At 72.1% G+C, this 57,671-nt stretch carries 51 protein-coding genes (2 of these 51 cut by a window edge); 44 read left to right on the top strand and 7 right to left on the bottom strand.

What is annotated here, in order from left to right; genetic code table 11:
- Together OG519_RS05085 and thrS are read left to right on the top strand one after the other, a co-directional pair.
- On the top strand, positions 1–3,556 hold the 3' portion of the coding sequence (locus OG519_RS05085; RefSeq protein ID WP_405579201.1) for an Ig-like domain-containing protein. Its footprint begins 503 nt before the window's first position; 3,556 of the gene's 4,059 nt are visible here — the last part of the coding sequence; its start codon lies off the left edge, out of view; it ends in the stop codon at positions 3,554–3,556.
- Between the two features lie 202 nt (positions 3,557–3,758).
- Positions 3,759–5,741: a threonine--tRNA ligase gene (gene thrS / locus OG519_RS05080; protein WP_405579199.1), complete on the top strand. Its 1,983-nt coding sequence runs from the start codon at positions 3,759–3,761 to the stop codon at positions 5,739–5,741.
- 59 nt (positions 5,742–5,800) lie between these two features.
- Here thrS and OG519_RS05075 read toward each other — a convergent pair whose 3' ends face one another.
- Positions 5,801–6,460, bottom strand: coding sequence for a potassium channel family protein (locus OG519_RS05075; protein WP_405579197.1), 660 nt, complete (start codon positions 6,458–6,460; stop codon positions 5,801–5,803).
- Between the two features lie 65 nt (positions 6,461–6,525).
- On the opposite strand from OG519_RS05075, the gene OG519_RS05070 reads away from it, so the two are divergent.
- On the top strand, positions 6,526–7,089 hold the full coding sequence (locus tag OG519_RS05070) for an HIT family protein (protein ID WP_405579195.1): 564 nt from the start codon (positions 6,526–6,528) through the stop codon (positions 7,087–7,089).
- Positions 7,090–7,187: 98 nt separating this feature from the next.
- Here OG519_RS05070 and OG519_RS05065 read toward each other — a convergent pair whose 3' ends face one another.
- Complete coding sequence (locus tag OG519_RS05065; protein ID WP_405592476.1) at positions 7,188–8,774, bottom strand: hypothetical protein; 1,587 nt, start codon at positions 8,772–8,774, stop codon at positions 7,188–7,190.
- Between the two features lie 528 nt (positions 8,775–9,302).
- On the opposite strand from OG519_RS05065, the gene pgsA reads away from it, so the two are divergent.
- From pgsA to OG519_RS04990, 15 genes are all read left to right on the top strand, one after another.
- Positions 9,303–9,977, top strand: coding sequence for a phosphatidylinositol phosphate synthase (gene pgsA, locus OG519_RS05060; protein WP_405579193.1), 675 nt, complete (start codon positions 9,303–9,305; stop codon positions 9,975–9,977).
- Entirely contained in the window at positions 9,974–11,113 is a 1,140-nt protein-coding gene (locus OG519_RS05055; RefSeq protein WP_405579191.1) for a phosphatidylinositol mannoside acyltransferase, read from the top strand. Before pgsA ends, OG519_RS05055 begins: the two co-directional genes overlap by 4 nt.
- Positions 11,110–12,270 (top strand): glycosyltransferase family 4 protein, encoded by a 1,161-nt coding sequence (locus tag OG519_RS05050; RefSeq protein ID WP_405579189.1) that lies wholly within the window; start codon positions 11,110–11,112, stop codon positions 12,268–12,270. The genes OG519_RS05055 and OG519_RS05050 overlap by 4 nt, the downstream gene beginning before the upstream one ends.
- Positions 12,271–12,357: 87 nt before the next feature.
- Positions 12,358–12,909: a hypothetical protein gene (locus OG519_RS05045; protein ID WP_405579186.1), complete on the top strand. Its 552-nt coding sequence runs from the start codon at positions 12,358–12,360 to the stop codon at positions 12,907–12,909.
- A gap of 166 nt (positions 12,910–13,075) precedes the next feature.
- Positions 13,076–13,987 (top strand): pyridoxal 5'-phosphate synthase lyase subunit PdxS, encoded by a 912-nt coding sequence (pdxS, locus tag OG519_RS05040; protein ID WP_405592474.1) that lies wholly within the window; start codon positions 13,076–13,078, stop codon positions 13,985–13,987.
- Positions 13,988–13,994: 7 nt separating this feature from the next.
- The gene (gene pdxT / locus OG519_RS05035) at positions 13,995–14,597 is read left to right on the top strand and encodes a pyridoxal 5'-phosphate synthase glutaminase subunit PdxT (RefSeq protein WP_405579183.1); all 603 of its coding nucleotides are present in this window, start codon (positions 13,995–13,997) and stop codon (positions 14,595–14,597) included.
- A 77-nt stretch (positions 14,598–14,674) separates the two neighbouring features.
- Complete coding sequence (locus OG519_RS05030) at positions 14,675–15,427, top strand: YebC/PmpR family DNA-binding transcriptional regulator (protein ID WP_205047428.1); 753 nt, start codon at positions 14,675–14,677, stop codon at positions 15,425–15,427.
- Positions 15,428–15,575: 148 nt separating this feature from the next.
- Entirely contained in the window at positions 15,576–16,115 is a 540-nt protein-coding gene (ruvC, locus tag OG519_RS05025) for a crossover junction endodeoxyribonuclease RuvC (protein WP_405579181.1), read from the top strand.
- Positions 16,112–16,723 (top strand): Holliday junction branch migration protein RuvA, encoded by a 612-nt coding sequence (gene ruvA / locus OG519_RS05020; protein WP_405579179.1) that lies wholly within the window; start codon positions 16,112–16,114, stop codon positions 16,721–16,723. The genes ruvC and ruvA overlap by 4 nt, the downstream gene beginning before the upstream one ends.
- A gap of 100 nt (positions 16,724–16,823) precedes the next feature.
- On the top strand, positions 16,824–17,957 hold the full coding sequence (ruvB, locus tag OG519_RS05015; protein ID WP_405579176.1) for a Holliday junction branch migration DNA helicase RuvB: 1,134 nt from the start codon (positions 16,824–16,826) through the stop codon (positions 17,955–17,957).
- Between the two features lie 164 nt (positions 17,958–18,121).
- Positions 18,122–18,658, top strand: coding sequence for a preprotein translocase subunit YajC (gene yajC, locus OG519_RS05010; protein ID WP_405579173.1), 537 nt, complete (start codon positions 18,122–18,124; stop codon positions 18,656–18,658).
- A gap of 79 nt (positions 18,659–18,737) precedes the next feature.
- The gene (gene secD, locus OG519_RS05005; RefSeq protein WP_405579171.1) at positions 18,738–20,531 is read left to right on the top strand and encodes a protein translocase subunit SecD; all 1,794 of its coding nucleotides are present in this window, start codon (positions 18,738–18,740) and stop codon (positions 20,529–20,531) included.
- Positions 20,531–21,730 (top strand): protein translocase subunit SecF, encoded by a 1,200-nt coding sequence (gene secF / locus OG519_RS05000; RefSeq protein ID WP_405579168.1) that lies wholly within the window; start codon positions 20,531–20,533, stop codon positions 21,728–21,730. The genes secD and secF overlap by 1 nt, the downstream gene beginning before the upstream one ends.
- 175 nt (positions 21,731–21,905) lie before the next feature.
- Positions 21,906–22,466, top strand: a complete 561-nt coding sequence (locus OG519_RS04995) for an adenine phosphoribosyltransferase (RefSeq protein WP_405579166.1) — start codon at positions 21,906–21,908, stop codon at positions 22,464–22,466.
- A gap of 145 nt (positions 22,467–22,611) precedes the next feature.
- Positions 22,612–25,077, top strand: a complete 2,466-nt coding sequence (locus OG519_RS04990; RefSeq protein WP_405579164.1) for a RelA/SpoT family protein — start codon at positions 22,612–22,614, stop codon at positions 25,075–25,077.
- Between the two features lie 74 nt (positions 25,078–25,151).
- On the opposite strand, the gene OG519_RS04985 is transcribed toward OG519_RS04990, so the two are convergent.
- The gene (locus OG519_RS04985; RefSeq protein WP_405579161.1) at positions 25,152–26,381 is read right to left on the bottom strand and encodes a DUF349 domain-containing protein; all 1,230 of its coding nucleotides are present in this window, start codon (positions 26,379–26,381) and stop codon (positions 25,152–25,154) included.
- Between the two features lie 295 nt (positions 26,382–26,676).
- Entirely contained in the window at positions 26,677–27,522 is an 846-nt protein-coding gene (locus OG519_RS04980) for a peptidylprolyl isomerase (protein ID WP_405579159.1), read from the bottom strand.
- 260 nt (positions 27,523–27,782) lie between these two features.
- Between OG519_RS04980 and OG519_RS04975 the strand changes: the two genes are divergently transcribed.
- From OG519_RS04975 to OG519_RS04955, 5 genes are all read left to right on the top strand, one after another.
- Positions 27,783–28,493 (top strand): MBL fold metallo-hydrolase, encoded by a 711-nt coding sequence (locus OG519_RS04975; RefSeq protein WP_405579156.1) that lies wholly within the window; start codon positions 27,783–27,785, stop codon positions 28,491–28,493.
- Positions 28,494–28,566: 73 nt separating this feature from the next.
- Positions 28,567–29,877 carry a histidine--tRNA ligase gene (gene hisS, locus OG519_RS04970; RefSeq protein ID WP_405592472.1) on the top strand — a complete coding sequence of 437 codons (1,311 nt, stop codon included), beginning with the start codon at positions 28,567–28,569 and terminating at the stop codon, positions 29,875–29,877.
- 108 nt (positions 29,878–29,985) lie between these two features.
- Positions 29,986–30,642 (top strand): vitamin K epoxide reductase family protein, encoded by a 657-nt coding sequence (locus OG519_RS04965; RefSeq protein WP_405579153.1) that lies wholly within the window; start codon positions 29,986–29,988, stop codon positions 30,640–30,642.
- A gap of 68 nt (positions 30,643–30,710) precedes the next feature.
- A complete protein-coding gene (locus tag OG519_RS04960) occupies positions 30,711–31,406 on the top strand; it encodes a gamma-glutamyl-gamma-aminobutyrate hydrolase family protein (protein ID WP_405579151.1) in 696 nt (231 codons plus the stop codon).
- 9 nt (positions 31,407–31,415) lie between these two features.
- On the top strand, positions 31,416–32,771 hold the full coding sequence (locus OG519_RS04955; protein ID WP_405579148.1) for a replication-associated recombination protein A: 1,356 nt from the start codon (positions 31,416–31,418) through the stop codon (positions 32,769–32,771).
- 33 nt (positions 32,772–32,804) lie between these two features.
- Here the strand turns inward: OG519_RS04955 and OG519_RS04950 are convergent, their stop codons facing one another.
- Entirely contained in the window at positions 32,805–33,599 is a 795-nt protein-coding gene (locus tag OG519_RS04950) for a DUF2470 domain-containing protein (protein WP_405592470.1), read from the bottom strand.
- 124 nt (positions 33,600–33,723) lie between these two features.
- Here OG519_RS04950 and rpsD point away from each other — a divergent pair, with 124 nt between their 5' ends.
- Positions 33,724–34,335 (top strand): 30S ribosomal protein S4, encoded by a 612-nt coding sequence (rpsD, locus tag OG519_RS04945; RefSeq protein WP_405579145.1) that lies wholly within the window; start codon positions 33,724–33,726, stop codon positions 34,333–34,335.
- Here rpsD and OG519_RS04940 read toward each other — a convergent pair.
- A complete protein-coding gene (locus OG519_RS04940) occupies positions 34,323–36,524 on the bottom strand; it encodes an ATP-binding protein (protein WP_405579143.1) in 2,202 nt (733 codons plus the stop codon). The genes rpsD and OG519_RS04940 overlap by 13 nt on opposite strands.
- Before the next feature lie 256 nt (positions 36,525–36,780).
- Between OG519_RS04940 and OG519_RS04935 the strand changes: the two genes are divergently transcribed.
- The 15 genes from OG519_RS04935 to OG519_RS04865 all read left to right on the top strand — a co-directional run bounded on the left by OG519_RS04935 (position 36,781) and on the right by OG519_RS04865 (position 52,033).
- Positions 36,781–37,215 (top strand): DUF948 domain-containing protein, encoded by a 435-nt coding sequence (locus tag OG519_RS04935; RefSeq protein ID WP_405579140.1) that lies wholly within the window; start codon positions 36,781–36,783, stop codon positions 37,213–37,215.
- A 13-nt stretch (positions 37,216–37,228) separates the two neighbouring features.
- Positions 37,229–37,678: a DUF6167 family protein gene (locus tag OG519_RS04930; RefSeq protein WP_405579137.1), complete on the top strand. Its 450-nt coding sequence runs from the start codon at positions 37,229–37,231 to the stop codon at positions 37,676–37,678.
- The gene (alaS, locus tag OG519_RS04925) at positions 37,678–40,347 is read left to right on the top strand and encodes an alanine--tRNA ligase (protein WP_405579134.1); all 2,670 of its coding nucleotides are present in this window, start codon (positions 37,678–37,680) and stop codon (positions 40,345–40,347) included. The genes OG519_RS04930 and alaS overlap by 1 nt, the downstream gene beginning before the upstream one ends.
- 110 nt (positions 40,348–40,457) lie before the next feature.
- Complete coding sequence (gene ruvX / locus OG519_RS04920; protein WP_405592468.1) at positions 40,458–40,922, top strand: Holliday junction resolvase RuvX; 465 nt, start codon at positions 40,458–40,460, stop codon at positions 40,920–40,922.
- A gap of 100 nt (positions 40,923–41,022) precedes the next feature.
- Complete coding sequence (gene mltG / locus OG519_RS04915) at positions 41,023–42,960, top strand: endolytic transglycosylase MltG (RefSeq protein ID WP_405579131.1); 1,938 nt, start codon at positions 41,023–41,025, stop codon at positions 42,958–42,960.
- A gap of 19 nt (positions 42,961–42,979) precedes the next feature.
- Entirely contained in the window at positions 42,980–43,825 is an 846-nt protein-coding gene (locus OG519_RS04910; protein ID WP_405579128.1) for a shikimate dehydrogenase, read from the top strand.
- A gap of 133 nt (positions 43,826–43,958) precedes the next feature.
- Positions 43,959–45,143: a chorismate synthase gene (gene aroC, locus OG519_RS04905; protein ID WP_405579126.1), complete on the top strand. Its 1,185-nt coding sequence runs from the start codon at positions 43,959–43,961 to the stop codon at positions 45,141–45,143.
- Positions 45,140–45,670: a shikimate kinase gene (locus OG519_RS04900; protein ID WP_405579123.1), complete on the top strand. Its 531-nt coding sequence runs from the start codon at positions 45,140–45,142 to the stop codon at positions 45,668–45,670. Before aroC ends, OG519_RS04900 begins: the two co-directional genes overlap by 4 nt.
- A complete protein-coding gene (gene aroB / locus OG519_RS04895; protein ID WP_405579120.1) occupies positions 45,667–46,785 on the top strand; it encodes a 3-dehydroquinate synthase in 1,119 nt (372 codons plus the stop codon). The genes OG519_RS04900 and aroB overlap by 4 nt, the downstream gene beginning before the upstream one ends.
- On the top strand, positions 46,782–47,225 hold the full coding sequence (gene aroQ / locus OG519_RS04890; protein WP_405579118.1) for a type II 3-dehydroquinate dehydratase: 444 nt from the start codon (positions 46,782–46,784) through the stop codon (positions 47,223–47,225). The genes aroB and aroQ overlap by 4 nt, the downstream gene beginning before the upstream one ends.
- 213 nt (positions 47,226–47,438) lie before the next feature.
- On the top strand, positions 47,439–48,197 hold the full coding sequence (locus tag OG519_RS04885) for an AAA family ATPase (RefSeq protein WP_405579115.1): 759 nt from the start codon (positions 47,439–47,441) through the stop codon (positions 48,195–48,197).
- Between the two features lie 90 nt (positions 48,198–48,287).
- Complete coding sequence (locus OG519_RS04880; protein WP_405579112.1) at positions 48,288–49,397, top strand: aminopeptidase P family protein; 1,110 nt, start codon at positions 48,288–48,290, stop codon at positions 49,395–49,397.
- Between the two features lie 52 nt (positions 49,398–49,449).
- Complete coding sequence (efp, locus tag OG519_RS04875; protein ID WP_405579110.1) at positions 49,450–50,016, top strand: elongation factor P; 567 nt, start codon at positions 49,450–49,452, stop codon at positions 50,014–50,016.
- A gap of 2 nt (positions 50,017–50,018) precedes the next feature.
- On the top strand, positions 50,019–50,444 hold the full coding sequence (gene nusB, locus OG519_RS04870; protein WP_405579107.1) for a transcription antitermination factor NusB: 426 nt from the start codon (positions 50,019–50,021) through the stop codon (positions 50,442–50,444).
- Positions 50,445–50,560: 116 nt separating this feature from the next.
- Positions 50,561–52,033: a pyridoxal phosphate-dependent decarboxylase family protein gene (locus OG519_RS04865; protein WP_405579104.1), complete on the top strand. Its 1,473-nt coding sequence runs from the start codon at positions 50,561–50,563 to the stop codon at positions 52,031–52,033.
- Between the two features lie 199 nt (positions 52,034–52,232).
- Here the strand turns inward: OG519_RS04865 and bldD are convergent, their stop codons facing one another.
- The gene (gene bldD / locus OG519_RS04860; protein ID WP_093742816.1) at positions 52,233–52,733 is read right to left on the bottom strand and encodes a transcriptional regulator BldD; all 501 of its coding nucleotides are present in this window, start codon (positions 52,731–52,733) and stop codon (positions 52,233–52,235) included.
- A gap of 196 nt (positions 52,734–52,929) precedes the next feature.
- Here bldD and pyrR point away from each other — a divergent pair, with 196 nt between their 5' ends.
- The 5 genes from pyrR to carA all read left to right on the top strand — a co-directional run.
- Positions 52,930–53,637: a bifunctional pyr operon transcriptional regulator/uracil phosphoribosyltransferase PyrR gene (pyrR, locus tag OG519_RS04855; RefSeq protein WP_405579100.1), complete on the top strand. Its 708-nt coding sequence runs from the start codon at positions 52,930–52,932 to the stop codon at positions 53,635–53,637.
- A 98-nt stretch (positions 53,638–53,735) separates the two neighbouring features.
- Positions 53,736–54,749 carry an aspartate carbamoyltransferase catalytic subunit gene (locus OG519_RS04850; protein WP_405579097.1) on the top strand — a complete coding sequence of 338 codons (1,014 nt, stop codon included), beginning with the start codon at positions 53,736–53,738 and terminating at the stop codon, positions 54,747–54,749.
- 2 nt (positions 54,750–54,751) lie between these two features.
- On the top strand, positions 54,752–56,074 hold the full coding sequence (locus tag OG519_RS04845; protein ID WP_405579094.1) for a dihydroorotase: 1,323 nt from the start codon (positions 54,752–54,754) through the stop codon (positions 56,072–56,074).
- Positions 56,071–56,733 carry a hypothetical protein gene (locus OG519_RS04840; protein WP_405579091.1) on the top strand — a complete coding sequence of 221 codons (663 nt, stop codon included), beginning with the start codon at positions 56,071–56,073 and terminating at the stop codon, positions 56,731–56,733. The genes OG519_RS04845 and OG519_RS04840 overlap by 4 nt, the downstream gene beginning before the upstream one ends.
- Positions 56,730–57,671, top strand: the 5' portion of a protein-coding gene (carA, locus tag OG519_RS04835) for a glutamine-hydrolyzing carbamoyl-phosphate synthase small subunit (RefSeq protein WP_405579088.1). It continues 201 nt past the right edge of the window; 942 of the gene's 1,143 nt are visible here — the first part of the coding sequence; the start codon lies at positions 56,730–56,732; its stop codon lies beyond the right edge, outside the window. The genes OG519_RS04840 and carA overlap by 4 nt, the downstream gene beginning before the upstream one ends.

Below are 57,671 nucleotides of genomic sequence, written 5' to 3'. Positions count from 1 at the left end.
CGTCGACGTGGCCGGCGCCGACCCCGGCATCGCGCAGAGCGCCACCATCAGCCTGTGGGCCCCGCGCCGGCCGGCCGCCGCCGTCTCCGGCACCGTCGGCACCCTCGCCGAGACCTGGGTGGACGGCGGCCCGCCGATCGGCAGCGGGCAGACGTTCGGCTCACTCGCCGCCATCACCGCCGGCGGCCGTCAGGTGCGCACCACGGTGGCGAGCCCGACACAGGTCAAGGTCGGCTTCACACCGCGCGCCGACGGCACCTTCCGCGTCGTCGTCGCCTCGCCGGCGTGGAACGGCGGCGCCAAGGCCGTCAAGAAGGGGCCCGCCAAGACCGCCGCCGCACTGATCGGTGACGACGCCACCCGGCGCGAGTCGGCGCTGCTGTCCGCCCAGGACCGGTGGTGGACGCGGTACTGGACCGACTCCGGCCTGATCGCGATGGATTCGGCCGACGGCAGCGCCGCCTACATCGAGAACCTCCGGACGCTGTACCTCTACGAGGAGGCCGCCTCGATGAAGAAGGGGATCTACCCCGGCAGCCAGGCAGGGGAGGCCGACATGTTCGCCTGGGACAAGGACACCCAGACCTGGACACCGTCGGCGTACTGGCTGTGGAACCTGCGCACCCAGATCTCGGCGAACATGAGCTCGGGCAACTACGCCCTGAACACGCCCATCTTCGACATGTACGCCGACGACACCGCCGCCATCGAGGCCTGGACCAGACTGGCGATGGGCGGACTCCCCGGCTCCTGCGTGCCCGAGACCATGCGGTTCAACGGCAACGGCCTCGACATCCCCACCGGCAACTGCAGTGAGGCGAGTTCGCCGAACTGGAACGCGCTGGACATCTCCAGCGGGCCCGAAGTGGCGCTCTACATGTGGGAGCAGTACCAGGCGACCGGCGACCTCACCACGCTGAGGAAGTACTTCCCCTTCATGAAGTCGACCGCCGAGTTCCAACTCGCCTACCAGAAGGTCGGCCCCGACGGGCTGCTGCACGCGAACGCCAACGCGCACGAGACCCAGTGGGCCGTCCAGGACCCCACCACCGACATCGCGGTGGACCGCACCCTCTTCCCGATCATCCGGCAGGCCGCGAAGAAGCTCGGCACCGCCCGCACCATCGACGCCGCCCTGGTCCAGCGGGTGGCGAAGGCCGAAACCGAGATCCCGCCCTACCCCCGCACCGACCAGGCCACCAGGACCCAACTGCTCAACCCCGGCTACACCGAGGCCGAGACCGCGGCCGCCGACGCGACCGGCACCGACATGATCGCGATCTCGTACCAGCCCGCGGCGGCCCGCCAGAACGGCGAGAACATCGAACTGGAACCGCTGTGGCCGTGGAACACGGTGAGCGACCAGGACAGCGGCCTCTTCCCGCTGGAACAGCGCGGCTACGCCCACCGGCCCAACAAGGGCGGCAACGACTGGTCGATGGACGCGATCGACGCCGCCCGGCTGGAGAACCCCGCCGAGGTGCGCGCCGACCTCGTCTCCATCACCGAAGGCCATCAGGTGTACCCGAACGGGTTCGCCGACCTCGGCAACACCGTCGGCTACCAGCCCTACATCGAACAGGAGGCCGGCGTCGCCACCGCGGTCGACGAAGCGCTCGCGCAGGACTACGACGGCATCATCCGCTTCGCGCCGGCCTGGCCGGGCGACTGGGACGGCAGCGGCACCGTCGCCGTCCAGGGCCGGAGCAAGGTCGACGTCCAGGTGCGGGGCGGCGCGCTCGTCACCGCCGCGATCGAGGCCGGGACCACCGGCACCCTGCGGGTGAAGAACCCGTGGGCCGGAGCGCGGGTCGAGGTCGTGGACGGGAAGAACGGGCACGTGGTCGTGCCCGGCACCAGCGCGGACCTGCTGAGCGTCCCGGTCAAGGCCGGCTCCTCCTACCTCGTCCAGCAGGTCGCCGCGCCCACCACCGCCCTTCCGTACGCGAAGGTGACCGGCACCGCGCCGACCGCCGCCCGGCACCTCGGCGGCGTCCAGATCGGGCTCGACAAGACCGCCCAGGCCGGTACGGCCACCGTCGGCGCCGTACTCGGGGCCGCCAACCACGCCTACGGCCTCACCCAGGTCGACGACCCCGCCGCCCCCGGCGCCACCACCACCGGCTCCGTCGTCAGCGGCCTGACGGCCCGGACCACCGGCACCGGGACCGGCCACGACGGCAGCGACATGTACTTCGACCTCGACAACGACACCGCCGCGACCGGCGCTTACACCGCCAAGGTGACGGTGTCCTACCTCGACGCCGGCACCGCGCCGCTGACGCTGCGCTACGACGCCGGGCCCCGCGACCGTAACCACGTGGCCGGCACCATCGCCCGCACCGGCAGCGGGACCTGGAAGGCGGCCGAACTCACCCTCGACAGCGCCTACTTCGGCGGCCTGGAGAACGCCGGCACCGACCTCGGCCTGCACTCGACCGCCGCCTTCACCGTGCACAGCGTCGGCGTGAGCGTCACCGGACCCTGGGTGCCGGACCAGCGCGCCTTCCCGCCCGCGCCGGTCGTCACCACCCCGCGCGGCGGCTCGACGGTCAAGCTCGGCTCGTCCGTCGCCGGCACCACGATCCCCGACGGCGCCGTCACCGTGCACGAGGGACCGGCCGCCCTGTGCACCGCCACGGCCGACGACGGCGGAGCCTGGAGCTGCGCCCCGGCCGCCGGACTGCCTCGCGGCCGGCAGACCGTCACCGCCACCGTGGCCGACCCGGGCGGCCTCGGCAGCGACCCCTCGGCCGCGGTCAGCTTCGACGCCTCCGACCTGCCGCCCGGCACGGCGGTCGTCGGCGCGGTCGTCGGCGCCGCCAACCACGCCTACGGGATGAGCGAGGACGAGACGCCCTCCGGCGGCTTCGACGGTCCGACGACGGCCTCGGTGATCGACGGCCTCAGCGCGCGGACCAGCACCCAGAGCAACATCTACTTCGACATCGACGACACGATCGCCCACGCCGGCTTCTACACGGCGGCCTTCACCGTCTCCTACTTCGACCAGGGTGCCGGCTCCTTCGCCGTGCACTACGACAACGGCGGTTCTGACCCGTACAAGTCGACGTCGAGCATCCAGCTCACCGGCACCGACACCTGGAAGACCGCCACGGTGACCGCGTCGGACGCCTACTTCGGCGGCCAGCAGCACTCCGGCGCCGACTTCCGGCTCCGCAACGGCGGCGGCCAGGTGACCGTGCACAGCGTGACCGTACGGATCAGCGGTGACGGCGTCCCCGACGCCACCGACTTCGCCCCGCCGGTGACGATCACCTCGCCGGCGACCGGGGCCGCGGTCCCGGCCACCCCGACCGTCGCCGGCCGTGCGGAACCGGACGCGACGGTGACGGTGACGGCGGACGCGAACGCGGCCGGGACCGGGACCGGGACCGGGACCACGCTCTGCACCGCCACCGTGTCCGACGACGGCACCTGGAGCTGCGACTCCGCCGCCACCCTGGCCGCCGGATCGCACACCGTCACCGCGACGGCCACCGACCCGACCGGCACGCCCGCCCCGGACTCCACCGTGACCGTCACCGTGGCGTGACCAGCGAACAGCGCGGAACGGCAGGGGCCCCGCACATCGCGGGGCCCCTGCCCCGCGCCCGGGCCACGGCAAAACGCTGTAACGCACAACGTGCCGGGCTCGGTACGATTCAGCGGTAAGGGGGTCATGGGAACCCGCCCGCGGCCGCCGACACGACCACGCATGCCAGCCATCACGTAGCACCCATGTCAGGAGCAGACCGGTGTCAGATCTCCGTGTGATCATCGAACGCGATTCCGCCGAACCGGAAGAGCGAGTGGTCACCACGGGCACGACCGCGGCCGAGCTGTTCCAGGGCGAGCGCTCGGTGATCGCCGCCCGGGTGGCCGGTGAGCTGAAGGACCTGGCGTACGAGATCGGCGACGGCGACCGGGTCGAGCCGGTGGACATCACCAGCCAGGACGGGCTCAACATCCTGCGGCACTCCACCGCGCACGTGATGGCCCAGGCCGTGCAGCAGCTCTTCCCCGAGGCGAAGCTCGGCATCGGGCCGCCGGTCAAGGACGGCTTCTACTACGACTTCGACGTCGAGAAGCCCTTCACCCCCGATGACCTCAAGGCCATCGAGAAGCGCATGCAGGAGATCCAGAAGCGCGGCCAGCTCTTCTCCCGCCGGGCGGTCACCGACGACGCCGCCCGCGAGGAGCTCGCCGACGAGCCGTACAAGCTGGAGCTGATCGGCCTCAAGGGCTCCTCGGCCGGCTCGGACGACGGCGCCGACGTCGAGGTGGGCGCCGGCGCGCTGACCATCTACGACAACCTCGACGCCAAGACCGGCGAGCTCTGCTGGAAGGACCTCTGCCGGGGCCCGCACCTGCCCACCACCCGCAGCATCCCGGCCTTCAAGCTGATGCGGAACGCCGCGGCGTACTGGCGGGGCAGCGAGCGCAACCCCCAGCTCCAGCGGATCTACGGCACCGCCTGGCCCACCAAGGAAGAGCTCAAGGCCCACCTGGAGTTCCTCGCGGAGGCCGAGAAGCGCGACCACCGCAAGCTCGGCGCCGAGCTGGACCTCTTCTCCTTCCCGGACGAGCTGGGCTCGGGCCTCGCCGTCTTCCACCCCAAGGGCGGGGTCGTCCGCAAGGAGATGGAGCAGTACTCGCGGCGCCGCCACGAGGAGGCGGGGTACGAGTTCGTCAACACCCCGCACATCACCAAGGCGCGGCTCTTCGAGACCTCCGGCCATCTGCCGCACTACGCCGAGGGCATGTTCCCCCCCATGCAGTTCGAGGGGCAGGACTACTACCTCAAGGCCATGAACTGTCCGATGCACAACCTGATCTTCGACGCGCGCGGCCGCTCCTACCGTGAACTGCCGCTGCGGCTCTTCGAGTTCGGCACGGTGTACCGGTTCGAGAAGTCCGGCGTGGTGCACGGCCTGACCCGCGCCCGCGGCTTCACCCAGGACGACTCGCACATCTACTGCACCAAGGAGCAGGTGCCGGACGAGCTGGACTCGCTGCTCACCTTCGTGCTCAACCTGCTGCGCGACTACGGGCTCAGCGACTTCTATCTGGAGCTGTCCACCCGGGGGGACTCCGACAAGTTCATCGGGTCGCAGGAGGAGTGGGCCGAGGCCACCGAGCAGCTTCGCCAGGCGGCCGGCAAGCAGGGCCTGGAACTCGTCATGGACCCGGGCGGCGCGGCCTTCTACGGGCCGAAGATCTCGGTGCAGGCGCGCGACGCCATCGGCCGGACCTGGCAGATGTCCACCATCCAGGTCGACTTCCAGCAGCCGGCCCGCTTCCACCTCGAATACACCGCGGCCGACGGGTCGAGGCAGCAGCCGGTCATGATCCACCGGGCGCTCTTCGGTTCCATCGAGCGGTTCTTCGCGGTGCTCCTCGAGCACTACGCGGGCGCCTTCCCGGCCTGGCTCGCGCCCGTGCAGGCGGTCGGCATCCCGGTCGGTGACGCGCATGTGCCCTACCTCCAGGAGTTCGCCGCGGAGGCGAAGCAGCGGGGGCTGCGGGTCGAGGTGGACTCCTCCTCGGACCGGATGCAGAAGAAGATCCGCAACCACCAGAAGCAGAAGGTGCCCTTCATGATCATCGTCGGCGACGAGGACATGGCGGCCGGCACGGTCTCCTTCCGCTACCGGGACGGATCGCAGGAGAACGGGGTGGCGCGCGAGGAGGCGCTGGCCAAGCTGGTCGACGTGGTGGAGCGCCGCGTCCAGGTGTGACACCCGCCGGCCTCTGACGGCCGGCCCCCGGCTTTCCCGGCCCCCGGTCCGCTGTCCGCTCAGCGCGCCGGGGGCCGCTCATCGTCCCGGGTGAAGACCTGGATCAGCCAGGACGAGAACGCGCCGGTGACCGCCCCCAGCAGCGCCAGCCCGCCGATCATCATCCCGGTGGCGATGGTGCGGCCGACCGCGGTGACCGGGGTGATGTCGCCGTAGCCGACCGTGGTGAGGGTGGAGGCGGTCCACCAGACCGAGTCGCCGAAGGTGCGGATGGTGGCGCCGGGAGCGTCGCGTTCCTGCTGGTAGACGGCGAGCGCGCCGGCGAAGCCGAGCAGCACCGCGCTGGTCCCCGCGTATGCGATGACCCGTCCGTAAAGGCTCAGCCGCGGCTCGTCCCGGCGCCGCTGGATCGCGTCGTAGAGCCGGACCACGCGCAGCGGACGCAGCAGCGGCAGCAGGACGACCACCGTGTCGAGCAGGTGGTGACGCACATAGGACGGGCGCGGCGGATCGCCGCTGAGCCGCCAGCGGATCGCGTAGTCGGCCACGAAGAGCGCCCAGGTGGCGAGGATGACCGCCAGCGTGAGGTCGTGCCAGACGCCCGGGAGGCCGCGGGCCAGCACCTGCACCGCGTAGGAGCCGAGGAAGACGAGTGAGGCCGCGAACAAGGGCACTTCGCTCCGGGTCTCCCACCGGGACAGGCGGCTGTCGGCGTCCATCCGGTCAGGATCTCCGGCGGTCACCGCCTCGGGGCCGCCGACACGCTCCCGGGGGGTGAAGTCCTATGCTGATCCGCATGACGAGTGAGCCGGAGCAGCAGATCGGGGTGGGGGAGCCGGATGCCTTCCAGCGGCTGTGGACCCCGCACCGGATGGCGTACATCCAGGGCGAGAGCAAGCCGACCGGCCCGGGCGCCGGTGACGGCTGCCCGTTCTGTGTGATTCCGGCCAAGTCCGACGAGGACGGCCTGATCGTCCGCCGCGGCGAACACGTGTACGCGGTGCTCAACAAGTACCCGTACAACAGCGGCCACCTCATGGTGGTGCCCTACCGGCACGTCGCCGACTACACCGAACTGGACGCGCCCGAGACCGCCGAACTGGCCGGGCTGACCAAGCAGGCGATGACGGCGCTGCGGGCCGCCTCAGCCGCGCACGGCTTCAACATCGGGATGAACCAGGGCGCGGTCGCCGGGGCCGGCATCGCCGCCCACCTCCATCAGCACGTGGTGCCGCGGTGGGGCGGCGACATGAACTTCATGCCGGTGGTGGGGCACACCAAGGTGCTGCCGCAACTGCTCGCGGACACCCGCAAGCTGCTCGCCGAGGCCTGGCCGACCCCGGCGTAGGCCCGGTGCCGGCAGGTCCGGTGCCGGCCGGTGCCGCGCCCCTCCGGCCCGCCGCCCGGCCCGCCGGGAACCGGGCGGGCGGCGGGCCGGAGGGGCGGTCACAGGTCGTACGCGTCGGCCTTCTTGGGCCCGCTGGACGGCGCCAGGTCGCCGCTGAAGTGCGAGGTGTCCACGCCGTTGTCCCGCATGACCTGGACCGCGGCGGAGTGCACGGCCCGCAGCACCGGGGTCCTGGTCCGCAGCACGTCGTCGGCCATGAAGCGGTGCTGCCACGGCTGCGAGGCCCAGGTGTGCCGCAGGCCGAACGGCTCGGGCAGCTTCAGGGTGCCGCCGAGGTAATCCAGGACCGCGGGGAAGCGGGTCAGCGGGGCGCGGGCGGCCAGCCGCACCACCTCGCCGGTCTCCATCAGCGGCAGTGAGACGGTCTTGGTCTCCCAGAACTTCATCGGCTTGGTGACCGTCTTCTGCTTGGCCGGCGGGCCGGAGGTGAACAGCCCGTCGATCGGCCCCAGCGCGTGCCCGGTGACCTCGATCCGCAGCGTGTGGGCGAGCACCGTGACGGTCACCATGAAGGTGACGACCAGATTGCCCTGCCAGAGCACGAACTGGATGCCGAGGTAGTGCCGGCTGCCCTCGCCGAACTGCTGCTCGTTGCATATCCGCCGGACCTCGGACTCCTTGAGGGAGTACCCGTCGACGTCCGCGCCGGTGGGCCGGGAGATCTTGCCGGCGCCGGCGCCGATCGGCGCCACGATCCAGTGCCGTACCGACGCCTTGGGGAAACCGCCGGTGTGCAGCGGTCCGCGCTCCAGCATGCGCAGCTTGTCGTGGATGGCCCGGACCACGTCCCAGCTACGGAACGGGTTGATATCGGTGAGGCCCGCCACCGGGACCAGCTCCTCGGCCATCTCCCAGGCGCCCCAGCGGCCGCCCATGCCGAGGATGCCGGTGGGTCCCGCGTAGAAGACGACGTTGCTGTCCTGCTCGGCGGAGAGCTTGGCCAGGCTCTGCCGCAGACTCTCGGCCCGGAGCTGGTTGGGGCTGCGGGGGACCGCCTCGGGGATCTTGGCGGCGACGCCGCTGCCCGCGACCAGGCCGCTCCAACGGTCGCGGAGATCCTTGGCGGTGCTCTCGCAGATCCGCTTCGCCCAGTACCAGCCGATGATGGGCGCGATCATCAGCACCCGGAAGTACTCGCGCCAGAAGCCGGAGAAGGGCGGCCGGATCGCGAGCAGTACGGCGAAGCCCACCGCGACGACCAGCACGACGCTGCCGAGCGCGCCGGCCCGATTGCCCTGGCTGCGCAGCGTGGACAGCGACTTGCGGAGCTGGAAGGCGCCGAGCCAGACCAGCACGCCGGGCAGGAAGAGCACCCCGAAGCCGACCATCAGAAGGGCGAGCCGGTTGTCGCGCTCCTGCCGGATGCGGCTGGCGGCCAGGCAGTGCTCGACCACCGTGCGCGGTTCCACCCCGAAGGACTGCACGAGTTCGCCCCGCCCGGCGCCGAGCATCCGGCTCTGGACCGCGCGCGCCCACGCCTCGCCGAGGTTGGGCTGGAAGAGCGACACCCGGGGCGGCTTGACCGAGGCGTCGTCGTGGATGTCGGCCAGCGCGGCGACCGGACTGTCCCGGTAGGCGGCCGAGGCGAGCGCCTGCGTGGCGGCGGTACCCCCGTCGCCGCCCATCAGCGGGACTTGCGCCCCCGGGCTGAAGTCGAACCCGTTTGTCACCGCGGCCCCCAGCCGGTCCGATTCCGCCTACCAGAACACTTACCCACGCATGACGCGGTGCCGGTGCCGGACCCGGTTCGCACCGGTTCCGTACAACGGCTCCGACCGGCCCTTTCCCCGCGGGTCGTCACATCACACGTTCGGAGCAGTCACCAGATTAGCCGCGCGAGGGCCCGCCCGGTGGTCGTCGGCCGCTGATCGGCCCGGCAAATCGCCCGAGTTGGCCTTGACCGGATGATGACCGGATGATCAGCCGAACCAGGCGGTCACGGGGCGCCCGTACCGGTGCCACCAGTGTCCGCCGTCGGGGGGCTGGCTACGATGGGCCATCCGGCGGCCGGTTCCGGCCGCCCCGCACAACGAACGCGGACCGCGGACGTTGGATGTCGGCTAGGTTCGCCGTTCGGTGTCCGTAGCCGTCCATCCGCCGACGTACCCCGGAAACCGTCGTCCGTTCCGATCCACCGACCCGTCGGGAAGGCCATGCTGAACAAGTACGCGCGTGCGTTCTTCACGCGTGTTCTCACGCCGTTCGCCGCATTTCTCATCCGCAGGGGGGTCAGCCCCGACGCGGTGACCCTCACCGGTACCGCGGGTGTCATCGCGGGCGCGCTGGCCTTCTATCCCAGGGGCGAGTTCTTCTGGGGCACCGTCGTCATCACGCTCTTCGTCTTCTCCGACCTGGTCGACGGCAACATGGCCCGCCAGATGGGCCGCAGCAGCCGCTGGGGGGCGTTCCTCGACTCCACCCTGGACCGGCTCGCCGACGGGGCCATCTTCGGCGGCCTGGCCCTCTGGTACGCCGGCCGCGGCGACGACCAGGTGCTCTGCGCGGTCTCCATCTTCTGCCTCGCCAGCGGCCAGGTGGTCTCCTACACCAAGGCCCGCGGCGAGGCGATCGGCCTGCCGGTGAACGTCAACGGGCTGGTGGAGCGCTCCGAGCGGCTGGTGATCACCCTGGTGCTGTGCGGCCTGGCCGGCTTCCACCGGAGCTTCGGCGTGCCCGGCATCCAGTGGCTGCTGCCGATCGCGCTGTGGGTCGTCGCGGTGGGCAGCCTGATCACCCTGGTCCAGCGGGTGGTCACCGTGCGCCGGGAATCGGCGGAGGCCGACGCGGCCCTCGCCCGCGAGAGCGCGGAGCACGGGAGCGGGGTGTGAAGGAAGCCCTCACCGACGGCCTGTACGGACTGGGCTGGGGCGCCGTCAAGTCGCTGCCGGAACCGGCCGCCCGGGCGCTCGGCCGCGGTATCGCGGACCTGGCCTGGCGGCGGCGCGGCAAGGGCGTACGGCGGCTGGAGTCCAACCTCGCGCGGGTGGTGCCCGGCGCGAGCCCCGCGGAGCTGCGGGAGCTGTCCAGGGCGGGCATGCGCTCGTATCTGCGCTACTGGATGGAGTCCTTCCGGCTGCCGTCCTGGAGCAAGGACCGGATCAGGGGCGGCTTCGCCCCCGCCGACGTGCGCTATCTGACCGAGGGGCTGGCGGCCGGGCGCGGGGTGATCCTCGCGCTGCCGCACATGGGCAACTACGACCTGGCGGGCGCCTGGGTCACCACCAAGCTGGCGACGCCCTTCACCACCGTCGCCGAGCGGCTCAAGCCGGAGACGCTCTACGACCGGTTCGTCGCCTACCGGGAGAGCCTCGGCATGGAGGTGCTGCCGCACACCGGCGGCGCCGCCTTCGGCACGCTCGCCCGGCGGCTGCGGGCCGGCGGCCTCGTCTGCCTGGTCGCCGACCGCGACCTTTCGGCGAGCGGGGTCGAGGTGGACTTCTTCGGCGAGAAGACCCGGATGCCGGCCGGACCGGCGATGCTCGCCCAGCAGACCGGGGCGCTGCTGCTGCCGGTCACCCTCTGGTACGACGACACGCCCGTCATGCGGGGCCGGGTGCACCCGCCGATCCCCGTCCCCGACGACGGCGACCGGGCGCGGCGCACCCGGGTGATGACGCAGGCCCTCGCCGACGCGTACGCCTCCGGCATCGCCGAACACCCGCGGGACTGGCACATGCTCCAGCGCCTCTGGCTCGCCGACCTCCCGCCCCGCCCGCCTACACCCGCCACCCCCACGCCCCCGGCGGTCGCCGAAACCTGGGTCGAGGTCCCCGGCCCGTCCGCCACGCCCCCGCCGGGAGCGCCTGCCGGCGAGCCCGAATCCGGGGCGGCGGCGGCCGAGTCGCCGGCCGAGAAGCCGGCCGCCGAATCCCCGGCCCCGGAGCCCCCGGCTGAGCAGCCGGACGCCGGCGAGGCGGCGGCCGGGCGGCGCGGGGCGCGGCGGCGTGGAACGGAGAGCCCGTGAGGATCGGGATCGTCTGCCCGTACTCCTGGGACGTTCCCGGGGGCGTCCAGTTCCACATCCGCGACCTCGCCGAGCATCTGATCAGGCTGGGGCACGAGGTGTCCGTACTGGCCCCCGCCGACGACGAGACTCCGCTGCCGGCCTACGCGGTCTCGGCCGGCCGGGCCGTCCCCGTGCCGTACAACGGCTCGGTGGCCCGGCTCAACTTCGGCTTCCTGTCCGCCGCGCGGGTGAGGCGCTGGCTGCACGACGGCAACTTCGACGTGGTCCACATCCACGAGCCGACCTCCCCCTCGCTCGGCCTGCTCGCCTGCTGGGCCGCGCGCGGCCCGATCGTGGCGACCTTCCACACCTCCAACCCGCGCTCGCGGGCGATGATCGCCGCGTACCCGATCCTGCAAGCCGCCCTGGAGAAGCTGCGGGCCCGGATCGCGGTCAGCGAGTACGCCCGGCGCACGCTGGTGGAACACCTCGGCGGCGACGCGGTCGTCATCCCCAACGGCGTCGACGTCGACTTCTTCGCCCGCGCCGAGCCGCGCCCGCAGTGGCAGGGCGGCACGGTCGGCTTCATCGGGCGGATCGACGAGCCCCGCAAGGGCCTGCCGGTCCTGATGAAGGCGCTGCCCAAGATCCTCGCCGAACTGCCCGATACCCGGCTGCTGGTGGCCGGCCGGGGCGACACCGAGGAGGCGGTGGCGACCCTGCCCGCGCAGGCCAGGGACCGGGTGGAGTTCCTCGGCATGGTCAGCGACGAGGACAAGGCGCGGCTGCTGCGCAGCGTCGACCTGTACGTGGCCCCCAACATCGGCGGCGAGAGCTTCGGCATCATCCTGGTCGAGGCGATGTCGGCGGGCGCGCCGGTCCTCGCCAGCGACCTGGACGCCTTCGCCCAGGTGCTCGACCAGGGCGCGGCGGGCGAACTGTTCGCCAACGAGGACGCCGACGCGCTGGCCACCGCCGCGATCCGGCTGCTCGGCGACCCGGCCCGCCGCGACGCGTTGCGCGCCCGGGGCAGCGCGCATGTCCGACGCTTCGACTGGTCGGTGGTCGGCGGCGACATCCTCGCCGTCTACGAGACCGTGACGGCCGGCGCGAAAGCGGTCGAACCCGACGACCGCATCGGCTTCTTCGGCCGGCTCCGCGCGTCGAGGGAGTGAGGCCGGCGCCCGCGCGACCGTACGGCGGGGGCCCGAAACGCCCCGCGCCCGGGGGAGCGCGGCGCCGGGTCAGTAGGGTAACGACCCGTGAGCACCATCATCTGGGTCGCCGTGGCGATCGTCGCGATCGCGCTGTACCTGAGCTGGACGGCCGGGCGCCTCGACCGCCTGCACGCCCGGATCGACGCGGCACGCGCCGCGCTTGACGCGCAGCTTCTGCGCCGGGCCTCCGTGGCGCAGGAGCTGGCGACCGCCGGTGTGCTGGACCCGGCCGCCTCCATCGTGCTCTATGAGGCCGCGCACGCGGCCCGGCAGGCCGACGCGGAGCAGCGCGAGGTGGCCGAGAGCGAGTTGAGCCAGGCGCTGCGGGCGGTCTTCTCCGAGCTGGTGGCGGTCAACGAGGTACGGGAGGCACCCGGCGGGACCGCGGCGATCGGTGAACTGACCCAGGCGGTACGGCGGGTACCGATGGCCCGGCGCTTCCACAACGACGCGGTGCGCGCCGCCCGGGCGGTCCGCGAGCACCGGGTGGTGCGCTGGCTCAGACTCGCCGGTCACGCCCCCTTCCCGCTCGCCTTCGAGATGGACGACGAACCGCCCACCGCGCTCACCGCCGACGGGGGCGCGACGGCGCTGTGACCCCGCTCCGACACCCTTGTGCCCCCGCCCTGAGCGCCGCGGTCGGCCGCCACGCGACCGGGGACCCGCTCCGGGGGAGCCACTCGGCGCGGATTGGCCCTTTCCGCGCCCGGCCGCCGGTCGGATGATGCTGTAAAAGCCACCTTTTGTCATGAGTGAGGTCCCTGTGCCCATCACACCGTCCACCGCCAGCACCCCAGAGACCGGCACCTCGCGCGTCAAGCGCGGCATGGCCGAGCAGCTCAAGGGCGGCGTGATCATGGACGTCGTCACCCCGGAACAGGCCAAGATCGCCGAGGACGCCGGCGCGGTCGCGGTGATGGCCCTGGAGCGGGTGCCCGCCGACATCCGCAAGGACGGCGGGGTGGCCCGGATGTCCGACCCCGACATGATCGACGGCATCATCTCCGCCGTCTCCATCCCGGTGATGGCCAAGTCCCGGATCGGCCACTTCGTGGAGGCCCAGGTCCTCCAGGCGCTCGGCGTCGACTACATCGACGAGTCCGAGGTGCTCACCCCGGCCGACGAGGTCAACCACTCCGACAAGTGGGCGTTCACCACCCCCTTCGTCTGCGGCGCCACCAACCTCGGCGAGGCGCTGCGGCGGATCGCCGAAGGCGCGGCGATGATCCGCTCCAAGGGCGAGGCCGGCACCGGCAACGTGGTCGAGGCGGTCCGCCACCTCCGCCAGATCAAGGGCGAGATCTCCCGGCTGCGCGGCCTGGACAACAACGAGCTCTACGCCGCGGCCAAGGAGCTGCGCGCCCCGTACGAGCTGGTCAAGGAGGTCTCCGAGCTGGGCAAGCTGCCCGTCGTGCTGTTCTCCGCCGGCGGTGTCGCCACCCCGGCCGACGCGGCGCTGATGCGGCAGCTCGGCGCCGAGGGCGTCTTCGTCGGCTCCGGCATCTTCAAGTCCGGCGACCCGGCCAAGCGCGCCGCCGCCATCGTCCGCGCCACCACCTTCTTCGACGACCCCAAGGTGATCGCCGACGCCTCCCGCAACCTCGGCGAGGCGATGGTCGGCATCAACATCGACACCCTGCCCGCGTCCGAGCACTACGCGAACCGCGGCTGGTAGTCCCGCCATGCCCGCCAAGAGCAGCTCTCCCACCATCGGCGTCCTGGCCCTCCAGGGCGACGTGCGGGAACACGTGTCGGCACTGGCCGCGGCGTCCGCCACGGCCGTGCCGGTGCGGCGCCCCGAGGAGCTGGCCGCCGTCGACGGCCTGGTGATCCCCGGCGGGGAGTCCACCACCATCTCCAAACTCGCCGAGCTCTTCGGACTCGCGCGGCCGCTGCGCGCGGCGATCCGGGACGGGCTGCCGGTCTACGGCACCTGCGCCGGTCTGATCATGCTCGCCGACAAGATCCTCGACCCCAGATCGGGCCAGGAGACCTTCGGCGGCATCGACATGATCGTCCGCCGCAACGCCTTCGGCCGGCAGAACGAGTCCTTCGAGGCGGTCGTGGACGTGCGCGGCATAGCCGGCGGACCCGTGGAGGGCGTCTTCATCCGCGCCCCCTGGGTGGAGTCGGTCGGCGCCGGTACCGAGGTGCTGGCCGAGTACGACGGGCACATCGTGGCGGTCCGGCAGGACCATGTGCTGGCGACCTCGTTCCACCCCGAGCTGACCGGAGACCACCGGGTCCATGAACTCTTCGTGGACACGGTGCGGGCCGCCGGCTGACGCTCGCCCGGTAGGATCGTGCACGCCTTGAGAAACAGCAGAAGAACAGCAATGGGTGACGCGAAGGAGACAGTCGGATGTCCGGCCACTCTAAATGGGCTACGACCAAGCACAAGAAGGCCGTGATCGATGCCAAGCGCGGCAAGCTCTTCGCGAAGCTGATCAAGAACATCGAGGTCGCGGCCCGCACCGGCGGCGCCGACCCGGACGGCAACCCCACCCTCTTCGACGCCATCCAGAAGGCGAAGAAGAGCTCGGTGCCGAACAAGAACATCGACAGCGCGGTCAAGCGCGGCGCCGGCCTTGAGGCCGGTGGCGCCGACTATCAGACGATCATGTACGAGGGTTACGGGCCGAACGGCGTCGCGGTCCTCATCGAGTGTCTGACCGACAACCGCAACCGCGCCGCCTCCGACGTACGGGTCGCCATGACGCGCAACGGCGGTTCGATGGCCGACCCGGGCTCGGTGTCCTACCTCTTCAACCGCAAGGGCGTCGTCATCGTCCCCAAGGGTGAACTCGGTGAGGACGACGTGCTGGGCGCGGTGCTCGACGCGGGCGCCGAGGAGGTCAACGACCTCGGTGAGTCCTTCGAGGTGATCAGCGAGGCCACCGACCTGGTGCCGGTCCGCAAGGCGCTCCAGGAGGCCGGTATCGACTACGACTCGGCCGACGCCAACTTCCTGCCCACCATGCAGGTCGAACTCGACGAGGACGGCGCGCGCAAGATCTTCAAGCTGATCGACGCGCTGGAGGACAGCGACGACGTGCAGAACGTCTTCGCCAACTTCGACGTCTCCGACGAGGTCATGGAGAAGGTCGACGCCTGACGGGCGGACCGACGCCGTACGAGGCGGGCCGGGCGGGAACACCCGCCCGGCCCGCGCCCGTTCCCGCCGCTGATTGTCGGTGCCAACCGATAGCCTGCGCGAACGGCTGGACAACAGTGCGCAGGGACCGTACGGAGGGAGGGGCCCGATGCGGGTACTCGGCGTGGACCCCGGACTGACCAGGTGCGGGGTGGGCGTGGTGGACGGCACCGCGGGTCGGCCCCTGACGATGGCCGGTGTCGGAGTGGTGCGCACCCCCGCCGACGCGCCGATCGGCCATCGGCTGGTGCTGATCGAGCGGGGTCTGGAAGCGTGGCTCGACGAGTTCCGGCCGGAGGCGGTCGCGGTGGAGCGGGTCTTCAGCCAGCACAACGTGCGCACCGTGATGGGCACCGCCCAGGCCAGCGCGGTGGCCATCCTGTGCGCGTCCCGGCGCGGCCTGCCGGTCCATCTGCACACCCCCAGCGAGGTCAAGGCGGCCGTCACCGGCAGCGGCCGCGCCGACAAGGCCCAGGTGGGCGCCATGGTCACCCGGCTACTGCGGCTCGACGCCCCGCCCAAACCGGCCGACGCCGCGGACGCGCTGGCCCTGGCCATCTGTCACATCTGGCGCGGCACCGCCGCCAACCGCCTCCAGCAGGCCGTGGCCGCGCACCGGACCGTACGACCTCAGGAGCCCGCCCAGTGATCGCCTTCGTCAGCGGCCCGGTCGCCGCCCTCGCCCCCGACGCCGCGGTCATCGAGGTCGGCGGTATCGGCATGTCCGTGCAGTGCGCGCCCGGCACCCTGGCCGCGCTGCGGATCGGGCAGCCCGCCCGGCTCGCCACCTCGCTGGTGGTCCGCGAGGACTCCCTCACGCTCTACGGCTTCGCGGACGACGACGAGCGGCAGGTCTTCGAGCTGTTGCAGACCGTCAGCGGGGTCGGGCCGCGGCTGGCCCAGACGATGCTGGCCGTGCACGCCCCGGACGCGCTGCGGACCGCGGTGGCCGCCGGGGACGAGAAAGCGCTGATGGCGGTGCCCGGGATCGGCAAGAAGGGGGCTCAGCGGCTGCTGCTGGAGCTCAAGGACCGGCTGGGCGCTCCGGTGGGTCCGGGCGCGGCCCGCGGCCTCGGCAGCCCCGTGGGCACCTCCTGGCGCGAGCAGCTCCATGCGGCACTGCTCGGCCTGGGGTACGCCACCCGGGAGGCGGACGAGGCGGTCGCCGCCGTCACCCCACAGGCCGAGGCCACCGCCGAGCCGAACATCGGCGCGCTGCTGCGGGCCGCCCTGCAAACCCTCAACCGCACCCGCTGACGGCGGGCGCGAGCCCGTACCGCCGCCGCCCGACCCGCCTGCCGACCGCCCGACCGCCCGACGCAACCGATCGATCCGCCCGCTGACCCGAGAGACCACGATGAACTGGGACGACGCCACCGCCGAGCCGGAGCGACTGGTCGGCTCCGCCGCCGACCGCGAGGACCAGGCGGTGGAGGCGGCGCTGCGTCCGAAGGACCTGGGCGAGTTCATCGGGCAGGAGCGGGTGCGCCAGCAGCTCGACCTGGTGCTCAAGGCCGCTCGTCAGCGCGGCGGCACCGCCGACCATGTGCTGCTCTCCGGGGCTCCGGGACTCGGCAAGACCACCCTGTCCATGATCATCGCCGCCGAGATGGGCGCCCCGATCCGGATCACCTCGGGCCCCGCCATCCAGCACGCCGGCGACCTCGCCGCGATCCTCTCCTCGCTCCAGGAGGGCGAGGTGCTCTTCCTCGACGAGATCCACCGGATGTCACGGCCCGCCGAGGAGATGCTCTACATGGCGATGGAGGACTTCCGGGTCGACGTCATCGTCGGCAAGGGCCCGGGCGCCACCGCGATCCCGCTGGAACTTCCCCCCTTCACCCTGGTCGGCGCCACCACCCGGGCCGGGCTGCTGCCGCCGCCGCTGCGCGACCGCTTCGGCTTCACCGGCCATATGGAGTTCTACGCGCCCGCCGAGCTGGAACGGGTGATCCACCGCTCGGCCGGCCTGCTGGACGTCGAGGTGTCCGTCGACGGCGCCGCCGAGATCGCCGGCCGCTCCCGCGGCACCCCCAGGATCGCCAACCGGCTGCTGCGCCGGGTCCGTGACTACGCCCAGGTCAGGGCCGACGGCGTGATCAGCCGCGAGATCGCGGGACAGGCCCTGGAGGTCTACGAGGTGGACGCCCGCGGCCTGGACCGGCTCGACCGGGCGGTGCTGCACGCGCTGCTGAAGCTCTTCGGCGGCGGCCCGGTCGGTCTGTCGACGCTGGCGGTCGCGGTCGGCGAGGAGCGGGAGACGGTGGAGGAGGTCGCCGAACCGTTCCTGGTCCGCGAGGGTCTGCTGGCCCGTACTCCCAGGGGCCGGGTGGCGACCCAGGCCGCGTGGACGCATCTCGGCCTGGTGCCGCCGTACGCCGGCGGGACCGGCGGGGCTTCCGGCGGCGTGTCGGGCGGCGGCGGCGCGGGTCCCGGCGCGCCCGGGACAGGTGGGGCGGGACCGGGACAGACCGGGCTGTTCGGCCCATGAGTCCCGATAGACTCGTCGGTTCAGGAACCCCGGTGCCATGCTTGGCGTTGTTCCAGCGGCGAGCCAGCGCTTAGACTCCGCCGACGCCCTTCCTCCGGATCGGCACTCACATCCCGAAACCCAGGCCGGACCCCACGCCGGCCGCGCGAAGGAACGTCCACACCGTGAACCTCGTCACTATTCTTCCCCTGATCCTGATCGTCGGCGTCATGCTCATGATGACGCGATCGGCCAAGAGCAAGCAGCGGCAAGCCGCGGAGATGCGCAACCAGATGGAGCCGGGCGCGGGCGTCCGCACCATCGGCGGCATGTACGCCGTGGTCAAGGAAGTCAATGACGAGACGGTGCTCCTGGAGCTGACCGACGGTGTGCACGCGCACTTCGCCAAGAACGCCATCGGTACGGTGTTGAGCGAGGGTGAGTTCAACCGGATCGTGCACGGCATCGAGCCGGAGGACGTCGACCTGGAGACGGCGGAGGGCGCGGAAGCCGCCGAGCCGGTCGACGTCACCAAGACCGGTCTCCCCGGTGCCGCCGATTCCGTGGTCGCCGGGGATGTCGTGGCGCCGGAGAAGGTGTCCGTCCCGGACGACGCCCGCCCGAACCTTCAGAAGAAGGACGCCGACGATCACGGTCCGGCCGATCCGGACAAGGCCGGAGAGGTGCTGGTGCAGGACGACTCCAGCGCCGGCTCCAAGTAGAGGTCCGGCCCTCACATCACTCGTGGCCACCCCCTGAGCGTGCAGGCCCGGGGGCGGTAGGACAGGGAGAATCAAGAAGGTGGCAGCAGCCAAGAAGGGCCGCAGGTCCTCGGGGAGCCAGGGCTATCCCGAGCGCGCCCTTGCCGTGATCCTCATCGCCCTGGTGGCGCTGACCGGAGGGATCTTCCTCTCCGGGCACAAGACCCCCCGGTTGGGCATCGACCTCGCGGGCGGTGTCAGCATCACGCTGACCGCCAAACCCCACCAGGGGGACGTGGTCAACAAGGCCAACATGAACACCGCGGTGAACATCATCAACCAGCGGGTCAACGGTCTTGGTGTCTCCGAGGCCGAGGTGCAGACCCAGGGCTCGAACACGATCATCGTGGACATCCCCAAGGGTGTGAACGCCGACACGGCCGAGAAGCAGGTGGGCACCACCGCGCAGCTCTACTTCCGGCAGGTGCTCACGGAGGTCGCCGGCACGCCCACGGCCCCCGCGCCCGCCCCGTCCGGGACCCCGAACCCGTCCGGCAGCGCGACGCCCAAGCCCACCGGGACGGCGAAGCCCACCAGCACGGGGAAGCCCACCTCCACCCCGTCGTCCACCGGGACCCCGCAGGGCCGGGCGGTCAGCGACGCGCTGAAGTCGACCGTGGACAAGGCCCCCACGCCGGTCCCGACTGCCCCCCCGGCCACGCCGGGCGCCGCGGACACGCCACCGCCCGCGACCGCGCCCACCACCCCGGGCGCCGATCTGTCGATCCCCGCCGAGCTCCAGACCCGGCTGGCCAAGCTGGACTGCACCAAGCCGGAGCAGCGTGCCAACGCCAGCGAGGGCAGCAAGCCCACCGACAAGGTCATCGCCTGCGGCCAGGTCGGCAAGACCTGGGTCAAGTACGCGCTCGGCCCGTCCCTGATCGACGGCAAGAACGTCTCCGGCGCCAACTCCGCCTTCGACACCCAGCAGGGCAACGGCTGGGTCGTCAACCTGAACTTCGACTCCAAGGGCGCCAGCGCGTTCACCAAGGTGACCGGCGACCTGGCGCAGCAGCAGTCGCCGAACAACCAGTTCGCGATCGACCTCGACGGTGACGTCGTCTCCGCCCCGTCGGTCTCCTCCGCGCTGCCCGGCGGCAGCGCCCAGATCTCCGGCAGCTTCACCCAGGCCAGCGCCGACGACCTGGCGAACGTGCTGAAGTACGGCTCCCTGCCGCTGGCCTTCCAGATCTCCGACAAGACCACGGTCTCCGCCGCACTCGGCGGTGAGCAGCTCCGCGGCGGTCTGATCGCCGGTTCGGTCGGTCTGGCCCTCGTCGTGCTCTACATGTTCGCGTACTACCGCGGCCTGGCCGGGGTGGCGATCGTCAGCCTCCTGGTGTCGGCCGCGCTGACCTACACGATCATGTGTCTGCTCGGCCAGGCGATCGGCTTCGCGCTGAACCTGCCGGCGGTCTGCGGCGCCATCGTGGCCATCGGCATCACCGCCGACTCCTTCATCGTGTTCTTCGAACGCATAAGGGACGAGCTGCGGGAAGGCCGCTCGCTCCAGCCGGCGGTGGCTCGCGGCTGGCCGCGCGCCCGGCGCACCATCCTGGTGTCGGACTTCGTGTCCTTCCTCGCCGCGGCGGTGCTCTACGTGGTCTCCGTCGGCAAGGTCCGGGGCTTCGCCTTCACCCTCGGTCTGACCACCGTCCTCGACGTCGTGGTGGTCTTCCTCTTCACCAAGCCGCTGATGACGATCCTGGCCCGCCGGCTGTTCTTCTCCCAGGGACACAAGTGGTCCGGACTCGACCCGAAGAGCCTCGGCGTCAAGTCCCCGCTGCGCCGTGTCCGCCGTACGCCCAGCAGCACCGAGACGAAGGAAGCCTGATGTCCAAGCTCGGCAATCTCGGTCACCGGCTGCACCGGGGCGAGATCAGTTACGACTTCGTCGCCAAGCGCAGGATCTGGTACGGGGTCTCGATCCTGATCACGATCACCGCGATCATCGGCCTCGCCGTCAACGGTCTGAAGGAGGGCATCGAGTTCTCCGGCGGCGCCGTCTTCAACACGCCGAAGACGTCGATGTCGGTCTCCGAAGTGCAGCACAAGATCGCCGGCGACACCGGTGAGAACGACGCCACCGTGCAGAAGCTCGGCAACGGCGGTATGCGTATCCAGGTCGGCGGGGTGTCCACCGATGAGTCGAAGCAGATCCAGACGTCCATCGCCAAGGACCTGGGCATGCCGAAGACCAAGATCGACGCCGAGATCGTCGGCCCGAGCTGGGGCAAGGAGATCTCCAAGAAGGCCCTTGAAGGTCTGATCATCTTCCTGGTCCTGGTGGTCATCTATCTGGCCATCGCCTTCGAGTGGCGGATGGCCGTGGCCGCGCTCGTCGCCCTGCTGCACGACCTCACCATCACCACCGGTGTCTACGCCATCGTCGGCTTCGAGGTCAGCCCCGGTACGGTCATCGGTCTGCTGACCATCCTCGGTTACTCCCTCTACGACACCGTCGTCGTCTTCGACGGTCTGAAGGAAGCCAGCAAGGACCTCACCAAGCAGAACCGCTTCACCTTCAGCGACATCGCCAACCGCAGCCTCAACGGCACCCTGGTGCGTTCCATCAACACCACGGTGGTCGCGCTGCTGCCGGTCGCCGCGCTGCTCTTCATCGGCGGCGGCATCCTCGGCGCCGGCACGCTCAACGACATCGCGCTCGCGCTGTTCGTCGGCCTCACCGCCGGTGCGTACTCCTCGATCTTCATCGCGACCCCGATCGTGGCGGACCTCAAGGAGCGCGAGCCGCAGATGAAGGCGCTGCGCAAGCGGGTGCTGGCCAAGCGGACCGCCGACGCGGCCAAGGCCCAGCAGGCGGCGGCGAACGGCCAGCCGCTGCCCACGAGCGACGAGGAGGCCCTGGCGGACGACGAGCCGGTGGACGACGACGAGGCCACTCCGGCCGGCGCCGGCGTGGTCGGCCCGCGCGGCCAGAGCCCGGTCGCCGGCACCCGGCCGGCGCGCACCCAGCCGGTCAACCGCGGCAACCGGGGCGGTCGCGGCCGCCCCTCCGGCAAGCGCCGCTGAGCGTCCCGCTCCCCGTCACCACCGCTCCACCACCCGTCGCCGCCCGGTCCGCCACAGGACCGGGCGGCGACGGCCGTTGGAGAAAAACGCCAGACAACGCCAGAGAACGTCCTAGAACGCAAGAGAACGTCAGAGAACGTCAGAGAACGTCAGAGAAAACGAGGGATCAAGCACGATGACCACGACGGAAGTCGCCTCCGCCGAGCTGCGGGCCCTGCTGCTCTCCCGGATCCGGGACGTGCCGGACCATCCGCGGCCCGGGGTGACCTTCAAGGACATCACCCCGCTGCTCGCCGACCCGGTCGCCTTCAACGCCCTGGTGGACGCCCTCGCCGCGCTGTGCCGCCGGCACGCCGCCACCAAGGTCGTCGGCCTCGAAGCCCGCGGCTTCATCCTCGCCGCCCCCGCCGCGGCCCGCGCCCACCTGGGCTTCGTACCGGTCCGCAAGGCCGGCAAGCTGCCGGGGGAGACGCTGGGGCAGAGCTACGAGCTGGAGTACGGCACCGCCGAGATCGAGGTGCAGACCACCGCCTTCGCCCCCCAGGACCGGGTCATCGTCATCGACGACGTCCTCGCCACCGGCGGCACCGCCGAGGCCGCCGTCGAGCTGATCCGCCGGGCGGGCGCCACCGTGGTCGGCGTCGCCGTCCTGCTGGAGCTCGGCTTCCTCGGCGGCCGCGACCGCCTCACCGCCTCCCTCGGCGCCACCCCCCTCGACACCCTGGTCGCCGTCTAGGGTCTGTCGTTCGGACCCTGGCCCCGCGCGCCCCCGGGACCCGGCGGCCTTCCGCCGGGCGCCCGGGGGCTCCCTTGCACCTCCGGGCGCCCGCCTCGCGCCGTACGCCGATACCATGGAAGACCTACCCGCGTGAGGAGTGCTCTTGCCAGACAAGGCCCAGCCACTCGACGCCACAGGCGGGACGGAACCGGTGAGCGGCCGGACGGAAGCCCCCGCCGACACCGCCGGTGGCACCACAGAAGCCGCGGCCAAGCCGGCGACCCCCGCCGTGCGGCCGGTCCGTACGCCCGGCAGCGTGGCGCCCACGCGCCCGGGCGCCTCCTCCAGCAGGGTCCGCGCCCGGCTGGCGCGCCTCGGCGTACAGCGCTCCAGCCCGTACAACCCGGTCCTGGAGCCGCTGCTGCGCGTCGTGCGGGGGAACGACCCCAAGGGCGACAGCGCCCACCTCCGGCAGATCGAGCAGGCGTACCAGGTCGCCGAGCGCTGGCACCGCGGTCAGAAGCGCAAGAGCGGTGACCCGTACATCACCCATCCGCTCGCCGTGACCACGATCCTGGCCGAGCTGGGCATGGACCCCGCCACCCTGATGGCCGGGCTGCTGCACGACACCGTCGAGGACACCGAATACGGCCTGGACACGCTGCGCCGCGACTTCGGCGACCAGGTGGCGCTGCTGGTGGACGGCGTCACCAAGCTGGACAAGGTCAAGTTCGGCGAGGCGGCGCAGGCCGAGACGGTCCGCAAGATGGTCGTCGCCATGGCCAAGGACCCGCGGGTACTGGTCATCAAGCTCGCCGACCGGCTGCACAACATGCGGACCATGCGCTATCTCAAGCGGGAGAAGCAGGAGAAGAAGGCCCGCGAGACGCTGGAGATCTACGCCCCGCTGGCCCACCGGCTGGGCATGAACACGATCAAGTGGGAGCTGGAGGACCTCGCCTTCGCGATCCTCTACCCGAAGATGTACGACGAGATCGTCCGGCTGGTCGCCGAGCGCGCGCCCAAGCGGGACGAGTACCTGGCCGTGGTCACCGACCAGGTGCAGCAGGACCTGCGGGCGGCCCGCATCAAGGCCACCGTCACCGGCCGGCCGAAGCACTACTACAGCGTCTACCAGAAGATGATCGTCCGCGGCCGGGACTTCGCCGAGATCTACGACCTGGTGGGCATCCGGGTGCTGGTCGACACGGTGCGCGACTGCTACGCGGCGCTCGGCACCATCCACGCGCGATGGAACCCGGTCCCCGGCCGGTTCAAGGACTACATCGCGATGCCCAAGTTCAACATGTACCAGTCGCTGCACACCACGGTGATCGGCCCCAGCGGCAAGCCCGTCGAACTGCAGATCCGCACCTTCGACATGCACCGCCGCGCCGAGTACGGCATCGCCGCGCACTGGAAGTACAAGCAGGAGGCCGTGGCCGGCGCCTCCAAGGTGCGCACCGACAGCCCGCGCTCGGACAAGAAGGACGACGCGGTCAACGACATGGCGTGGCTGCGGCAGCTGCTGGACTGGCAGAAGGAGACCGAGGACCCCGGCGAGTTCCTGGAGTCGCTGCGCTTCGACCTCTCCCAGAACGAGGTCTTCGTCTTCACGCCCAAGGGCGACGTGATAGCGCTGCCGGCCGGCGCCACCCCGGTGGACTTCGCCTACGCGGTGCACACCGAGGTCGGCCACCGCACCATAGGCGCCCGCGTCAACGGCCGCCTGGTCCCGCTGGAGTCCACCCTCGACAACGGCGACACCGTGGAGGTCTTCACCTCCAAGGCGGCCGGCGCCGGGCCCTCCCACGACTGGCTGGGCTTCGTCAAGTCACCGCGGGCCCGCAACAAGATCCGCGCCTGGTTCTCCAAGGAGCGCCGCGAGGAAGCGGTCGAGCAGGGCAAGGAAGCCATCGCCCGCGCGATGCGCAAGCAGAACCTGCCGATCCAGCGGGTGCTCACCGGGGACTCCCTGGTCACGCTCGCCCACGAGATGCGCTACCCCGACATCTCCGCGCTCTACGCGGCGATCGGCGAGGGGCACATCACCGCGCAGTCCGTGGTGCAGAAGCTGGTCGACGCGCTCGGCGGCGAGGAGGGCGCCACCGAGGACATCGCGGAGATCACCACCCCCACCCAGGGCCGCAGCAAACGGCGGGCCAACGCCGACCCGGGCGTCATCGTCAAGGGCGTCAGCGACGTCTGGGTCAAACTGTCCCGCTGCTGTACCCCGGTCCCCGGCGATCCGATCATCGGCTTCGTCACCCGTGGCAACGGCGTGTCGGTGCACCGGGCGGACTGCGTCAACGTGGAGTCGCTCTCCCAGCAGCCCGAGCGGATCATCGACGTCGACTGGGCGCCCACCCAGTCCTCGGTCTTCCTGGTCGCCATCCAGGTCGAGGCGCTGGACCGGGCCCGGCTGCTCTCCGACGTCACCCGGGTGCTGTCCGACCAGCATGTCAACATCCTGTCGGCGGCGGTGCAGACCTCACGGGACCGGGTGGCCACCTCGCGCTTCACCTTCGAGATGGGCGACCCGAAGCACCTCGGGCACGTGCTGAAGGCCGTCCGCGGCGTGGAGGGCGTCTACGACGTCTACCGCGTCACCTCGGGCCGCCAGCGCTGAGGTCCGGACACGGCTGAGGGGCGGGACCTCGACGGTCCCGCCCCTCAGTTGTTGGTGCCCGGCGGGTCGGTCGATCAGCCGCCGAGCTCCTGCATGCCCTTGAGGGCGGAGTCGAGCAGCGCCTGCCGGCCGTCCAGCTCCGCCTGGAGCTTGTCGGCCTTCGCGGTGTTGCCCGCCGCGCGCGCCGCCTCGATCTGCGTACGCAGCTTGTCGACGGCCGCCTGGAGCTGCCCGGTCAGACCGGCCGCCCGCGCCCGGACCTCCGGGTTGGTGCGCCGCCACTCGGCTTCCTCGGTCTCCTGGAGCGCCCGCTCGACCGTGTGCATCCGCGCCTCGATCCGCGGCCGGGCGTCCCGCGGCACATGGCCGATGGCCTCCCAGCGCTCGTTGAGGGAGCGGAACGCGGCCCGCGCCGCCCGCAGATCCGTCACCGGGAGCAGCTTCTCGGCCTCGGTGACCAGCTCCTCCTTCAGCGCCAGATTGTCCCGCTCGCTGCTGTCCCGCTCGGCGAACACCTCGGAGCGGGCGGCGAAGAACACGTCCTGCGCGCCGCGGAAGCGGTTCCACAGGTCGTCCTCGGCCTCGCGCTGGGCGCGGCCCGCCGCCTTCCACTCCGCCATCAGCTCGCGGTATCGGGCCGCGGTCGGCCCCCAGTCCGTCGAGCCCGACAGCGACTGCGCCTCGGTGACCAGCTTCTCCTTGATCCGTCTGGCGTCCTCGCGCTGCGCGTCGAGTGAGGCGAAATGCGCCTTGCGGCGCTTGGAGAAGACCGAGCGGGCGTGGCTGAAGCGGTGCCACAGCTCGTCGTCCGCCTTGCGGTCCAGGCGGGGCAGGCCCTTCCAGGTGTCCACCAGGGCGCGCAGCCGCTCGCCCGCGGTACGCCACTGCTCGCTCTCGGCCAGTTGCTCGGCCTCGGTGACCAGCCTCTCCTTGGCGGCCTTGGCCTCCTCGTTCTGCTTCGCCTTGGCGACCCGGCGCTCCTCGCGCCGGGAGTCCACCAGGGCGACCAGCTCGTCGAGACGCCGGCCCAGCGCCTCCAGGTCACCGACCGCGTGCGCCCCGGACACCGAGGCCCGCAGATGCTCGATCGCGGCCAGGGCCTCCTTGGGGGCGAGATCGGTGGTCCGCACCCGCCGTTCCAGGAGGCCGATCTCCACGACGAGCCCCTCGTACTTGCGCTCGAAGTAGGCGAGGGCCTCCTGCGGAGAGCCCGCCTGCCACGAACCGACCTCCTTCTCCCCCTCGGCCGTACGCACGTACACGGTCCCCGTCTCGTCGACGCGGCCCCACGGGTCGCTGCTCACAGCGCCTCCTCCACGTGATGCCCGGCCGCATGACACCGGCGGGCATCCTCCACAGTTTCTCTCCGGCCGGGCCGCACGCCCTGACCGGTCCAACGCCAACATAGGCGACCGGCGCCCCGGCTGTCCGCATCCAATACGGGGCCCAATCGTGAATCAGATACCGATCAGGTCTCGGGCGCCGTCTTCCCGGGCCCGCCCGGCCGGACGGACCGGACGGACCCGGGCAGGAAGCGGGCCGACCGGTCCGCCTCAGCCGCCTGGGAAGCTGAGGAAGCTGAGGAAGCCGCCGCCCGGTTCAGGACTGGGTGACGGTCGCCTTGTCGATCACCACGGTGGCGTTGGGTGCGCCGTCGCCCTGGCCTGAGCTCTCACCGGCGCCGGCGATCTTGGTGAGCACCTTCAGGCCGTCCGCGCCGATCGTGCCGAACGGGGTGTAGCTCGGGGCCAGCGGGCTGTCCTTGTAGACCAGGAAGAACTGGCTGCCGCCGGTGTGCGGCTGGCCGGTGTTGGCCATCGCGATGGTGCCGGCCGGGTACGTGACCGAGCCGCTGGCACCGGCCTTGCCGAACGCCGTCAGGTTCTCGTCCGGGATGGTGTAGCCGGGGCCGCCGCTGCCCGATCCGGTCGGGTCGCCGCACTGGAGCACGTAGATGCCGGCGGTGGTCAGCCGGTGGCACTTGGTGTGGTCGAAGAAGCCCTTGTCGGCCAGGAACTTGAAGGAGCTGACGGTCTCCGGGGCCTTCGCCGCGTTCAGCGCGATCGGGATCGCGCCGCAGGTGGTCTGGAGGGTGAAGGTGTACTTGGCGGTCTTGTCGATCGACAGCGCCGGAGCGGTCTTCCACTGCTGCTTGCCCGGCGTCCCGGCGGCGGGCTTGGCGCACGGGTCGGCGGCGGGCTTGGCCGGGGTGGTGGGCGTCGCCGCGGGCGCTGAGGCCTTCGCGGCGGCGTCGCTCTTCTTGTCGCTGCCGTCGAAGGCGCCGCCGAGCCAGGCACCGCCCACACCGGCGATGACCACCACGGCGACCGCGGCGATGACCGCGTTGCGCGTCCGCGACTTGTGCCGCAGCTCAACCCTGCGCTGCTGCTGCCGCTCGAACTTCTCCCGGGCGAGCTGTCGCCGCCGCTGGTCCTTGGTGACCACTTCGCCGTCTCCGTCGTTAGTGTTGTTTGGGTCGTTTGGGTCAGTGTGTGTCCGGTGTGACGCCTGTCGAGCACGCCGTGTCGCTGCGCAGATCTTCGCGTCCCGCAAGCGCGCAGTCCAGTCCACGTACCAGCCTTCGGGGCGCGATACGAGTTCGCGACGGTCCCATGGTCGCCGGTAGGCTCGTGGAACGGATCGTGCACCACCGAGCTGTGAATCGGTGATCTTGGATCACCTGGCCGGACGACAGAAGGACGAACGTGCTCATTGCCGGGTTCCCCGCCGGGGCCTGGGGCACCAATTGTTACGTGGTCGCCCCCGCCGCCGGCGAGGAGTGCGTGATCATCGACCCGGGTCATCTCGCGACCCAGGGCGTCGAGGACACCGTCGCCAAACACCGGCTGAAGCCGGTCGCCGTCATCCTCAGCCACGGCCACCTCGACCATGTGGCCTCCGTCGTCCCGATCTGCGGCGCCCAGGGCATCCCCGCCTGGATCCACCCCGAGGACCGCTACATGCTCAGCGATCCGGAGAAGGCGCTCGGCCGCTCCGTCGGGGCGCAGTTGATGGGCGAGCTGACCGTGGGAGAGCCGGACGACCTGCGGGAGCTGACCGACGGCTCGGCGCTGCGGCTGGCCGGTCTGGAGTTCTCCGTCGCGCACGCGCCCGGCCATACCAGGGGGTCGGTGACGTTCAGGATGCCCGAGGCGGCCGACCTTCCGTCGGTGCTGTTCTCCGGTGACCTGCTCTTCGCCGGCTCCGTCGGACGCACCGACCTGCCCGGTGGGTCCACGGACGAGCTCTTCGCGTCGCTGGCCCGGGTGTGCCTGCCGCTCGACGACTCGACCGTGGTGCTCTCCGGCCACGGCCCCCAGACGACCATCGGCCGCGAGCGCGCCGCCAACCCCTACCTGGGCAAGGCGGCCCGCGGCCTCGGCGCCGGTGATCCGGCTCCGCGACGAGGATTGTGACGATTCCGCTGTGAGCGCTGAGAAGAGTGCTGAGACTTCCGCCCCGACGTCCGACCCGGCGTCGGTGAACCCGGTGACCCCGGCCGGCCCGCAGTCCCCGGCCAATCCGCAGCCCCCGGCCGGTACGGCCTTCCGGGCCCCCAAGGGCACCTACGACCTGCTGCCGCCGGACTCGGCGACCTACCTCGCCGTGCGCGAGGCCATCGCCGCCCCGGTCCGCCGGGCCGGCTACGGCTATGTCGAGACACCCGGCTTCGAGAACGTGGAGCTGTTCTCCCGGGGCGTCGGCGAGTCCACCGACATCGTGACCAAGGAGATGTTCACCCTCACCACCAAGGGCGGCAGCCGGCTCGCGCTGCGGCCCGAGGGCACCGCGTCGGTGCTGCGGGCGGCCCTGGAGGCCAATCTCCACAAGGCAGGCAATCTGCCGGTCAAGCTCTGGTATTCCGGCTCCTACTACCGCTACGAACGCCCGCAGGCCGGCCGCTACCGGCACTTCTCCCAGGTCGGCGCCGAGGCGATCGGCGCGGAGGACCCGGCGCTCGACGCCGAGCTGATGATCCTCGCGGTGGACGCCTACCGTTCGCTCGGCCTGCGGAACTTCCGGGTGCTGCTCAACTCGCTGGGCGACAAGGAGTGCCGTCCGGTCTACCGGGCCGCGCTCCAGGACTTCCTGCGCGGCCTCGACCTGGACGAGGAGACCCGGGAGCGGATCGAGATCAACCCGCTGCGGGTCCTCGACGACAAACGGGAATCCGTCCAGCGTCAACTCACCGACGTCCCGCTGATCACCGATCACCTGTGCGAGGCGTGCAAGGCCTACCACGAGCAGGTCCGCGAGCTGCTGACCGAGGCCGGGGTCGGCTTCGAGGACGACCCCAGGCTGGTCCGGGGCCTCGACTACTACACCCGCACCACCTTCGAGTTCGTGCACGACGGGCTCGGCTCGCAGTCCGCGGTCGGCGGCGGCGGGCGGTACGACGGCCTGTCCGAGATGATCGGCGGTCCGTCGCTGCCGTCGGTCGGCTGGGCGCTCGGCGTGGACCGTACGGTGCTGGCGCTGCGGGCCGAGGGCGTCGAGCTGCCGCTGCCCCGGGTCACCGACGTCTACGCGGTGCCGCTCGGCGAGGACGCCCGGCGGGCGCTGTTCACCGCGGTCACCGCGCTGCGCAGGGCCGGGGTCGCCGCCGACTTCGCCTACGGCGGCAAGGGCATGAAGAACGCCATGAAGTCCGCCAACCGCTCCGGTGCGCGCTTCGCCCTCGTCGCCGGAGAGCGTGATCTGGCCGAGGGCGTGGCGCAGCTCAAGGATCTGGAGAGCGGCGAGCAGGGGCCGGTGCCGCTCGACGAGATCGTCACCACCGTCAAGGAACGGCTGGCCTGATCCGCTCGTCCGAGGTATCAGGGCGGTCAGGACTTATCCCGTCCTCACCGCCCTGGTGCACAATGAGGGGTGCCCGCCCCACGGCCCCCCCAGTAGAGATCGGCGATCATGACGACTTCCGCTCTTGACGAGAAGCGAACGGACGGCGACAGCGAGGAGCGTCCTGCCGAAGGCATCGCGGCGGGACGCGCGTACACCTGGCTGCTGCTCATCTGCGGCGCGCTGGGCCTGCTGGCGGCCTTCGTCATCACCGACGACAAGTTCAAGCTGCTCCAGGCCAAGGTCGACGGCAAGACCTACACCCCGGCGTGCAGCCTGAACCCGATCATCTCCTGCGGCAACGTCATGCAGAGCGCGCAGGCGCACGCCTTCGGCTTCCCGAACCCGATCATCGGCCTGGCCGCCTACCCGGTGCTGATGTGTCTGGCGGTGGGCATGTTCGCCGGGGCCCGCTACCGCTCCTGGTTCTGGCTCGGTCTCCAGGCCGGCACCCTCTTCGGCGTCGTGTTCTGCTCCTGGCTCCAGTACCAGTCGCTGTACAGCATCGGTTCGCTCTGCCTGTGGTGCTGCCTGGCCTGGGTCGTGACCATCGCCGCGTTCTGGTACACCGCCGTGCACAACATCAAGCACCGCGTGATCAAGGTGCCCGAGGGCGTCCGCTCCGCGGTGCTGGAGTTCCACTGGGTGGTGCCGGTGCTGTGGTACGGGGTGATCGCCACCCTGATCCTGGCCCGTTGGTGGGCGTACTGGCAGACCCTCGTCTGAGGAGTCCCGGGGGTCAGGGTCGGAGGATCTCAGGGCGGCCGCGGAGGCTTGCGGAGAGCGGGGGCGGCGTGCTGGTCGGGATAACCACCTATGTGGAGCGGGCGCGCTGGGGCGTCTGGGAGCAGGACGCGGCCCTGCTGCCGTACGACTATGTGCGGTCGGTACGGGCGGCCGGCGCGATCGCCGTGCTGCTGCCGCCCGACCGCCCGGCGGCGGCGGCCGAGGTGGTGGCCCGGATGGACGCGGTGATCGTCTCCGGCGGACCCGATGTGGACCCCGGGCGTTACGGCCAGGTCCCGCACCCGCGGACCGTGCCGGCCCTCCCCGAGCGGGACGCGTGGGAGGCGGCGGTGCTTCAGGCCGCCCTGGAGCGCGGCAGGCCGCTGCTCGGTGTCTGCCGCGGCATGCAGCTCCTCAACGTGGTCCTCGGCGGCACCCTCGTCCAGCATCTCGACGGGCATGTGGGGGAGCCGGGCCGGTTCGGCAGCCACCGGGTGACACCGGTGTCGGGCACGCTGCTGGCCGGGCTGATGCCGGAGGCCGCCGATGTGCCGACCTACCATCACCAGGCCGTCGACCGGCTCGGCTCCGGACTGACGGCCGCCGCGCACGCGGACGACGGGACCGTGGAGGCCGTCGAGGCGGCGGGCGGCGGCTTCGCGCTGGGCGTCCAGTGGCACCCGGAGGCCGGCACCGACCCCGGCCTCCTCACCGGCCTGCTCGCCGCCGCACGAAACAGCGGCACTGTCACCGCGGTGACCTAGGCTTCAGGTGTGGAGCCAGATCTGTTCACCGCCGCTGTCGAGGACCGACAGGAGCGGGAGCCCAGCAGCAGTCCCCTCGCCGTACGGATGCGACCGCGCGTCCTGGACGAGGTGGTCGGTCAGCAGCACCTGCTGCGCCCGGGATCACCGCTGCGCCGGCTGGTGGGGGAGGGCGGGGGCGGGCCGGCCGGACCCTCGTCGGTGATCCTCTGGGGTCCGCCCGGCACCGGCAAGACCACCCTCGCGTACGTGGTGAGCAAGGCCACCAACAAGCGGTTCGTCGAGCTGTCCGCGATCACCGCCGGGGTCAAAGAGGTCCGCGCGGTCATCGAGAGCGCCAAGCGCGAGTCCGGCGGCTATCAGCGCGAGACCGTGCTCTTCCTGGACGAGATCCACCGCTTCAGCAAGGCCCAGCAGGACTCCCTGCTGCCCGCGGTGGAGAACCGCTGGGTGACACTGATCGCGGCCACCACCGAGAACCCCTACTTCTCGGTCATCTCCCCGCTGCTGTCCCGCTCCCTGCTGCTGACCCTGGAATCCCTCACCGACGACGACCTGCGCGGCGTGGTGCGGCGGGCGCTGACCGAGGAGCGCGGCCTGGCCGGCGCGGTCACCCTCCCCGAGGACGCCGAGGCACATCTGCTGCGGATCTCGGCCGGCGACGCCCGGCGGGCGCTGACCGCCCTGGAGGCCGGTGCGGGATCGGCGATCGCCAAGGGCGAGGACACCATCACCCTGGCCACCCTGGAGGAGGCCGTCGACCGGGCGGCGGTGGCGTACGACCGGGACGGCGACCAGCACTACGACGTGGCGAGCGCGCTCATCAAGTCCATCCGCGGCTCCGACGTGGACGCGGCCCTGCACTATCTGGCCCGGATGATCGACGCGGGCGAGGACCCCCGCTTCATCGCCCGCCGGCTGATGATCTCGGCGAGCGAGGACATCGGCCTCGCCGACCCCACCGCGCTACCGACCGCGGTCGCCGCCGCGCAGGCGGTGGCGATGATCGGCTTCCCCGAGGCGGCACTGATCCTCAGCCACGCCACCATCGCCCTGGCCCTCGCCCCGAAGTCCAACGCGGCCACCCTCGCGATCGGCGCGGCGCTCGCCGACGTCCGGGCGGGCAAGGCCGGCCCGGTGCCCGCGCATCTGCGCGACGCCCATTACAAGGGCGCCAAGAAGCTCGGGCACGGCGCCACTTACCAGTACCCGCACGATGTGCCGGGTGCGATCGCGGCGCAGCAGTACGCCCCGGACGCGCTGCACGGTGTGCGGTACTACGCCCCGACCCGGTACGGCGCCGAGGCACGCTACTTCGATGTGCTGGAGCGGGTCAGGAAGCGGCTGGCCGGCCAGGAGGAGTAGGCCGGCCCGCCCCTGACGGCTCCCGGCGGGGGCTCAGCCCTCCCGGGCCGCCGCGAAGAGCGCCCGCACCCCGCGCCGGGCGCCCGCCATGTCCGCCACCGGTTCCGGGAAGTCGAAGCGCGCGTCGAAGACCCCCTGCTCGGCGGTGAAGCGCACCCGCAGCCCGAACCGGTCGAGTCCCAGCGGGACCGCAGCGAGGGCCGCCCGGGGGGAGCAGTCGCCGCCGTCCACCGCCGGCCGGCCCGAGGCCGCGACGAGCCCGCACAGCAGCCCGACCTCGGCGGCATGGACGGCGGCCAGGTGCTGGAGCACCTCCGTCTCGTGACCGGCCAGCGGATCGGCCACCGCGTCGGCGAACTCGTCCGGCTCCACCACCTCGGTGCCCCACAGGTCGTCCACCGAGATCTCCCCGGGTTCGAGCCGCAGCAGTTCCGTACCGGCTTCGTAGGCGCCGCCCGGCACCCGGGTGAGCCAGCCCGCGATCCAGGCCCGGCCCCTGATCCGGTGCGGCACGGCGACCGGCGCCACATCCGTGATCTCCAGCACAGCGGCCACCTCGTCCGCGCCCCCGGCGGCGGCGTTCTCCGCCGCCCGTACCGCGCGTACGGCGGGCGCGTCGCGCGCGAAGAGCAGGAAGACGTCCCCGGCCGGCCCCACCGAGTGGCGCAGCGGCGTCAGTGGCCCGTCGAGGGCGTTAAGAGCGTTAAGAGCGTCAAGGGCACTGTCGGGCGTGTCCAGGCCGGGAATGGCCAGCGCGAGCGACGGGTTACCCTCGACGAGAGTTCGCGCGCGCTCGGCGGCCGAGGGCTGCTGGGGCGCCTCCTCCATTTCGGGACGCGGCTGACCGTGCTCCGACGGGTTCGAGACGTCGGGCAAGGGGTTCCCTGGACGGATCATGCGCACTCCTCAGTTAAGGTAAGCCTTACCTAATTTACACGGAGGTTCGACGCACGTGAATCAGTCGCGTCCCAAGGTCAAGAAGTCCCGGGCGCTGGGTATCGCGCTCACCCCGAAGGCGGTCAAGTACTTCGAGGCCCGGCCCTACCCGCCGGGTGAGCACGGCCGTGGCCGCAAGCAGAACAGCGACTACAAGACCCGGCTGCTCGAGAAGCAGCGGCTGCGCGCGCAGTACGACATCAGCGAACGGCAGATGCAGCGCGCCTACGACCGCGCCAAGAAGGTCGAGGGCAAGACCGGCGAGGCGCTGATCGTGGAGCTGGAGCTGCGCCTTGACGCGCTCGTGCTGCGGTCCGGGCTCGCCCGCACCATCTACCAGTCCCGCCAGATGGTCGTGCACGGCCACATCGAGGTCAACGGCCGCAAGGTCGACAAGCCGTCCTACCGGCTGCGTCCCGAGGACGTGGTCCAGGTCCGCGAGCGCTCCCGGGAGAAGACCCCCTTCCTCGTCGCCCGCGAGGGCGGCTGGGCCGGCGAGGGCGAGACCCCGCGCTATCTCCAGGTGAACCTCCAGTCGCTGGCCTTCCGGCTGGACCGTGACCCGAACCGCAGGGAGATCCCGGTGCTCTGCGACGAGCAGCTCGTGGTGGAGTACTACGCCCGCTGATCGCCGATGCCCGCCGCCTCACCCGGGGCGGCGGGCCCGTGCGGCCGGGGCCCGGGGCCGGCTGACCGCCGCCCGGCCCGGCCCGGCGGCCGCTCCAGCGCCCGCCGCACCGCCCCGTCCAGGTCCAGCCGGCCGCCCTCCACCAGCGCCGCCGCGTAGACCGACTCGCCCAACTCCTCGCGCAGGCGCCCCTCGCAGACCGTGTACGGTGCGCGGAAATAGCGCGAGCCGAAGAGCCGCGGCCCCACCGACTCCCATTGCCGGCCCGCCGCGCCCTGAAGCACGGCGGCCTCGTGCGGCGCCCCCTCTTCCTCGGCGATGAGGGCCAGCAGCTCCAGCGTCAGGACCGCGCCCACCAGGTCGTGGAAGGGGTACTCGATGGCGAGCGCCTCCTCGGCCAGCCGCCGGGCCCTGGCCGGATCCTCGTCGAGCCAGGCCGCGTAGGCCAGCACATAGAGCGCGTAGGCCGACGCCCAGCGCTCGCCGTGGTCCCGGCAGATCTCCCTGACCTCCTGGGCCAGCCGGATCGCCTGCGGCACATCGCCCTGGAAGGCGACCGCCATCGCCAGCTCGACCTGGCCCATCAGCACCGTGCTGTTCAGCTCGCCGATCCGCCGGTAGCGCAGTAGCGCGTCGCCGATGAGGTGTTCCGCGCGCGGCATGTCGTCCGAGACCAGTGCGAGACAGCCCAGCCGGTGCACCGCGTACGCCTCGGCCGCCGCGTTGCCGCTCGCCGCCGCCGCCAGCCGGCACTCCTGGAGCGCGGCGAGCGAGGTCGCCGAGTCGCCCTGGAGCAGCGTGACATAGCCGAAGACCCACATCACCTTGGCGCGCGCCTCGGTGGGCGCGTCGGACACGCCGAGCGCCCGCTCCAGCCAGTGGCGGCCCTCGCCGAGCCGCCCGAAGCCGACCCAGCAGAACCAGAGCGTGGCCGCCAGATACTGGCCGACCGCCGGGTCCTCGGCCGGCTCGCCCAGCGCGCCGGCCAGGCTGAAGTCGAGCGCCAGCCGCAGATTGGGCAGGTCGGTGGCGACCCGGGTGGCCACCTCGCCCTGGCGCGGGCTGAACCACTCCAGCTCGCACCAGGTGGCCAGGCCCAGGTACCAGTCACGATGCCGGCGCCGCATCCGGGTCTCGTCGCCGAGCGCGGCCAGCCACCCCGCGCCGTACTCGCGGACGCTCTCCAGCATCCGGTAGCGCACCTGCCCGTCCGGTCCCTCCTCCCGGCTGAGCACCGAACGGTCGACGAGCTCGGCGACCGTCTCCGCGACACCTTCCCCGGCGTCCCCGGCGTCCCCGGCGTCCCCGGCTCTGCCGGCTTCCCCGGCCAGTTCCGGCCCACCGCACACGTACTCCACCGCGTCGAGGTCGAAGCGGTCGGCGAAGACCGAAAGCCGTGCCCAGAGCAGCCGTTGGGCCGGTGTGCACAGTTCGTGGCTCCAGCCGATGGTGGTACGCAGCGCCCGGTGCCTGACCGGGGCGCTGGGGTCGCCGCCGGTGAGCAGCCGGAAGCGGTCGTTGAGCCGTTCCAGCAGTTGGTCGACCGACAGCGCCCGCAGCCGTACCGCCGCCAACTCCAAGGCCAGCGGCAGCCCGTCGAGCCGGGTGCACAACTCGGCGACGGCGGCCGCGTTGTCACGGGTGACGGTGAAGCCGGGCAGCACCGCGGCGGCCCGCTCGGCGAAGAGCCGTACCGCGTCGCCGGTGGCCGGCAGCGGGGACAGCGCCTGGAGCCGTTCCCCGGTGATGCCGAGCGGCAGCCGGCCGGCCGTCAGCACCCGCAGGGCCGGCGCCCGGCGCAGCAACTCGGCGATCAGTGCGGCCGCCGTACGGTGCAGCAGATCGAAACCGTCGAGGACCAGCAGCAGTTCACGGTCGGCGAGATGCTCGGCGAGGGCCAGCCGGGGCGCCCTGGTGCTGTGCTCCGACAGCCGCAGCGCGTCCGCGACCGTCTGGTCCAGCAGCGTCGCGTCGCGTACCCCGGAGAGTTCCACCAGCCAGACCCCGTCAGGGAAGCGATCCCGCAGCGTCCGCGCCGCCCGCAGCGCCAGCCGGGTCTTGCCCACACCGCCGGTTCCGGTGACCGTGACCAGCCGCTCGCGCGCCAGCAGCCCCGAGAGTTCGGCCAGTTCGTCGCCGCGGCCGATGAAGCCGGTCAGCTCGGCCGGGAGGTTGCCCGCCATTCCCATGGTGCACGGAGCGTACTGGTGTGAACGCTTTAGGTAAAATCCGCTCCCGGAGCGGCGGCCGATCTGCTACAGATCCCCGCGCCCCCGCTCACCGCCCACCGCCACGCGCCCACGCGGTACGGGTGCCAAGGCCCGGCGCGATAGGGTCGGAAGTCCCATCGGCGTGGTGGGCCACAGTAGACGAGCGGTACGGCGCAGTAGAACCAGCGGAACCACTGGTACCAGCGGAACGCGGAAGAACGAGGAGAGCGGCAGCGTGTCGGGTGGAGAGGTGGCCGGCCTGATCGTGGCGGTCTTCTGGGCGATCCTGGTGTCCTTCCTCGCCGTCGCGCTGGCCCGGCTGGCCCAGACGCTGAAGAGCGCCACCGAACTCGTGGCCGGGATCACCGAGCAGGCCGTACCGCTGCTCGGCGAGGCGTCCGAGGCGCTGCGCACCGCCTCAACCCAGCTCGACCGGGTGGACACCATCACCTCCGACGTCGCCGAGGTCACCGCCAACGCCTCCGCGCTCTCCTCCACCGTCGCCGCCGCCTTCGGCGGCCCCCTGGTGAAGGTCGCCGCCTTCGGATACGGCGTGCGGCGCGCGGTCGGCCTCCAGACCGGCGACGCCGGACGCGCCCGCGCCAGGACCGTCAAGGGCAAGGTGGTGCCCGCCACCCGGCGGGGCCGCCGCCATCGCACCGAGGACTGAGGGCTGAGAATCCATGTTTCGCCGCCTGTTCTGGTTCTGTACCGGCGCCGCCACCGGCGTCTGGGCCACCGTGAAGGTCAACCGCGCGCTGCGCCGGCTCAGCCCGGAGAGCCTCGCCGCGACCGCCGCCGACCGCGCGCTGGAGACCGGCGCGCGGCTGCGGCTCTTCGCCCATGACGTACGGGCCGGCATGGCCCAGCGCGAAGGCGAACTCCACGACGCCCTGGGCCTGCACGGCAAGGCCGAGACGCCCGGCCTGCCGCCGGCCCGCAGGGCTGCTCCCGGACTGCCCGGACTGCCCGGACTGCCCGGCCGGCAAGGACCGCAAGGCCGGCCCGGCCGGCCGGGCCCAGGCCCGTCAGCGGCCCAGGACTCCGACCTCCCGGCCCCGCGCAGGGGCCGCCCGCACGACGCCGCCCACGAGACGTACCACCCTCACGAAAACCGGAAGGACGAACACTGATGGAGTCGGCAGAAATCCGCCGCCGCTGGCTGCGCTTCTTCGAGGAGCGCGGGCACACCGTCGTGCCGTCGGCGTCCCTCATCGCCGACGATCCCACCCTGCTGCTGGTCCCGGCCGGCATGGTGCCCTTCAAGCCGTACTTCCTCGGCGAGGTCAAGCCGCCCTTCCCGCGCGCCACCAGTGTCCAGAAGTGCGTCCGCACCCCGGACATCGAAGAGGTCGGCAAGACCACCCGGCACGGCACGTTCTTCCAGATGTGCGGCAACTTCTCGTTCGGCGACTACTTCAAGGAAGACGCCATCAAGTACGCCTGGGAGCTGCTCACCGCGCCCCAGGACAAGGGCGGTTACGGCCTTGACGGCGACCGCCTGTGGATCACCGTCTACGAGCAGGACGACGAGGCCGAGGCCATCTGGCGCGACGTCATCGGCGTGCCCCCGGAGCGCATCCAGCGCCTCGGCATGGACACCAACTTCTGGTCCATGGGCGTGCCGGGACCCTGCGGCCCCTGCTCCGAGATCAACTACGACCGGGGCCCCGACTTCGGCGTCGAGGGCGGCCCGGCCGTCAACGACGAGCGGTACGTGGAGATCTGGAACCTGGTCTTCATGCAGTACGAGCGCGGCGCGGGCCAGAGCAAGAACGACTTCCCGATCCTCGGCGACCTGCCCGCCAAGAACATCGACACCGGCCTCGGCCTGGAACGCCTGGCGATGATCCTCCAGGGCGTACAGAACATGTACGAGACCGACAGCCTGCGGGTGGTCATCGACAAGGCCACCGAACTCACCGGCGTCCCCTACGGCCGCTCGCACGACACCGATGTGGCGCTGCGGGTCGTCGCCGACCACATCCGCACCTCCACCATGCTCATCGGCGACGGCGTCACCCCCGGCAACGAGGGCCGCGGCTATGTGCTGCGCCGCATCATGCGCCGCGCGATCCGCAATATGCGGCTGCTCGGCGCCACCGACACGGTCGCCGTCGACCTGGTCGACGTGGTGCTCACGAACATGGGTGAGGGGTACCCGGAGCTGCTCACCGACCGCAAGCGGATCGAGACGGTCGCGCTCGCGGAGGAGGCCGCGTTCCTCAAGACGCTGCGGGCCGGCACCAACATCCTGGACACCGCTGTCAGCGAGACCAAGGCGGGCGGCGGCAGCGTCCTCTCCGGCGACCAGGCGTTCCTGCTCCACGACACCTGGGGCTTCCCGATCGACCTCACCCTGGAGATGGCCGCGGAGCAGGGCCTGAGCGTGGACGAGACGGGCTTCCGCCGGCTCATGAAGGAGCAGCGGGACCGCGCCAAGGCCGACGCCCGCGCCAAGAAGACCGGCCACGCCGACCTCTCCGCCTACCGTGAGGTCGCCGACCGGACCGGCGGCACCGAGTTCACCGGCTACCTCCAGGACCACAACGAGGCCACCGTCGTCGGCCTGCTCGTGGACGGCCTGTCCGCACCGGCCGCCAGCGAGGGCGACGAGGTCGAGATCGTGCTCGACCGCACCCCCTTCTACGCCGAGGGCGGCGGCCAGCTCGCCGACACCGGCCGGATCCGGCTGGACACCGGCGCGGTGGTCGAGATCCGCGACGTCCAGCAGCCGGTGCCCGGTGTCAGCGTGCACAAGGGCGTCGTCCAGGTCGGCGAGGTCACCGTGGGCGCCGCCGCGCACGCCCAGATCGACCTGGTGCGCCGCCGGGCCATCGCCCGCGCGCACAGCGCCACCCATCTCACCCACCAGGCACTGCGTGACGCGCTCGGCCCCACCGCGGCCCAGGCCGGCTCGGAGAACTCACCCGGCCGCTTCCGCTTCGACTTCGGCTCTCCGGCGGCCGTGCCCGGCACCGTGCTCACCGACGTCGAGCAGAAGATCAACGAGGTGCTGGCCCGTGAACTCGACGTCACCGCCGAGGTGATGCCGATCGCCGAGGCCAAGAAGCAGGGCGCCATCGCCGAGTTCGGCGAGAAGTACGGCGAGCACGTCCGGGTCGTCACCATCGGCGACTTCTCCAAGGAGCTCTGCGGCGGCACCCACGTCCTCAACACCGCCCAGCTCGGCCTGGTCAAGCTGCTCGGCGAGTCCTCGATCGGCTCCGGGGTGCGCCGGGTCGAGGCCCTGGTCGGCGTCGACGCGTACAACTTCCTGGCCCGCGAGCACACCGTGGTCGCCCAGCTCACCGAACTGGTCAAGGGGCGCCCCGACGAGCTGCCCGACAAGATCTCCGGCATGCTCGCCAAGCTCAAGGAAGCCGAGAAGGAGATCGAGCGGTTCCGCGCCGAGAAGGTGCTCCAGGCGGCCGGCGGGCTCGCCGAGTCCGCCGCCGACGTCAAGGGCGTCGCCCTGGTGACCGCCTCCGTGCCGGACGGCACCGCCGCCGACGACCTGCGCCGGCTGGTGCTCGACGTCCGGCAGCGCGTCACCGGCGGCCGCCCGGCCGTGGTGGCCCTCTTCGCGGTGGCCAACGGCCGCCCGCTCACCGTCATCGCCACCAACGAGGCGGCCCGCGAGCGCGGCGTCCGGGCCGGCGAGCTGGTCCGTGCCGCGGCCAAGACGCTCGGTGGCGGCGGCGGCGGCAAGGACGACGTGGCCCAGGGCGGCGGCCAGCATCCGGCCGCCGTGCCGGACGCGATCGAGGCCGTGCGGCGGCTCGTCACCGAGACGGTGTGACGGCGTCCGCCATGACCGGAGAGGCCGCGGGGGACAGCCCGGAGCGCGGGGAAGCCGTCGGGACCGGGGAGACCGGTGCCGGTGCGGGCGGCGGCAGCGCGCCGCCGCCGATCCGGCGCGGGGTGCGGATCGCCCTCGACGTCGGGGACGCCCGGATCGGGGTCGCCTCCTGCGACCCCGGCGGGATCCTCGCCACCCCGGTGGAGACGGTCCCCGGCCGGGACGTGCCCGCCGCGCTGCGCCGGATCGCCGCGATCGTCGCGGAGTACCAGCCCATCGAGGTCGTCGTCGGGCTGCCCCGGTCGCTCAACGGGACCGAGGGCCCGGCGGCGGCGAAGGTGCGCGCCTTCACCCGAGATGTGGCGAAAGTCATCACCCCGGTGCCGATGCGGCTGGTCGACGAGCGGATGACCACGGTCACCGCCACCCAAGGCCTGCGTGCGTCCGGGGTGAAGGCGAGAAAGGGACGCTCCGTAGTCGATCAGGCGGCGGCGGTCATCATTCTCCAGAGCGCGCTCGACACCGAGCGCGTGTCGGGGAAAGCTCCGGGCGAGGGCGTCGAAGTAGTCATCTGATCGCGATACGGTAACGTTCCGCGCGACACGGCGGCGGCTACGGGTGCCGCCCGTTTCGCAGGGTCGGCAGACCACTGCCACCCGCGTACCAAGGGGATCGATGACTGACTATGGCCGGGGCTCCGGCTCCGAACCGTGGCATCCCGAGGACCCGCTCTTCGGCGATGCGTACGACCAGGGCCACGGCTATCAGCAGCCCGCTCAGCAACCTGAGCAGCAGCAGCAGCAGCACCAGCAGCAGGACGGCGGCTGGCAGGACCCGTACGCGTCCGGTCAGCAACCCCAGTACCCGCAGGACGGCTATCCCCAGCAGCAGTACCCGTACCCGCAGCAGCCGGAGGACCAGCACTACCCGCAGGGCCAGCAGCCGCAGCACCCGCAGCACCCCCAGCAGTACGCCCAGCAGCCGCAGCACCCCCAGCAGGGCTACCCGCGGCAGGGCGGCTACGACCCGTACGACACCGGCTCCCACCAGACCGGCGGCTACGGGCATCAGGATCCCTACGGCGGTCAGCAGCAGGACCCGTACGGAAGGCCCGATTTCTACGGGCAGAACGGCTACCCGCAGCAGCAGCCGCAGTACCCCCAGCAGCCTCAGCAGCCCGGGCTCCACCCCGGCCAGCAGATGCCGGGGGCGGGCCAGCCGCAGCAGGGCCAGCCGCACCATGGCGAACCCGCCCAGGCCCAGCCGCAGATGTTCGGGCAGCCGGGCCAACCGGGCCAGCAGCCGGGCCAGCCGGGCCGCCCCCTTCGGCAGCCGGGACCGCAGCAGCCGGAACGGCCGCGCGAGCCCGCCGCCGACCCGCTGCGTACCGCCCCGGACACCACCGGGAGCTGGGACACCGAGCAGGAGGACGACCCGCACGACCACGCCTTCTTCTCCGGCCACGACGCCGAGGACGAGCACGGCGACCCCTCGACCCCGGCGGTCGGCGGCCGGCGCGCGGGGAAGTCCCAGCCGAAGGGCGGCAAGAAGCGCCGCAGCGGCTGTGCCTGCGCCGTCGTCATGGTGGTCCTCGTCGGCGGTCTGTCCGGCGTCGGCTACTTCGGCTACTCCTTCTACGAGAGCCACTTCGGCCCGGCGCCCGACTACTCCGGACTCGGCACCACCGACGTCCAGGTGCAGATCCCGACCGGCTCCACCGCGACCACCATGGGCAACATCCTCAAGCAGGCGGGCGTCGTCAAAAGCGTGGACGCCTTCGTGACGGCGGCCAACAAGAACAGCAAGAGCCGCTCGATCCAGGCCGGGGTCTACGTCCTCAAGACACAGATGTCCGCTTCGGCCGCCATCACGATGATGCTCGACCCGAAGTCGCAGAGCGGGCTGATCATCCCCGAAGGCTGGCGTGACCAGCAGATCTACCAGGCGATCGACGCGCGGCTCGACCTGGCCAAGGGCAGCACGTACAAGATCGCCAAGGCCCAGGCGAAGAGCCTCGGTCTGCCCGCGTGGGCCGACACCAGCCCGGAGATCAAGGACCCGCTGGAAGGTTTCCTCTTCCCGTCGCGCTACAGCATCGCCAAGGGCATGAAGCCCGAGGACCTGCTCAAGCAGATGGTCGGCGAGGCGAAGGAGCAGTACGCCCAGTTCGACATGGCGGCCGAGGCACAGAAGCAGGGCCTGAAGACCCCGCTGCAACTGCTCACCGTGGCCAGCCTGGTGCAGGCCGAGGGCAAGACCGTCGACGACTACCGGAAGATGGCCGCGGTGGTCTACCACCGGATGGACGTGAGCAACCAGGAGACCCACGGCCTGCTCCAGTTCGACTCGACGTACAACTACATCAAGAGCGCCAGCAACACGAAGATCGCGCTCAAGGACATCCACTCGCTCGACGACCCGTACAACACCTACGTGGACAGGGGCCTGCCGCCGGGACCGATCGGCAACCCCGGACTCACCGCGCTCAAGGCCGCGATGAACCCCGACCCGGGCAACTGGTGGTACTTCATCTCGCTGGACAACAAGACCACCCGGTTCACCGAGACCAAGTCCGAGTTCGACAAGCTCTACCAGCAGTACAACTCCCAGTAGGACCAGGACGCCGCCTCCCGTGGACACCAACGGACAACCGGGCACCCGCCGTGCGGCCGTGCTCGGCTCGCCCATCGCGCACTCGCTCTCACCCGCGCTGCACCGCGCCGCCTACGCCGCCCTGGGGCTCGACCACTGGCGGTACGACCGGTTCGAGGTGGACGAGGCCGCGCTGCCCGGCTTCCTGGCCGGGCTCGACCCGGCCGAGTGGGCCGGTCTGTCCCTGACCATGCCGCTCAAACGGGCGGTGATCCCGCTGCTCGACACGATCAGCGACACCGCCGCCTCGGTCGAGGCCGCCAACACCGTGGTCCTCCGCCCCGACGGCAGCCGCCAAGGCGACAACACCGACATCCCCGGGATGGTCGCCGCGCTGCGCGAACGCGGCATCACCTCGGTGCGGTCCGCCGCCGTGCTCGGCGCCGGCGCCACCGCCTCCTCCGCGCTCGCCGCCCTCGCCCGGCTCGGCGCGGGCGAGGTCACCGCCTACGTCAGGGGACCGGCCCGCGCGGCGGAGATGCGCCAGTGGGGCGAGCGGCTCGGCGTTCCGGTGCGCACCGCGGAGTGGACCGACGCCGCCAAGGCGCTCGGCGAACCCCTGGTGATCGCCACCACACCGGCCGGCGCCGCCGACCATCTCGCCGGTGCCGTATCCGCACACCCCGGCATGCTCTTCGACGTCCTCTACGACCCCTGGCCGACCCCGCTCGCCGCCGCCTGGTCCGCCCGCGGCGGGGCCGTCACCGGCGGACTCGACCTGCTGGTCCACCAAGCGGTCCTCCAGGTCGAACAGCACACCGGCCGCGCCCCCGCGCCGCTGCCCGCCATCCGCGCGGCGGGCGAGGCGGCGCTCGCCGCGCACTGAGCCGAAGCTGCGCCGCCCGTCCATCCGCTGGATGCGCCTCCGGCAGCGGCGGCGGGCGTGGGAGGATCGGAGGAGAGCGCCCCGCACGCTGGTCCGGGGCGGCACATCCGGTGAAGACGTCGAGGGAGCACCGTTGAGCAGGTTGCGCTGGCTGACCGCGGGGGAGTCGCACGGCCCCGCACTCGTCGCGACGCTGGAGGGGCTGCCCGCGGGCATCCCCGTCACCACCGACCTGGTGGCGGACGCACTGGCCCGCCGTCGGCTCGGGTACGGACGCGGCGCCCGGATGAAGTTCGAGCGGGACGAGGTCACCTTCCTCGGCGGCGTGCGGCACGGACTGACCATAGGCAGCCCGGTGGCCGTGATGGTCGGCAACACCGAGTGGCCCAAGTGGGAGCAGGTCATGGCGGCCGACCCGGTGGACCCGGAGATCCTGGCCGGCCTCGCCCGCAACGCCCCGCTGACCCGGCCCCGCCCCGGCCACGCCGACCTGGCCGGCATGCAGAAGTACGACCTGGACGAGGCGCGCCCGGTGCTGGAGCGGGCCAGCGCCCGGGAGACCGCGGCCCGGGTGGCGCTCGGCGCGATCGCCCGCTCCTACCTCAAGGAGACCGCGGGCATCGAGATCGTCTCCCACGTGGTGGAGCTCGCCAAGGCCAGGGCACCGCACGGCGTCCTGCCGGTCCCCGCCGACCAGGAGCGGCTCGACGCCGACCCGGTGCGCTGCCTGGACGCCGACGCGAGCGACGCGATGGTCGCCGAGATCGACCAGGCCCACAAGGACGGCGACACCCTCGGCGGCGTGGTCGAGGTGCTCGCCTACGGGGTGCCGGTCGGCCTCGGCTCACACGTCCACTGGGACCGCCGGCTCGACGCCCGGCTGGCCGCGGCCCTGATGGGCATCCAGGCCATCAAGGGCGTCGAACTCGGCGACGGCTTCGACCTCGCCCGGGTGCCCGGCTCGCAGGCCCACGACGAGATCGTCCCCACCCCCGACGGCATCCGCCGCTCCACCGGCCGCTCCGGCGGCACCGAGGGCGGCATCACCACCGGCGAGGTGCTGCGGGTACGGGCCGCGATGAAGCCCATCGCTACCGTGCCGAAGGCGCTGGCCACCATCGACGTCACCACCGGCGAGGTCGCCCCGGCCCACCACCAGCGCTCCGACGTGTGCGCGGTCCCGGCGGCGGGCATCGTCGCCGAGGCCATGGTCGCCCTGGTGCTCGCCGACGCGGTCGCCGAGAAGTTCGGCGGCGACTCGGTGGCCCAGACCCGCCGCAACGTGACCGACTTCCTCGACCACCTGGCCATCCGGTGACCGCCGCCGCGGGCGGCCCGCCCGCCGTCGTCCTGGTCGGCCCGCCGGGAGCCGGCAAGAGCACCGTCGGCCGGGAACTCGCCGGCCACCTCGGTGTCACCTACCGTGACACCGACGCCGACATCGAGGCCCTGGCGGGCAAGCCCATCGCCGAGATCTTCTTCGACGAGGGCGAACCGCACTTCCGCGACCTGGAACGCGCCGCCGTCCGCGACGCGCTGGCCGGCCACGACGGAGTCCTCTCCCTCGGCGGCGGCGCCGTCATGGACGACGGCACCCGCGCGCTGCTCACCGGCCTGCCGGTGATCTTCCTCGATGTGAGCCTGCACGACGCGGTGCGCCGGGTGGGCCTCGACGCGCCCCGCCCGCTGCTCGCCGTCAACCCCCGGCAGCGCTGGCGTGAGCTGATGGAGCGGCGCCGGCCGCTCTACACCGAAGTGGCCCGGGTCGTGGTCAGCACCGACGACCGGACCCCGCAGGCCGTGGCCGCGGCCGTACTCGACGCACTCCAACTGAAGGACGCATGAGCGACAACACCCCGTCGTGGCCGGCCGACGCGCCGCCCACCCGCATCCAGGTCGGCGCCACCGCGGGCACCGAGCCGTACGAGGTGCTCGTCGGCCACCAGTTGCTCGGTGAACTGCCCGGACTGATCGGCCCCGGGGCGACCCGGGTGGCCGTGCTGCACCCGGAGGCGCTGGCCGGCACCGGCGAGGCGGTCCGCGACGACCTCGCCGAGCAGGGCTACCAGGCCATCGCCATCCAGCTTCCCAACGCCGAGGAGGCGAAGACCGTGGAGGTCGCCGCCTACTGCTGGAAGGCGCTCGGCCAGACCGGCTTCACCCGCAACGACGTCATCGTCGGCATCGGCGGCGGCGCCACCACCGACCTGGCCGGCTTCGTCGCCGCGACCTGGCTGCGCGGAGTGCGCTGGATCGCGGTGCCCACCACCGTGCTCGGCATGGTGGACGCGGCCGTCGGCGGCAAGACCGGCATCAACACCGCCGAGGGCAAGAACCTCGTCGGCGCCTTCTACCCGCCGGCCGGCGTGCTGTGCGACCTCGCCGCTCTCGAAACCCTGGCCGCCAACGACTACGTCAGCGGTCTCGCCGAAGTCATCAAGGCCGGTTTCATCGCCGACCCGGCCATCCTCGACCTGATCGAGGCCGACCCGGCCGCCGCCCGCGACCCCCGCGGCCCGCACACCGCGGAACTCATCGAGCGTTCCATCCGGGTCAAGGCGGAGGTGGTCTCCGCCGACCTCAAGGAGTCCGGTCTGCGGGAGATCCTCAACTACGGCCACACCCTCGCGCACGCCATCGAGAAGAACGAGCGCTACAACTGGCGGCACGGCGCCGCGGTCTCGGTCGGTATGGTCTTCGCCGCCGAACTCGGCCGCCTCGCCGGCCGGCTGGACGACGCCACCGCCGACCGGCACCGCAGCGTCCTGGCGTCGGTCGGGCTGCCGCTGACCTACCGCGGCGACCAGTGGCCGAAGCTGGTGGAGACCATGAAGGTGGACAAGAAGTCCCGCGGCGACATGCTGCGCTTCGTGGTCCTCGACGGCCTCGCCAGGCCGACCCTGCTGGAGGGACCCGACCCCGCGGTGCTGCTGGCGGCCTACGGGGAGGTGTCCTCGTGAGCCGCCCGGTCCTGGTGCTCAACGGCCCCAACCTCGGCCGCCTCGGCTCCCGCGAGCCCGATGTCTACGGCGCCACCTCGTACGCGGGACTGGTCGAGGAGTGCGGCAAGGTCGGCGCCGAACTCGGCTTCGAGGTGGAGGTCCGGGAGACCAATGACGAGGGCGAGCTGATCCGCTGGCTGCACGAGGCCGCCGACGGCCGTATCCCGGTGGTGCTCAACCCGGGGGCGTTCACCCACTATTCGTACGCCATGCGGGACGCGGCGGCGCAGCGCACCGCGCCGCTGATCGAGGTGCACATCTCCAACCCGTACGCGCGCGAGGAGTTCCGGCACACCTCGGTGGTGGCGGCGGTGGCCTCCGGCACGGTGGCGGGCTTCGGGATCGGCTCCTACCGGCTGGCCCTGCGCGCCCTCGCTGAGGAACTGCCGCCGGCCTGAGCCGCGCGCCTGAGCCGCCGGCCTGAGCCGCGCGCCTGAGCCGCCCGCCTGAACGGCGTGCCGAGGCACCACGGGACCGGGCCCCGCGCCCGGCCACCCGGGGCCCGGCACCCGTTCACCACGGCGACGAGGACGCCCTGTAGCGTTCGTTGTCGGCGGCGCCGACCGCCGCTCAGCAGGCAGGACGACCGGTGCGGGACGGAGTGGGGCGAGATGCGGCATCCGGTGGGGCCGGGCGGCCCCGACCCGCTTCCCGGGCAGGCGGCGGCCCCGGCTCCCGGCGCGAACGCCACCGGGCAGTTCCCGCCGGCCGCCCCGGCCCCGATGATCCCGCAGGCGCCCGTCCAGGCCCCCGCCCCGCAGGCCCCCCAGCCGGCCGCCCCCTACCCCGGCGGCCCGCCCGCAGCACCCGCGGGGGGCCCGATAGCCGTCCTGCTGATCGGCGCGGCCGGCGCGGGCAAGACCACCGTCGCCCGGCACTGGGCCGGCCGGCGCGCCGCCCCGACCGCGCACATCAGCCTCGACGACGTCCGCGAGTGGGTGCGGTCCGGTTTCGCCGACCCGCAGGCCGGCTGGAACGAGCACTCCGAGGCCCAGTACCGGCTGGCCCGGCGCACCTGCGGCTTCGCCGCCCGCAACTTCCTGGCCAACGGCGTCTCCTGCATCATCGACGACGCCGTCTTCCCCGACTGGCCCGCCGTCGGCCTCGGCGGCTGGAAACGCCACGTCGGTCCCGGCCTGCTCCCCGTCGTCCTGCTGCCCGGCCTCGACGTGGTCCTGCGCCGCAACGCGGAACGGACCGGCAACCGCCGCCTCTCGGACGAGGAGGTGGCCCGGATCCACGGCCGGATGGCCGGCTGGTACGGCTCCGGGCTGCCCATCATCGACAACTCCCAACTCGACGTCCCCGCCGCGGCGGCGGCCCTCGACCGGGTGGTGGCCCGGGCGGCCGAGGGCCCGCCGCTCTGGTAGCCGCGCAGGCGGGCTCCCGTCCGCCGGACAGGTCCACGGTCGGACGTACAACACCGGGCCCCGGCCGGGCGCACACCGTAGGCTCACCGCATGGCCGACGTGCATACGACCCGCAGGGCACGGTTGCGCGACCGGTGCGCGGCCGGCGGGGTCACCGCCGCCCTGGTGACGGGGAACGCCAATGTGCGCTACCTGACCGGCTGCGCCCCGCAGGGGGCCGCGCTGCTGGTCGGGCCCGGCCCGGAGGACACCCTGGTACACCTGCGCCCGCCGCCGGACGACCCCGACCAGGGCGAGCCGCCGGAGGACCTGCGGTCGATCGTGCTGTCCAGCCCGGAGGGCGACGCCGCGGTCACCGCCGCCGAACTGGCCAGGCGGCTGCACGCCGAGTCGCTCGCCGTCGAGGAGCACCACCTCACCGTCACCCGGCACCGGGCCGTCCGGCTGGCCACCGGCGGGCTGCCGCTGTCCGACCTCGGCGGAGCGGTCGAACAGCTCCGGCTGGTCAAGGACGAGCACGAGATCGGCGCGCTGCGGATAGCGGCCGAGATCGCCGACCAGGCCCTCGGCGAGCTGCTCGAATCGATCCTGGTCGGCCGGACCGAACGGCACCTCGCCCTGGAGCTCGAACGGCGACTGGTCGACCACGGGGCGGAGGGGGCCGCCTTCGCCACCTCGGTCGGCACCGGGCCGAACTCCGGCACCGCCCGCCATGTGCCCACCGACCGCCGGGTGGAGGAGGGCGACTTCCTCACCGTCCGGCTCGGCGCCCGCTACCGCGGCTACCGCTGCGAGGTCGGCCGGACCTTTGTCATCGGGACCGCCCCCGCCTCCTGGCAGATCGAACTCTACGAGCTGGTCTTCGAGGCCCAGCGGGCCGGCCGCCAGGCGCTGGTACCCGGTGTGGCCTGCCGCGACGTCGACCGGGCCACCCGGCAGCCGCTGATCGCCGCCGGGCACGCCGACGGCCTGGCGCCCTGGTCCGGCCACGGTGTGGGGCTGGAAATCGACGAGGACCCTCGGTTGTCCCCCGCGGCCATGGGTAAGCTGGACGCCTGCGTGCCGGTCACCGTCGAACCGGGAGTTCACCTTCCGGGCCGCGGCGGCGTCCGGATCGACGACACGCTCGTCGTCCGCCCGTCGGCGGACGGTGGGCCCGAGCTACTCACCATCACGACCAAGGAACTGCTCGCCCTGTGACGGGGGCGGGATCCCTGGTCCCGAAGCAGCACTTTCAGGAGATTCCGCAACCGTGGCCACCACGAACGACCTCAAGAACGGCCTCGTGCTCAAGCTCGACGGCGACCAGCTCTGGACCGTTGTCGAATTCCAGCACGTCAAGCCCGGCAAGGGCCCCGCCTTCGTGCGTACCAAGCTGAAGCACGTGCTCTCGGGGAAGGTCGTCGACAAGACCTTCAACGCGGGCCTGAAGGTGGAGACCGCCAACGTCGACAAGCGCGGCATGCAGTTCTCCTACAAGGACGGCAGCGACTTCGTCTTCATGGACACCCAGACGTACGACCAGATCAACGTCACCCCCGAGGTGGTCGGCGACGCCGCCAACTACCTGCTGGAGGGTTTCGAGGCCGTCGTCGCGATGTACGAGGGCGCGCCGCTCTACATCGAACTGCCCGCCTCCGTCGAGCTGGTCATCGAGTACACCGAGCCCGGTGTGCAGGGCGACCGCTCCACCGGTGGCTCCAAGCCCGCCCGCCTGGAGACCGGCTACGAGATCGGCGTGCCCCTGTTCATCACCACGGGTGAAAAGGTCAAGGTCGACACCCGCACGGGCGACTACCTCGGCCGGGTGAACAGCTAGCCGTGGCTGCCCGGAACAAGGCCCGAAAGCGCGCTTTCCAGATCCTCTTCGAGGCGGAGCAGCGGGGGGCGACCCCCACCACCGTCATGGCGGACTGGATCCGGCTCGCCCGGACCGACGACCGGCAGCCGCCGGTCACCGAGTACACGACACAGCTCGTCGAGGGGTACGAGGCACACGCCCGCCGCATCGACGAACTGCTCTCCGGTTACTCGGTCGGCTGGACGCTCGACCGGATGCCGGCGGTCGACCGCAATGTGCTCCGGCTCGGCACGTACGAGCTGCTCTGGGAGGACGACGTTCCGGACGCGGTGGTGCTGGACGAGGCGGTGCAGCTCGCCAAGGAGTTCTCCACCGACGAGTCACCCTCCTTCGTCAACGGGCTGCTCGGCCGGCTGATGGAGCTCAAGCCGACGCTCATACGCTGAAGGCGGCGCCCACGACCGCGGCTCGGCCCCGATGACCAGGCCCGACAGCAGAAGGTGCACGAAATTCTGCTGCGGGCCTGGTGTGTGCCCGGTGGACTGTCCTAGATTCCCGGTTCATGTCGTCGCCGCAGCCGCCGAACGTGCCCCGCAGTGAAACCGCAGCCCTGCCGGCCGACCTCGCCGCGCTGCGGGCAGCCGATCTGCCGGTGCACGGCGGGCGGACCATGGCCTATGTCTACGACGCGGGGATCGCCGGCCTCGACGAGCTGGCCGCCGGGGCGCACGCCGCCTTCGCCGGCGTCAACGGCCTCGACATGACCGTCTTCCCGAGCGTCGTCACGCTGGAGAACGAGGTGGTCGGCCGGGCCGCCGCACTGCTCGGCGGCGGTGAGCGGACGGCCGGCACCTTCACCAGCGGCGGCACCGAGAGCTGTCTGCTGGCCGTGCTCACCGCGCGGGAGCACGCCCATCGCACCCGGGGCGTGCGCCGGCCGGAGATCGTGCTGCCGGTCACCGCGCACGCCGCCTTCCACAAGGCCGCCCATCTCTTCGGACTCACCGTGGTCACCGTGCCGGTGCACCCGCGGACCTTCCGGGTGGCGGCCTCGGACCTGGCCGCCGCGCTCACCGACGACACCGCGCTCGCCGTGGTCTCCGCGCCCTCGTACGCGCACGGGGTGATCGACCCGGTGGCCGAGGTGGCGGCGGCCGCCGCCACGCGCGGCGTGCTGTGCCATGTGGACGCCTGCATCGGCGGCTGGTACCTCGGGCACCGCAGGCTGGCCGCCGACATCCCGCCGCCGCCCGCCTTCGACCTCGCGGTGCCCGGGGTGACCTCGCTCTCCGTCGATCTGCACAAGTACGGCTACACGCCCAAGGGCGCCTCGGTGCTGCTCTTCCGGGACGCCGAGCTGCGCCGCCACGGATGGTTCGCGCACGCGTCCTGGCCGGGCTACCCGGTGGTCAACACCACGCTCCAGGGCACCAAGTCGGCCGGGCCGCTCGCCGCGGCGTGGGCGGTGCTGCGGGAGGTGGGCACCGCGGGTTACACCGAACTGTCCCGCCGGGTGCATCTGGCCACCCGTCAACTCATCGAAGGCATCGGGCGGATCGAGGGGCTGCGGGTGCTCGGCGCTCCGGACGCGTCCCTGGTGGCGGTGGCCTCGGACGACCCGGACCTCGACCCCTTCGTGGTCGCCGACGAGATGCGGTCGCGCGGCTGGTACCTCCAGCCGCAGCCCGCCTTCGCCGGCTCGCCGCCCAACCTGCATCTGACGGTGACGGCGGCGGTCGCCGCTCCGGAGCGGATCGCCGAGCTGCTCGCCGAACTCGGCGCGGCCACGATCCGTGCCCGCGCGCTCGGCCCGACCGGTGTGGACCCGGCCGTGGTGGCCCTCGCGGCGGCGCTCGATCCCGACACCCTCGGCCCGCACGAGGTCGCGGCGGCCCTGGAACTGGCCGGCGTCTCGGCCGACGGCGCCCTCCCGGCCCGGATGGCACCCGTCCTGGCCGTCCTCCAGGCCCTGCCGCCCCGGCTGACCGAGCGCCTCCTCCCGGAGCTCCTGGGCCGCCTCTACGCCCTCTCCTAGGCCCGCGCGGGCCCGCCGGTGCGCCCGGCCGCCGGTGCGCCCGGCTCGACGGGCGGCGCGGACGGGACACAGCGGCCGGCACAGCCGGCACCGTCGGCACCACCAGCCCCGAAAACGCGGCCGCCCGGCTCAGCACCCTCCGGGGAGGGGCCGAGCCGGGCAGGCGGGACGTTTCTGCATCAAGGGCCCAGAAGCGGGCTCACGCCTCTTCGTGCTGGACGGCGCGGCGGGCGTCGGCGTCCAGCACGCCCCAGGCGATCAGGTGCTCGGTGAGGACCGAGGGCGACTGGTCGTAGATCACCGCGAGGGTGCGCAGGTCGTCCTGGCGGATCGAGAGGACCTTGCCGTTGTAGTCGCCGCGCTGGCTCTGGATGGTGGCCGCGTAACGCTGCAAGGGGCCGGCCTTCTCCGGCGGGACCTGGGACAGCCGCTCCAGGTCGAGCACCAGCTTCGGCGGCGGCTCGGCGGCCCCGCCGGGGGTGGTGCCCGGCAGCAGCTCCTGGACGGGCACGCCGTAGAAGTCGGCGAGCTCGGCGAGGCGCTGCACGGTCACGGCGCGGTCGCCGCGCTCGTACGACCCGACGACCACGGCCTTCCAGCGGCCCTGGGACTTCTCCTCGACGCCGTGCAGGGACAGGCCCTGCTGCGTGCGGATGGCCCGGAGCTTGGCTCCGAGCTGCTTGGCGTAATCGCTGGACATATGGCTCCCCGGACGAAACTCGGTGACTCACTGTGAGGTTACGCAGCGTAATCCGTGCTCGTCAAGCCGAAAGGGTCCGTCAGGTCTCTGACCAGGGCCGCTCGGGGTCGTACCGGCCCCACCTGGTACGCTCCAATCGTAGCTCTGACGTCCTTTAACGCCCGTCCCGTGAGGCGGGGAAGGAGGTCCCCGGCTGATGGCCGAAGACCGCACCACCCAGCACGGCTCCAGTGAGAAACCCGACCTCCGCGACGGCGGCGGCGACGCCGCGTCGGCACGTCCCGTACTCGAAGCCCCCGACATGGCGCGGGTGCTCACCCGTATCGCCCACGAGGTCGTCGAACGCGCCAAGGGCGCCGACGACGTGATGCTGCTCGGCATCCCCACCCGCGGTGTCTTCCTTGCCCGCAGGCTCGCCGCCAAGCTCGCCGAGATCACCGGCCGGACCACCGACGTCGGCTCGCTCGACATCACGATGTACCGCGACGACCTGCGGCTGCACCCGCCGCGCGCGCTGGCCAGGACCGAGATCCCCGGCGGCGGAATCGACGGGCGCCTGGTCGTCCTCGTCGACGACGTGCTCTTCTCGGGTCGCACCATCCGCGCCGCCCTCGACGCCCTCAACGACATCGGCCGCCCCCGCGCGGTCCAGCTCGCCGTGCTGGTCGACCGCGGCCACCGTGAGCTGCCGATCAGGGCCGACTACGTGGGCAAGAACCTGCCCACCTCGCTGCGCGAGACCGTCCGGGTGCTGCTCACCGAGGAGGACGGCCGGGACAGCGTGCTGCTCGGCCAGCGGGCGCCCGGGCAGGACGCGGGCGAACCCGGTCGCCGCCATGACCACGGCCGGCCCCCGAAGGACATCAACGCGTCGTCGGCCGCAGGGCCGCTCGCGGACCGTTAGCGCGCCTTCGCCGGCCCCCCGTACGGGGTTCGGCGCTTTCGCGCGCCCGCGTCCGCCCACCAGCACCGTCCGGCCCGCCCAGCACCCCGGAGTCACCTTTGAAGCGCCATCTGATCTCGGCCGCCGACCTCACCCGTGACGACGCCATCCTCGTTCTCGACACCGCCGAGGAGATGGCCCGCGTCGCCGACCGGCCGATCAAGAAACTGCCCACCCTGCGCGGCCGGACCGTGGTGAACCTCTTCTTCGAGGACTCCACCCGCACCCGGATCTCCTTCGAGGCCGCCGCCAAGCGCCTGTCCGCCGACGTCATCAACTTCTCCGCCAAGGGCTCCTCGGTCTCCAAGGGCGAGTCCCTGAAGGACACCGCGCTGACCCTGGAGGCGATGGGCGCCGACGCGGTGGTGATCCGGCACCACTCCTCCGGCGCCCCGCACCGGCTGGCCACCTCCGGCTGGATCAACTCCTCGGTGGTCAACGCCGGCGACGGCACCCACGAGCACCCGACCCAGGCGCTGCTCGACGCCTTCACCATGCGCCGCCACCTCTCCGGCGTCGGCCGGGACCTCGACGGCCGCCGGATCACCATCGTGGGCGACATCCTGCACAGCCGGGTGGCCCGCTCCAACGTGCTGCTGCTCACCACCCTGGGCGCCCAGGTGACGCTGGTCGCCCCGCCCACCCTGCTGCCGATCGGCGTCGAGCACTGGCCGTGCGAGGTGTCCTACGACCTGGACGCGGTGCTCGCCAAGTCCGACGCGGTGATGATGCTGCGGGTCCAGCGGGAGCGGATGAACGCCGCCTTCTTCCCCACCGAGCGTGAGTACGCGCGCCGCTACGGTCTCGACGGCAGCCGGATGGCGGCGCTGCCCCCGCACGCCATCGTGATGCACCCGGGGCCGATGAACCGCGGTATGGAGATCACCGCCGAGGTCGCCGACTCACCGCGCTGCACCGCCGTCGAGCAGGTCGCCAACGGCGTCAGCACCCGGATGGCCGTCCTCTACCTGCTGCTCGGCGGCTCCGAGCCGGCCATCTCCACCAGCCGCGGCGAGAGCGCCCGTACCGAGCCCGACCGCACCGAGACCGCACGTACCGAGGAGAGCGACTAATCATGAGCGAGACGAAAACGACTCCGCCGCCGGCGCGGACTCTGCTTCGCGGCGCGCGGATCCTCGGCGGCGAGCCCCGGGACGTGCTGATCGAGGGCGAGACCATCGCCGCCGTCGGCGCTGTCGGCGCCTCACTGTCCGACGAGGGCGCGACCGTGGTGGACGCCGCCGGGCTGGTCCTGCTGCCGGGTCTGGTGGACCTGCACACCCACCTGCGGGAGCCCGGCCGCGAGGACTCCGAGACCGTACTGACCGGCACCCGCGCCGCCGCGGTCGGCGGCTACACCGCCGTGCACGCCATGGCCAACACCTTCCCGGTCGCCGACACCGCCGGCGTGGTCGAGCAGGTGTGGCGGCTGGGCCGGGAGTCCGGCTACTGCGACGTGCAGCCGGTCGGCGCGGTCACCGTGGGCCTGGAGGGCAAGCAGCTCGCCGAACTGGGCGCCATGGCCGACTCCGCGGCCCACGTCCGGGTCTTCTCCGACGACGGCAAATGCGTGGACGACGCGGTGATCATGCGCCGGGCGCTGGAGTACGTGAAGGCCTTCGGCGGGGTGGTGGCCCAGCACGCGCAGGAGCCGCGGCTCACCGAGGGCGCCCAGATGAACGAGGGGTCGGTCTCCGGCGAGCTGGGCCTGACCGGCTGGCCCGCGGTCGCCGAGGAGTCGATCATCGCCCGCGACGTGCTGCTCGCCGCGCACGTCGGCTCCCGGGTGCACATCTGCCATCTGTCCACCGCAGGTTCGGTGGAGATCGTCCGCTGGGCCAAGTCCAAGGGCTGGGACGTGACCGCCGAGGTCACCCCGCACCACCTGCTGCTCACCGACGAACTGGTGCGCTCGTACAACCCGGTCTACAAGGTCAATCCGCCGCTGCGCACCGAGGCCGACGTGCTGGCGCTGCGCGAGGCGCTCGCCGACGGCACCATCGACTGCGTCGCCACCGACCACGCCCCGCACCCGCACGAGGACAAGGACTGCGAGTGGGCCGCCGCTGCCATGGGCATGGTCGGCCTGGAGACCGCGCTGTCCGTGGTCCAGCACACCATGGTCGACACCGGCCTGCTGGACTGGGCGGGGGTCGCCGACCGGATGTCGGCCCGGCCCGCCGCCATCGGCCGGCTCGCCGGACACGGCCGGCCGATCGCCGAGGGGCAGCCCGCCAACCTGGTGCTGGTCGATCCCGCATACCGTGGGACGGTCAATCCCGCGGGCTTCGCCTCCCGCAGCCGCAACACCCCCTACGCGGGCCGTGAGCTGCCGGGCCGGGTGGTCGCCACCTTCCTGCGGGGCCACGCGACGGTCATCGACGGGAAGCTCACATGACATCCTCGAACCTGCTGGCCTCGCTCCCCGCGCAGGCCGCGGCGAAGCACTCCGCCAAGGTCACCGACTGGACCGACCGGATCGGCTGGATCGTCGGGCTCGCCCTCTTCGTCGCCCTCGTCTACTGGCTGATGCGCCAGGGCTGGCAGTGGCGGCGCACCCTCCAGGGCGGTCTGCCCGAGCTGCCGCAGCGCCCCGGGCAGACCGGGCCCGCGCTGCTGGAGTTCGACGGCCGCTACCACGGCAGCACCACCGCCGGTCAGTGGCTCGACCGGATCGTCGTCCACGGCCTGGGCGTACGCAGCAAGGTCCGCCTCACGCTCACCGAGGACGGCCTCGACGTGGACCGCACCGGCGCCCCCGGCTTCTTCGTGCCGGCCGCCGCGCTGCGCGGCGCCCGGCTCGACAAGGCCATCGCCGGGAAGGTGCTCACCGAGGGCGGTCTGCTCGTGGTCACCTGGGAACACGGCGGCACCCTCATCGACTCCGGCTTCCGCGCCGAGCGGGCCGCGGTGCACCCCGCGTGGGTCGACCGGATCAACGCCCTCAGCGGTGACCGGGCCATCGTCTTCACCGACACCGACACCGACACCGACACCGCGCGGCGGGACCGGAAAGCCGCGCCGGACCCGCTGAAAGCAAAGGAAGGCGCACGATGACCACCTCCGCCCGGGCGGCCACCGCGCCCGCCGTACTCGTTCTGGAGGACGGCCGCGTCTTCCGCGGCCGCGCCTACGGAGCGGTGGGGGAGACCTTCGGCGAGGCCGTCTTCTCCACCGGTATGACCGGCTACCAGGAGACGCTGACCGATCCCTCCTACCACCGCCAGGTCGTCGTGATGACCGCGCCGCACGTCGGCAACACCGGGGTCAACGACGAGGATCCGGAGTCCGGCCGGATCTGGGTGGCCGGCTATGTCGTCCGCGACCCGGCCCGTACCCCCTCCAACTGGCGCTCCCGGCGTTCGCTCGACGACGAACTCACCGCCCAGGGCGTCGTCGGCATCAGCGGCATCGACACCCGCGCCCTCACCCGGCACCTGCGCGAGCGCGGCGCCATGCGGGCCGGGGTCTTCTCCGGCGACGCGCTGGCCGACGACGCCACCCTGCTGGACCGGGTGCTGCGGGCCCCCGGGATGGCCGGCGCCGACCTGTCCGCCGAAGTCGCCACCGAGCAGCCCTACACCGTCCCGGCCATCGGCCCGAAGCGCTTCACCGTGGCCGCCCTGGACCTCGGCATCAAGGGCATGACCCCGCGCCGGATGGCCGAGCGCGGCATCGAGGTGCGGATACTGCCCGCCACCGCCACCGCGGCGGACATCCGGGCGATCGACCCCGACGGGGTCTTCCTCTCCAACGGCCCCGGCGACCCGGCCACCGCCGACCTCACCGTCGTCCAGGACGTGCTGGAGCGCGGGGTGCCGCTCTTCGGCATCTGCTTCGGCAACCAGCTCCTCGGCCGGGCACTCGGCTTCGGCACCTACAAGCTCAAGTACGGCCACCGCGGCATCAACCAGCCGGTCCAGGACCGCGCCACCGGCAAGGTCGAGGTCACCGCGCACAACCACGGCTTCGCGGTCGACGCGCCGCTCGACCGG

Source organism: Streptomyces sp. NBC_01190 (genome assembly GCF_045039895.1).
GTDB lineage: Bacteria > Actinomycetota > Actinomycetes > Streptomycetales > Streptomycetaceae > Actinacidiphila.
This window is presented reverse-complemented; position numbering and strand designations above follow the sequence as displayed.

Bases quoted from the DNA above. Each gene is read 5' to 3' on its own strand.
- OG519_RS05075 (WP_405579197.1), bottom strand. From the start codon at position 6,460: ATGGACGCCGACAGCCGCCTGTCCCGGTGGGAGACCCGGAGCGAAGTG.
- OG519_RS05070 (WP_405579195.1), top strand. From the start codon at position 6,526: ATGCTGATCCGCATGACGAGTGAGCCGGAGCAGCAGATCGGGGTGGGG.
- OG519_RS05065 (WP_405592476.1), bottom strand. From the start codon at position 8,774: ATGGGCGGCGACGGGGGTACCGCCGCCACGCAGGCGCTCGCCTCGGCC.
- pgsA (WP_405579193.1), top strand. From the start codon at position 9,303: ATGCTGAACAAGTACGCGCGTGCGTTCTTCACGCGTGTTCTCACGCCG.
- pdxT (WP_405579183.1), top strand. From the start codon at position 13,995: ATGCCCGCCAAGAGCAGCTCTCCCACCATCGGCGTCCTGGCCCTCCAG.
- OG519_RS05030 (WP_205047428.1), top strand. From the start codon at position 14,675: ATGTCCGGCCACTCTAAATGGGCTACGACCAAGCACAAGAAGGCCGTG.
- ruvC (WP_405579181.1), top strand. From the start codon at position 15,576: ATGCGGGTACTCGGCGTGGACCCCGGACTGACCAGGTGCGGGGTGGGC.
- ruvB (WP_405579176.1), top strand. From the start codon at position 16,824: ATGAACTGGGACGACGCCACCGCCGAGCCGGAGCGACTGGTCGGCTCC.
- secF (WP_405579168.1), top strand. From the start codon at position 20,531: ATGTCCAAGCTCGGCAATCTCGGTCACCGGCTGCACCGGGGCGAGATC.
- OG519_RS04995 (WP_405579166.1), top strand. From the start codon at position 21,906: ATGACCACGACGGAAGTCGCCTCCGCCGAGCTGCGGGCCCTGCTGCTC.
- OG519_RS04965 (WP_405579153.1), top strand. From the start codon at position 29,986: ATGACGACTTCCGCTCTTGACGAGAAGCGAACGGACGGCGACAGCGAG.
- OG519_RS04950 (WP_405592470.1), bottom strand. From the start codon at position 33,599: ATGGAGGAGGCGCCCCAGCAGCCCTCGGCCGCCGAGCGCGCGCGAACT.
- OG519_RS04940 (WP_405579143.1), bottom strand. From the start codon at position 36,524: ATGGGAATGGCGGGCAACCTCCCGGCCGAGCTGACCGGCTTCATCGGC.
- OG519_RS04930 (WP_405579137.1), top strand. From the start codon at position 37,229: ATGTTTCGCCGCCTGTTCTGGTTCTGTACCGGCGCCGCCACCGGCGTC.
- alaS (WP_405579134.1), top strand. From the start codon at position 37,678: ATGGAGTCGGCAGAAATCCGCCGCCGCTGGCTGCGCTTCTTCGAGGAG.
- mltG (WP_405579131.1), top strand. From the start codon at position 41,023: ATGACTGACTATGGCCGGGGCTCCGGCTCCGAACCGTGGCATCCCGAG.
- aroB (WP_405579120.1), top strand. From the start codon at position 45,667: ATGAGCGACAACACCCCGTCGTGGCCGGCCGACGCGCCGCCCACCCGC.
- OG519_RS04885 (WP_405579115.1), top strand. From the start codon at position 47,439: ATGCGGCATCCGGTGGGGCCGGGCGGCCCCGACCCGCTTCCCGGGCAG.
- OG519_RS04880 (WP_405579112.1), top strand. From the start codon at position 48,288: ATGGCCGACGTGCATACGACCCGCAGGGCACGGTTGCGCGACCGGTGC.
- OG519_RS04865 (WP_405579104.1), top strand. From the start codon at position 50,561: ATGTCGTCGCCGCAGCCGCCGAACGTGCCCCGCAGTGAAACCGCAGCC.
- bldD (WP_093742816.1), bottom strand. From the start codon at position 52,733: ATGTCCAGCGATTACGCCAAGCAGCTCGGAGCCAAGCTCCGGGCCATC.
- pyrR (WP_405579100.1), top strand. From the start codon at position 52,930: ATGGCCGAAGACCGCACCACCCAGCACGGCTCCAGTGAGAAACCCGAC.
- OG519_RS04845 (WP_405579094.1), top strand. From the start codon at position 54,752: ATGAGCGAGACGAAAACGACTCCGCCGCCGGCGCGGACTCTGCTTCGC.
- OG519_RS04840 (WP_405579091.1), top strand. From the start codon at position 56,071: ATGACATCCTCGAACCTGCTGGCCTCGCTCCCCGCGCAGGCCGCGGCG.